55 protein-coding genes (2 of these 55 cut by a window edge) are annotated in these 57,671 nt (G+C 45.8%); 41 read left to right on the plus strand and 14 right to left on the minus strand.

Annotated elements, in window-relative coordinates; all coding sequences use genetic code 11:
* From G469_RS0102970 to G469_RS08175, 12 genes are all read left to right on the plus strand, one after another.
* Positions 1-1,424: the 3' portion of a bifunctional ADP-dependent NAD(P)H-hydrate dehydratase/NAD(P)H-hydrate epimerase gene (locus tag G469_RS0102970; protein WP_028263777.1), read on the plus strand. 235 nt of this gene lie to the left of the window's left edge; 1,424 of the gene's 1,659 nt are visible here — the last part of the coding sequence; its start codon lies off the left edge, out of view; it ends in the stop codon at positions 1,422-1,424.
* Positions 1,408-2,574: an alanine racemase gene (gene alr, locus G469_RS0102975; RefSeq protein WP_028263778.1), complete on the plus strand. Its 1,167-nt coding sequence runs from the start codon at positions 1,408-1,410 to the stop codon at positions 2,572-2,574. Before G469_RS0102970 ends, alr begins: the two co-directional genes overlap by 17 nt.
* Before the next feature lie 54 nt (positions 2,575-2,628).
* Positions 2,629-3,243 carry a uracil-DNA glycosylase gene (locus G469_RS0102980; protein WP_035425462.1) on the plus strand — a complete coding sequence of 205 codons (615 nt, stop codon included), beginning with the start codon at positions 2,629-2,631 and terminating at the stop codon, positions 3,241-3,243.
* Entirely contained in the window at positions 3,240-3,755 is a 516-nt protein-coding gene (gene tsaE / locus G469_RS0102985; RefSeq protein ID WP_028263780.1) for a tRNA (adenosine(37)-N6)-threonylcarbamoyltransferase complex ATPase subunit type 1 TsaE, read from the plus strand. Before G469_RS0102980 ends, tsaE begins: the two co-directional genes overlap by 4 nt.
* 9 nt (positions 3,756-3,764) lie before the next feature.
* Positions 3,765-6,224, plus strand: coding sequence for a tRNA (adenosine(37)-N6)-threonylcarbamoyltransferase complex transferase subunit TsaD (tsaD, locus tag G469_RS0102990; protein ID WP_028263781.1), 2,460 nt, complete (start codon positions 3,765-3,767; stop codon positions 6,222-6,224).
* 295 nt (positions 6,225-6,519) lie between these two features.
* The gene (locus tag G469_RS0102995) at positions 6,520-7,479 is read left to right on the plus strand and encodes a transporter substrate-binding domain-containing protein (protein ID WP_028263782.1); all 960 of its coding nucleotides are present in this window, start codon (positions 6,520-6,522) and stop codon (positions 7,477-7,479) included.
* A gap of 53 nt (positions 7,480-7,532) precedes the next feature.
* A complete protein-coding gene (locus tag G469_RS08165) occupies positions 7,533-8,810 on the plus strand; it encodes an amino acid ABC transporter permease (protein WP_245579114.1) in 1,278 nt (425 codons plus the stop codon).
* Between the two features lie 5 nt (positions 8,811-8,815).
* Positions 8,816-9,601 (plus strand): amino acid ABC transporter ATP-binding protein, encoded by a 786-nt coding sequence (locus G469_RS0103005; protein WP_028263783.1) that lies wholly within the window; start codon positions 8,816-8,818, stop codon positions 9,599-9,601.
* An 85-nt stretch (positions 9,602-9,686) separates the two neighbouring features.
* Positions 9,687-11,342, plus strand: coding sequence for an amidohydrolase (locus tag G469_RS08170; protein ID WP_035425466.1), 1,656 nt, complete (start codon positions 9,687-9,689; stop codon positions 11,340-11,342).
* 18 nt (positions 11,343-11,360) lie between these two features.
* Positions 11,361-13,304, plus strand: a complete 1,944-nt coding sequence (locus G469_RS0103015; RefSeq protein ID WP_028263784.1) for an NAD(+) synthase — start codon at positions 11,361-11,363, stop codon at positions 13,302-13,304.
* 154 nt (positions 13,305-13,458) lie between these two features.
* Complete coding sequence (locus G469_RS0103020) at positions 13,459-13,830, plus strand: type II toxin-antitoxin system RelE/ParE family toxin (protein ID WP_028263785.1); 372 nt, start codon at positions 13,459-13,461, stop codon at positions 13,828-13,830.
* Positions 13,827-14,129: a helix-turn-helix domain-containing protein gene (locus G469_RS08175; RefSeq protein WP_035425359.1), complete on the plus strand. Its 303-nt coding sequence runs from the start codon at positions 13,827-13,829 to the stop codon at positions 14,127-14,129. Before G469_RS0103020 ends, G469_RS08175 begins: the two co-directional genes overlap by 4 nt.
* Positions 14,130-14,324: 195 nt before the next feature.
* Here the strand turns inward: G469_RS08175 and G469_RS0103030 are convergent, their stop codons facing one another.
* Genes G469_RS0103030 through G469_RS0103050 form a run of 5 tightly spaced genes read right to left on the minus strand, consistent with a single transcriptional unit; the run spans position 14,325 to position 19,855 of the window.
* Positions 14,325-15,248 (minus strand): transketolase family protein, encoded by a 924-nt coding sequence (locus G469_RS0103030; protein ID WP_028263786.1) that lies wholly within the window; start codon positions 15,246-15,248, stop codon positions 14,325-14,327.
* A complete protein-coding gene (locus tag G469_RS0103035) occupies positions 15,248-16,066 on the minus strand; it encodes a transketolase (protein ID WP_035425361.1) in 819 nt (272 codons plus the stop codon). The genes G469_RS0103030 and G469_RS0103035 overlap by 1 nt, the downstream gene beginning before the upstream one ends.
* An 18-nt stretch (positions 16,067-16,084) precedes the next feature.
* Positions 16,085-17,368 carry a PTS ascorbate transporter subunit IIC gene (locus G469_RS0103040; RefSeq protein WP_028263788.1) on the minus strand — a complete coding sequence of 428 codons (1,284 nt, stop codon included), beginning with the start codon at positions 17,366-17,368 and terminating at the stop codon, positions 16,085-16,087.
* Positions 17,369-17,382: 14 nt separating this feature from the next.
* Positions 17,383-17,682 (minus strand): PTS sugar transporter subunit IIB, encoded by a 300-nt coding sequence (locus G469_RS0103045; RefSeq protein ID WP_028263789.1) that lies wholly within the window; start codon positions 17,680-17,682, stop codon positions 17,383-17,385.
* A gap of 25 nt (positions 17,683-17,707) precedes the next feature.
* Entirely contained in the window at positions 17,708-19,855 is a 2,148-nt protein-coding gene (locus tag G469_RS0103050; protein ID WP_028263790.1) for a BglG family transcription antiterminator, read from the minus strand.
* 276 nt (positions 19,856-20,131) lie between these two features.
* Between G469_RS0103050 and G469_RS0103055 the strand changes: the two genes are divergently transcribed.
* From G469_RS0103055 to G469_RS0103115, 13 genes are all read left to right on the plus strand, one after another.
* On the plus strand, positions 20,132-20,698 hold the full coding sequence (locus G469_RS0103055; RefSeq protein WP_028263791.1) for a hypothetical protein: 567 nt from the start codon (positions 20,132-20,134) through the stop codon (positions 20,696-20,698).
* 19 nt (positions 20,699-20,717) lie between these two features.
* On the plus strand, positions 20,718-21,224 hold the full coding sequence (locus G469_RS0103060; protein ID WP_028263792.1) for a pyridoxamine 5'-phosphate oxidase family protein: 507 nt from the start codon (positions 20,718-20,720) through the stop codon (positions 21,222-21,224).
* 430 nt (positions 21,225-21,654) lie between these two features.
* Complete coding sequence (locus G469_RS0103065; RefSeq protein WP_028263793.1) at positions 21,655-21,945, plus strand: co-chaperone GroES; 291 nt, start codon at positions 21,655-21,657, stop codon at positions 21,943-21,945.
* A 66-nt stretch (positions 21,946-22,011) separates the two neighbouring features.
* Complete coding sequence (gene groL / locus G469_RS0103070) at positions 22,012-23,652, plus strand: chaperonin GroEL (protein WP_028263794.1); 1,641 nt, start codon at positions 22,012-22,014, stop codon at positions 23,650-23,652.
* 213 nt (positions 23,653-23,865) lie between these two features.
* Positions 23,866-24,297 carry a PTS sugar transporter subunit IIA gene (locus G469_RS0103075; protein ID WP_035425364.1) on the plus strand — a complete coding sequence of 144 codons (432 nt, stop codon included), beginning with the start codon at positions 23,866-23,868 and terminating at the stop codon, positions 24,295-24,297.
* A gap of 106 nt (positions 24,298-24,403) precedes the next feature.
* Complete coding sequence (locus G469_RS0103080) at positions 24,404-25,819, plus strand: PTS ascorbate transporter subunit IIC (protein ID WP_028263796.1); 1,416 nt, start codon at positions 24,404-24,406, stop codon at positions 25,817-25,819.
* Between the two features lie 121 nt (positions 25,820-25,940).
* Positions 25,941-26,228 (plus strand): PTS sugar transporter subunit IIB, encoded by a 288-nt coding sequence (locus G469_RS0103085; RefSeq protein ID WP_028263797.1) that lies wholly within the window; start codon positions 25,941-25,943, stop codon positions 26,226-26,228.
* Between the two features lie 105 nt (positions 26,229-26,333).
* Complete coding sequence (locus G469_RS0103090; protein WP_035425365.1) at positions 26,334-27,188, plus strand: transketolase; 855 nt, start codon at positions 26,334-26,336, stop codon at positions 27,186-27,188.
* Positions 27,188-28,147 carry a transketolase family protein gene (locus G469_RS0103095; RefSeq protein ID WP_028263799.1) on the plus strand — a complete coding sequence of 320 codons (960 nt, stop codon included), beginning with the start codon at positions 27,188-27,190 and terminating at the stop codon, positions 28,145-28,147. The genes G469_RS0103090 and G469_RS0103095 overlap by 1 nt, the downstream gene beginning before the upstream one ends.
* A gap of 191 nt (positions 28,148-28,338) precedes the next feature.
* Positions 28,339-30,453, plus strand: coding sequence for a BglG family transcription antiterminator (locus G469_RS0103100; protein ID WP_028263800.1), 2,115 nt, complete (start codon positions 28,339-28,341; stop codon positions 30,451-30,453).
* Positions 30,453-30,731, plus strand: coding sequence for a PTS sugar transporter subunit IIB (locus tag G469_RS0103105; protein ID WP_028263801.1), 279 nt, complete (start codon positions 30,453-30,455; stop codon positions 30,729-30,731). The genes G469_RS0103100 and G469_RS0103105 overlap by 1 nt, the downstream gene beginning before the upstream one ends.
* A 14-nt stretch (positions 30,732-30,745) precedes the next feature.
* The gene (locus G469_RS0103110) at positions 30,746-32,026 is read left to right on the plus strand and encodes a PTS ascorbate transporter subunit IIC (protein ID WP_028263802.1); all 1,281 of its coding nucleotides are present in this window, start codon (positions 30,746-30,748) and stop codon (positions 32,024-32,026) included.
* A 25-nt stretch (positions 32,027-32,051) separates the two neighbouring features.
* On the plus strand, positions 32,052-32,801 hold the full coding sequence (locus G469_RS0103115; RefSeq protein ID WP_051353731.1) for a tryptophan synthase subunit alpha: 750 nt from the start codon (positions 32,052-32,054) through the stop codon (positions 32,799-32,801).
* A gap of 43 nt (positions 32,802-32,844) precedes the next feature.
* Here G469_RS0103115 and G469_RS0103120 read toward each other — a convergent pair whose 3' ends face one another.
* Complete coding sequence (locus G469_RS0103120; RefSeq protein ID WP_028263804.1) at positions 32,845-33,879, minus strand: LacI family DNA-binding transcriptional regulator; 1,035 nt, start codon at positions 33,877-33,879, stop codon at positions 32,845-32,847.
* 329 nt (positions 33,880-34,208) lie between these two features.
* Here G469_RS0103120 and G469_RS0103125 point away from each other — a divergent pair, with 329 nt between their 5' ends.
* The 9 genes from G469_RS0103125 to ychF all read left to right on the plus strand — a co-directional run bounded on the left by G469_RS0103125 (position 34,209) and on the right by ychF (position 43,130).
* Positions 34,209-34,532 carry a PTS fructose transporter subunit IIB gene (locus G469_RS0103125; protein ID WP_028263805.1) on the plus strand — a complete coding sequence of 108 codons (324 nt, stop codon included), beginning with the start codon at positions 34,209-34,211 and terminating at the stop codon, positions 34,530-34,532.
* A gap of 78 nt (positions 34,533-34,610) precedes the next feature.
* The gene (locus G469_RS0103130) at positions 34,611-35,717 is read left to right on the plus strand and encodes a PTS fructose transporter subunit IIC (protein WP_211225399.1); all 1,107 of its coding nucleotides are present in this window, start codon (positions 34,611-34,613) and stop codon (positions 35,715-35,717) included.
* Positions 35,717-36,991, plus strand: coding sequence for a class II D-tagatose-bisphosphate aldolase non-catalytic subunit (locus tag G469_RS0103135; RefSeq protein ID WP_028263807.1), 1,275 nt, complete (start codon positions 35,717-35,719; stop codon positions 36,989-36,991). Before G469_RS0103130 ends, G469_RS0103135 begins: the two co-directional genes overlap by 1 nt.
* Positions 36,992-37,060: 69 nt before the next feature.
* On the plus strand, positions 37,061-37,513 hold the full coding sequence (locus tag G469_RS0103140; RefSeq protein WP_028263808.1) for a PTS sugar transporter subunit IIA: 453 nt from the start codon (positions 37,061-37,063) through the stop codon (positions 37,511-37,513).
* 56 nt (positions 37,514-37,569) lie between these two features.
* On the plus strand, positions 37,570-38,256 hold the full coding sequence (locus tag G469_RS0103145; RefSeq protein WP_028263809.1) for a transaldolase family protein: 687 nt from the start codon (positions 37,570-37,572) through the stop codon (positions 38,254-38,256).
* A 75-nt stretch (positions 38,257-38,331) separates the two neighbouring features.
* Positions 38,332-39,162 carry a transketolase gene (locus tag G469_RS0103150; RefSeq protein ID WP_028263810.1) on the plus strand — a complete coding sequence of 277 codons (831 nt, stop codon included), beginning with the start codon at positions 38,332-38,334 and terminating at the stop codon, positions 39,160-39,162.
* Positions 39,159-40,103 (plus strand): transketolase family protein, encoded by a 945-nt coding sequence (locus G469_RS0103155; protein ID WP_028263811.1) that lies wholly within the window; start codon positions 39,159-39,161, stop codon positions 40,101-40,103. The genes G469_RS0103150 and G469_RS0103155 overlap by 4 nt, the downstream gene beginning before the upstream one ends.
* A gap of 246 nt (positions 40,104-40,349) precedes the next feature.
* The gene (locus G469_RS08180; RefSeq protein ID WP_035425367.1) at positions 40,350-41,984 is read left to right on the plus strand and encodes a 4Fe-4S binding protein; all 1,635 of its coding nucleotides are present in this window, start codon (positions 40,350-40,352) and stop codon (positions 41,982-41,984) included.
* Between the two features lie 81 nt (positions 41,985-42,065).
* On the plus strand, positions 42,066-43,130 hold the full coding sequence (ychF, locus tag G469_RS0103165; RefSeq protein ID WP_028263812.1) for a redox-regulated ATPase YchF: 1,065 nt from the start codon (positions 42,066-42,068) through the stop codon (positions 43,128-43,130).
* A gap of 201 nt (positions 43,131-43,331) precedes the next feature.
* Here the strand turns inward: ychF and G469_RS0103170 are convergent, their stop codons facing one another.
* Positions 43,332-44,810 (minus strand): LCP family protein, encoded by a 1,479-nt coding sequence (locus G469_RS0103170; RefSeq protein WP_028263813.1) that lies wholly within the window; start codon positions 44,808-44,810, stop codon positions 43,332-43,334.
* A 178-nt stretch (positions 44,811-44,988) separates the two neighbouring features.
* Here G469_RS0103170 and guaA point away from each other — a divergent pair, with 178 nt between their 5' ends.
* Entirely contained in the window at positions 44,989-46,614 is a 1,626-nt protein-coding gene (guaA, locus tag G469_RS0103175) for a glutamine-hydrolyzing GMP synthase (RefSeq protein ID WP_051353733.1), read from the plus strand.
* 269 nt (positions 46,615-46,883) lie between these two features.
* On the opposite strand, the gene G469_RS08185 is transcribed toward guaA, so the two are convergent.
* From G469_RS08185 to G469_RS09150, 3 genes are read right to left on the minus strand one after another with little or no spacing between them, the layout of a single operon-like run.
* Positions 46,884-47,516 carry a hypothetical protein gene (locus G469_RS08185; protein ID WP_051353734.1) on the minus strand — a complete coding sequence of 211 codons (633 nt, stop codon included), beginning with the start codon at positions 47,514-47,516 and terminating at the stop codon, positions 46,884-46,886.
* A gap of 12 nt (positions 47,517-47,528) precedes the next feature.
* Complete coding sequence (locus G469_RS09145) at positions 47,529-48,731, minus strand: restriction endonuclease subunit S (protein ID WP_028263815.1); 1,203 nt, start codon at positions 48,729-48,731, stop codon at positions 47,529-47,531.
* A gap of 3 nt (positions 48,732-48,734) precedes the next feature.
* Positions 48,735-48,875, minus strand: coding sequence for a hypothetical protein (locus G469_RS09150; protein WP_211225400.1), 141 nt, complete (start codon positions 48,873-48,875; stop codon positions 48,735-48,737).
* Positions 48,876-49,021: 146 nt separating this feature from the next.
* Between G469_RS09150 and G469_RS08890 the strand changes: the two genes are divergently transcribed.
* Both G469_RS08890 and G469_RS0103205 read left to right on the plus strand, forming a co-directional pair.
* Positions 49,022-50,029: a helix-turn-helix domain-containing protein gene (locus tag G469_RS08890; protein ID WP_169726176.1), complete on the plus strand. Its 1,008-nt coding sequence runs from the start codon at positions 49,022-49,024 to the stop codon at positions 50,027-50,029.
* A 13-nt stretch (positions 50,030-50,042) separates the two neighbouring features.
* The gene (locus G469_RS0103205; RefSeq protein WP_028263816.1) at positions 50,043-51,845 is read left to right on the plus strand and encodes a P-loop NTPase fold protein; all 1,803 of its coding nucleotides are present in this window, start codon (positions 50,043-50,045) and stop codon (positions 51,843-51,845) included.
* 499 nt (positions 51,846-52,344) lie between these two features.
* On the opposite strand, the gene G469_RS09155 is transcribed toward G469_RS0103205, so the two are convergent.
* Positions 52,345-52,512: a hypothetical protein gene (locus G469_RS09155; RefSeq protein WP_211225401.1), complete on the minus strand. Its 168-nt coding sequence runs from the start codon at positions 52,510-52,512 to the stop codon at positions 52,345-52,347.
* A 21-nt stretch (positions 52,513-52,533) separates the two neighbouring features.
* On the opposite strand from G469_RS09155, the gene G469_RS09160 reads away from it, so the two are divergent.
* The 4 genes from G469_RS09160 (at position 52,534) to G469_RS0103230 (ending at position 55,050) form a co-directional block, all read left to right on the plus strand.
* A complete protein-coding gene (locus G469_RS09160) occupies positions 52,534-52,797 on the plus strand; it encodes an NTF2 fold immunity protein (protein ID WP_281171035.1) in 264 nt (87 codons plus the stop codon).
* Positions 52,798-52,860: 63 nt separating this feature from the next.
* On the plus strand, positions 52,861-53,175 hold the full coding sequence (locus G469_RS0103220) for a TfoX/Sxy family protein (protein WP_028263818.1): 315 nt from the start codon (positions 52,861-52,863) through the stop codon (positions 53,173-53,175).
* Between the two features lie 34 nt (positions 53,176-53,209).
* Positions 53,210-53,986 carry an alpha/beta fold hydrolase gene (locus tag G469_RS0103225; protein ID WP_028263819.1) on the plus strand — a complete coding sequence of 259 codons (777 nt, stop codon included), beginning with the start codon at positions 53,210-53,212 and terminating at the stop codon, positions 53,984-53,986.
* Between the two features lie 158 nt (positions 53,987-54,144).
* Entirely contained in the window at positions 54,145-55,050 is a 906-nt protein-coding gene (locus G469_RS0103230) for a Fic family protein (RefSeq protein WP_028263820.1), read from the plus strand.
* A gap of 99 nt (positions 55,051-55,149) precedes the next feature.
* On the opposite strand, the gene G469_RS0103235 is transcribed toward G469_RS0103230, so the two are convergent.
* The 3 genes from G469_RS0103235 to G469_RS0103245 form a co-directional block, all read right to left on the minus strand.
* The gene (locus G469_RS0103235) at positions 55,150-55,752 is read right to left on the minus strand and encodes an MptD family putative ECF transporter S component (protein WP_028263821.1); all 603 of its coding nucleotides are present in this window, start codon (positions 55,750-55,752) and stop codon (positions 55,150-55,152) included.
* Positions 55,753-55,818: 66 nt separating this feature from the next.
* On the minus strand, positions 55,819-56,529 hold the full coding sequence (locus G469_RS0103240; protein ID WP_084522288.1) for an energy-coupling factor transporter transmembrane component T family protein: 711 nt from the start codon (positions 56,527-56,529) through the stop codon (positions 55,819-55,821).
* Positions 56,526-57,671, minus strand: partial view of an ABC transporter ATP-binding protein gene (locus G469_RS0103245; RefSeq protein ID WP_028263823.1) — the 3' portion only. The gene runs 408 nt beyond the window's last position; 1,146 of the gene's 1,554 nt are visible here — the last part of the coding sequence; its start codon lies off the right edge, out of view — the gene reads right to left on this strand; its stop codon occupies positions 56,526-56,528. Before G469_RS0103245 ends, G469_RS0103240 begins: the two co-directional genes overlap by 4 nt.

Consider the following 57,671-nt stretch of genomic DNA (forward strand, 5'->3'; position numbering starts at 1 on the left):
GTCCTGTTGCTCCTGAGGCGCTGCGTTCTGATTTAGCACTGGTAGCGGCTCGTAGTGCCGTTGCAGCGGGCGTTCTGGTAAAAATAGCACCCCCACGTGCAGAGCTTGATGAGTTGCTCTTCGGGCACGATGTCTGCCTGGATGCTATGTTGGGAACTGGCTTTCATGGTGTGCCTTCTGCCCCGTTTGATATTTGGATTGATGCCATTAACATGAGTGGTATCCCTGTGGTATCTGTGGATGTTCCCAGTGGTTTATCTGCTCAAACGGGTCATGCTGCTGGTGCTTGTGTATATGCTGATGTAACCGTGACCATGCTTGCACTTAAGCCAGGCCTTTTGGCAGATGAAGGACGCGATGCCTGCGGCGCTATTGTTATTGCTCCACTTGACGATAAGACCGAGAAGTTTGTTTTAGAAGCCGATCCTGTAGCATGGCGTGCCGAGACAAGTGACTACTTGGATATTATTTCTAATCCCACCAGCGCTGTTGATAAGTACACTCGTGGCAGCGTGTTGGTGGTTGCTGGCTCTACTCGCTATCCTGGTGCAGCAATTTTGGCTGCACGTGCAGCAGCTCGTAGTGGTGCTGGCTATGTGACCTTAGCAGTACCTGCCTGTATTGCTGCAATCGTACAAGCACAGTTGATAGAGATTCCTGTAGTGCCCTGTCCCTTTGACCCAGAGTCCGGATCATTTTCCGAGGATGCGGTAGACATTATTGTTAAGCTTGCCAGTCGTGCCAATGCTGTGTTGGTTGGTCCTGGTATGCGTGTTACAGCAGCTACTGTCTCTTTGTGCTCTGGCTTACTTTCTGCCAAGACGCCACTGGTTATGGATGCAGACGCACTTAACTGTCTAGCTCGTTTGACAGAGAATCGCTTGGATAATTTCCCTGAGCTCATCCGTCGTCAATCTACACTGGTGCTTACGCCTCATCGTCGTGAGCTTGGTCGCCTTATGGGCTTACCCGATACACCGCCAGACTCGCTTACTTCTGCGCTCGAAGCATCTCGTCGTATTGTATGGTCTGATGGTGGTTCTGAACTTACGATTGTGGCCAAGGGTAGTGCGACTGCCTGCGTAGGCGTAGAGTCCGCCGTGCTTCCTAAGCCAGGTCCTGCTTCTTTAGCAACCGCTGGTTCTGGTGATGTGTTGGGCGGAGTCATTGCAGCTCAGCTGGCACATAACAAGCCTGAAGGTACACATTTGCCCCTACTGTGTGCATTTGCATGTGAAGTTCACGGTACCGCTTCGGTTATGGCAGAGGCTCGCTATGGTAGTCGTGGCGTCATGGCTTCTGATCTTATCGATAGCTTAGGTTTGGCAATAGATCAGCTGGAGTCTCAGGCAGCAATGCCGCAAGGTATGGATTTTAATAGAGATGAACAAGCAGCTGCTAAGGGAGATGACCAAATTGCTTAGCAGGGCATGTCCCGATACACGCTGGTCATGGATTGAGATTGATCAATCTGCCTTGCGCTATAACACTCGTGCATTTAGGGCGCGCATTGCACGTGGTGTCAAGATGATGTGTGTGGTCAAAGCAGATGCCTATGGGCATGGTGCGGTATCCTGTGCCAAAATCATGTCTGCTGCAGGAGCAGATCAGTTTGCAGTAGCAACGGTGGATGAAGGTGTAGAGCTGCGTCGCGGTGGTATCACCGAACCTATTTTGTTATTATCCGAGCCCCCAGTAGAGGCAATTCCTACGCTTGTTGCGTATGAAATCATGCCTTCGGTTTATACCGAAGAGTTTGCCTATGCGCTGGGAGAAAGCGCTTCTTTTGCTGGCAAGGTGGCTCAATATCATATTGCAGTAGATACGGGTATGAGTCGTATTGGTTTGCGCCCCATGGATGTGTTGGAATTTCGCCGTAATGTAGAGTTTCACGCTGGTCTTGAGTGCGCGGGCATTTTTACACATTTTGCTACAGCAGATGAACCTACGGGCTGGGACTTTGAGTTGCAGTACAAACGCTTTATGGATGCAGTGCACTCGCTTGATGAGGCGGGCTTATCGTACGGCCTTATACATTGCAACAATACGCCTGCTACCATGCTCCATACAGAAACGCAGCACATGATGTGTCGTGTAGGGGTTGGCTTGTATGGCATGCATCCCTCAGATACAACGGTTGGTACTATGGACCTTAAGCCAGTTATGAGTGTTCGTGCACGTGTGACACACACGTGTTATCCTACGGTAGGTGATGGCGTAAGTTATGGTTTAACCTATCGTATTCCAAAACAGAATATTCAGATTGCTACCATCCCTTTGGGGTATGCAGATGGTCTTTCTCGCAATCTATCTAATAGGATGGAAGTGCTCGTAGCAGGTCAGCGCTGTAAACAGGTTGGTCGCATCTGTATGGATCAGTGCATGTTTGCTGTGGACGTGAACAGTCGTAGTTATAAACCTAATACCCCGGTAGAAGTGGGTGATGTGGTTACCATTTTAGGTACCGATGGTGAGCAAGCCATTACAGCAGAAGATCATGCTTTTTTGCGCGATACTATTAACTATGAGGTTACCTGCAACTTTGGCATGCGCTTGCAGAAGGTGTATGTCTAGCATATGGCTCGAACAGTACGTGAGCGTCCATCGTTGGCGGACGCTGAAGGGAACATGAGCGTTATGGAGATTCCAGGACACCCACATCCAAAACCTGGCGAAGTTTCACTTGAGGAACTGGCAGCTCTTATACAGGATTGTCGTAAATGCGCCCTGTGCGACACGCGCAATACCATTGTGTTTGGTGAGGGTAATCCGCATGCTCGTGTAATGTTTATTGGTGAGGCTCCTGGGCGTAATGAGGATTTGGGCGGCAAACCCTTTATTGGTGCAGCAGGTCATCAACTTGATGCTCTTTTAAGCTGTGCAGGTCTTACGCGAGAAGAGATTTTTATTGCTAACGTGCTTAAATGTCGTCCACCGTCAAATCGCAATCCGCGTTATGAGGAAATCCAAGCGTGTTCACCTTATTTGCGGGAACAAGTGCGTTCCATTTGGCCGGATGTCATTGTGTGTTTAGGTAATTTTGCTTCACAGTGGGTATTAAAGACAGAGCAAGGTGTTACCACATTGCGTGGACAACTGTATCAGCAGGGACATTTTGTAGTGTGTCCAACTTTTCATCCAGCGGCAACCATTTACCACAGAGATTGGCAACCCTTGTTGGAGGAGGATCTTACGCGTGTGGGTGAGTGGCTTAAGCAAAATCCCCCTAAGGAGCAAGCATGATACAACTTCCAGCCAAGCTTGACGAGAAGACCTATGAGTCTGCAAGCTTTGAGCAAACCATAGCGTTGGGAGCTCAGCTGGGACGCTTGTTACAAGCTGGAGATGTGCTGGTACTTACGGGAGATTTGGGTGCAGGGAAAACCCAGCTTACCAAAGGCATTGCACGTGGTATGGGTGTTGCTGATGATGTAACAAGTCCTACCTTTACCATCCAAATGATATATCAGGGTACGGATTTGCCCTTATACCATTTTGACTTGTATCGTCTGTCCGATCCCGAGCAGTTGGGTGATGCTGGAGTATGGGATGCATTGGAAGGCGATGGGCCCTGCATTATAGAGTGGGGCGAGCAGTTTTCTAAAGAGTTGGGGGATGAGCGTCTTGACGTGTTTCTCACCAGGCTCGATGAACAAGCACGTGATGGCCAAGAGCCAGCACGCCACATAAGATTTGAACCAAAAGGTGAGCGTGCCTGCAGCATTGTAGAGCAGCTTGCCAGCACAATTAAGTAGAGGTTTTGCATGGCATTAGGAGATGGTCGTAAGGTTATCCTTGCGCTTGATACGTCGTCCGATATGTTGGTGTGCGGTGTTGCTGCATGGGATGAGAATGTCAAAAAACCTCATGTAGCCATACAAATGCTCTCTAAACAAGACCATATGTGTCGCCGACAGGCAAACGTGGAGCTTGTGAGCACTGCTCAACAGGCTCTTGCAGCTGCGGGCCTTACCATGGCAAAAGTGGATAGTATCTTAGTTGGACGCGGGCCTGGTTCGTTTACAGGTGTGCGTATTGGCATTGCTACTGCTAAGGGTTTGGCATGTGGAGCAGGTATACCTCTGTGGGGCGGCTCCACGTTGGATGGCATTGCATGGGCTGCTTGGCGCTTTGGCGTGCGTGGTATGTTGGGTGTAGTAGCAGATGCTATGCGTGGTGAGGTGTATCCCGGTACCTATCAGCTTGATGATGCGGGCGCACATCGTTTGTTTGGTACAGAAGTGGTTCGTAAAGCGGATGTATGCATAGAGCATCTGCGTGAGTTGGCTTATGCCAACGAACTTATGCTGTGTGGTGATGGTCTTGTAAAACATCGCTCAAAGTTTGAAGAAGCTGGATTTACCAATATTCTTGATGAGGCATTGTGGAGACCTACGAGCGAAGGCCTGCTGCTTGCATATATAGCTCCTAATGCTGTACCTGATCGTGCAGCAGGTGATCCTGCCTTGGTGTTGCCTGTTTACACACGGCTTTCCGATGCCGAAGAAAATGAGCGTAAGCGCTTGGGTATGCAAGTGCCTGCCCATGTTGCTCTTACTGGTACAGCAGATGCGCTTGCTGATGTGCATCTACAACTGCGCCCCATGAGTATAAATGATGTAGACCAGGTAGCTGCACTTGAAGAAGCATGTTTTGCCCACTCCGTCCATAAACCTTGGACACGTACTATGTTTGAAGAGGAACTGTGTGCTTCTGGTCGTAGTTGGTGGATTGCTCATGATAGAGGTCAAATCATTGGCGTTGCAGGTGGCATGCTTGTAGGCGATGACATGGAAATTGCAACCGTGGATGTGGCTCCCAATCGTCGTCGCGAGAAAATCGCCTCACGTTTGATAGCACGTCTTGCCTACGATGCGCATATGCTCAATGCACAAAGCATTTCTCTGGAGGTATACGAGCATAATAACGCTGCGTTAGCGCTGTATAAACACCTGGGTTTTGTGCAGGAAGGCACTCGTCCTCACTACTATGGCCCTGGTAATGCAGCATATATCATGCGCGCTACGCTGCCCTTATCGGTAGATGTACAAGCGGGAGAAGTTGCGCCCGAGCCCCAGGCATCCATTCGTCCATGGCCAGTTGTAGCGGGCGAGCGCTCGGCGCAAACGCAACAGATGCTTGCTCAGGCGGGTGATTTGATTTTGTCCATTGAGTCTTCTTGTGACGAGACAGCAATGGCAATCATAGATGCTCAGGGACAGATTTGCGCCAATGTGGTGGCTACCTCCATTGACTTCCATGCTCGCTTTGGTGGAGTGGTGCCTGAGATTGCTTCTCGTAAGCATGTAGAGGCAATTGTGGGTGTTTTTGAAGAGGTCATGGCACAGGCGGGCGAGCATTTTGGTTGCGATACGCTGGAGCCTGCAGATCTATCTGCTGTTGGTGTAACGGCAGGTCCTGGTCTTGTTGGTGCGCTTGTAGTGGGTGTTGCCTTTGCTAAGGGTCTGTGTGTCGGAGCAAACCTTCCTTTGATTGCTGCACATCATTTGGAAGGACACTTGCTTGCTAATTTGTTTGAGACTCCTGATTTGAAGCCACCCTTTGTGGCAAGTTTGGTTTCTGGTGGTAATACCATGTTGGTGCACGTGCGTGCTTGGGGAGACTATGAAATCTTAGGCACGACCATTGATGATGCAGTGGGAGAAGCTTTTGATAAGGTAGCCAAGGCACTCGGTCTGGGTTATCCAGGTGGTCCTATTATTAGCAAGTTGGCAGCACATGGTAACAAGAAAGCTATACATTTTCCGCGCGCTATGATGCATAGTCACGACTATCGCTTCTCTCTGTCTGGTCTAAAAACCTCTGTTATTACTTACATCGAGAATCAAAACAAGGCTGGCATTTCCATTAATCTACCGGATTTAGCAGCCTCGTTTGAGGCAGCTGTTATTGATGTACAGGTAGCTAAGGCCATTGCTGCTGTAGAACAGACAGGCGTATCTGACTTTTGCGTTGGTGGAGGTGTTGCTGCAAACCCCTCTTTACGCGCAGAATACCAGCGTAAATTTGGAAAACGTGGTGTTCATGTAACGGTTCCTCCTCTGGCAGTGTGTGGCGATAATGGCGCGATGATAGCGGCTGTTGCCTTACGTAACTTCCGAGCACAACAGTTTGCAGAGCTTACTTTGGACGCGGATCCTAATGCGGTTTTGGGCACGTGGTCGAGTTTGGTAGAGCCTGTTGTAAGTGCATGGGAACATTAATGTTTTTGAGGTGTTAGGGTTTCTTGTTATGGAATGACCGCTGGAAATCTAAGTGCATAAAAATATATAAGGTATCAATAATATGCGACTGCTGGGGCAATTATCCGCAGTCGCTTTTATGTCAAAGGTGTTTCTTTCTTAAAAAAGACGTGCAGTTTTGGCTCAGTTTAAGACTAGACTGAGTTATAGCACATGGAACTTTCACGCATTAAGTTGCAAGGGGGAGGGGAATGGGTCCCCTCCGGTTGTATGTGCGGAAGGGGTCACTCAAAACAGCTGGAAAGAAGGAACCAACATGACCTTAAACACACATGAAGAAATACCATATAGTTCTTATTTATATAAGAAGGTCAAGCCCAAGCGTACCCAGTTTTCGCGACGCGACTTCCTCAAGCTTTCTGGCATCTCGGTTTTGAGCATTGCAGGCGCATCCATTTTGACTGCCTGTGGCCCTGCAGCGGAAGGTACGGTAGACCTTGTCACCAATGAAGGAAGCACTTCTTCGAATACTGTTTTAGGTGATGGCAAAACCTTGCGCGTTGGTATGGAGGCTGCTTATGCCCCCTACAACTGGCAGGCTACTAGTGCATCCGATACTACTATTCCAATTCAGAATGTTTCTGGCGCCTATGCCGATGGATATGATGTGCAGCTTGCCAAAGTGGTTGCCCAAGCATTGGGCATGGAACCTGTTGCGGTAAAAATGTCCTTTACTGGCTTGATTGATTCCCTCAACAATGGTCAGATAGACATCATTATGGCTGGTATGAGCGCTACAGATGAGCGCCGGCAAGCTATTGATTTTTCTGACCCTTACTTTGTGGGTGGTTTTGGCCTACTGGTAAAGGAAGATTCCCAGTATGTAGGTGCTACTTCATTGGCAGATTTTGATGGCGCTACGGTATTGGGACAAAAAGATACCCTGTTAGATACCGTCATTGATGAAATTCCTCACGTAAATCACCTTACGCCAGTTGAGTCTGTTCCCTCACAACTGTCCCAGCTTAATCAGGGTACCTGTGATGCTATTACATACAATACAGAGAATACCAAGGGTTTGCTTCGTGCTAATAAGGGTCTAGTTGCCATTCAATTTGCTGAGGGTAAGGGCTTTAGTGAAACTGTTCCTTGCAATGCAGGCATTAAAAAAGGGCAGGACGCTATTCTCACCAAGATTAATGAGGCATTTTCTCAGATTTCTGATGACGAGCGTACAAAGATTTTTGATGCGTGCGTAGAACGTCAACCAGCTTAATTACTAACAAAAATTAACTTACACCAGTGCCTTTCTTGTAAGGAGTAATCCAGATGAGTAACCGATCAGGTGACATGATGCTGCTGCGTACTAGATTTGTCGCATGTATGCATTTTATTAAAGCCGACCACCGTTATGTGCTCTTAGGCACCAGTTTTATTGCATGTTTAGGCATGTGGCTTTCTAGTCAGGTTCGTAGTACCTGGAGCTTTTTGGCTCCGGTGTACACGCTTGAAGTTGTTATGTACTACACGCTTTTTACCTTTGTAATCTTTTCTGTAATAGCTCTTGTTACTAAGCTGCTGCATTGGAAGGATTACGCTACAACCTCATGGTTTGTCTCGCCTTTAGCAAAGAAACTTGAGCGCATTGCTTCATATGTTGTGACCATACTTACCATTGTTTTGGCCGTTGACCGTGTGGTTATGGGTTTTGCTTATATTGTTGCGGCAAGTGTAGGTGCGCAAACCAATCCCGATGGTTTTTTGCCTAGCGCAGTATACATGGTTGCTCAGGGTCGAGCTATCTTTGCTCGCGGTATTCTCACTACAGTTGAACTTGCTGTTTTTGGTACCGTTATTGCATTTTTCCTGGCAATCTTGCTGGTATTTGTACGTATCCAGCAAATTGACCGTCCCGATAATGATTTTGTGCGCTTTCTTAAGGTTATAGGTGTGGGTTTTGCAAAGCTGTATTCTGCTGTTGTGCGTGGTACTCCCATGATGGTGCAGTCGCTGCTTATTTATTTTGCTGGTTTTGCTGCACTGAGCTCAACGGGTATGTCCGCAGGTGAAATTGGTGCAATTTGGAGTACCTTTGTTGCTGGTTTGGTTACTATCTCACTTAATTCCACCGCATACATGATGGAGGTCTTGCGCGGAGGTATTGAGGCGGTGGATGCAGGTCAGAATGAGGCTGCACGATCTCTTGGTCTTTCGCAGTGGCAGGCTATGACGCGTGTGGTATTTCCTCAGGGTATAAAAAATGCTATTCCTGCACTATCTAATGAGTTGGTAGTAAATATCAAGGACTCCTCGGTTTTGTCGGTCATTGGCGTATTTGATCTTATGTTTGCAACTACTACCGTTGCAGGTATCTATTATCGTCAGCTGGCTGTGTATGCCGTAGCTACCGTGTGTTACCTCATTCTTACCATGGTTGCTTCCAAGCTACTTAGTATATTGGCTCATCGCCTAGAGGTAGCATCACCTGGCCCTGTACTGTCTACATCTGATATGACCCATACTCATGGCGTGGCGGGTGCTAAGGCGGATCCCGCTAAGGTGGTAGTACATAAACCGCACACTACTACTTCTTCGACGGAAAGGTAAGCATTATGACTTCTATCGCTTCCATGACCCCCGTCACCTCTCAAGCTCCGGTTATCAAAATTGAAGCGTTACGCAAGAGCTTTGGCTCTCATGAGGTGCTCAAGAGCATTGACTTTGAGGTCTTTTCTGGCGAGGTGGTAACCATTATTGGTGCTTCGGGTTCGGGGAAGTCTACACTGTTGCGCTGCATCAATTTGCTTGAGACTCCTGATTCTGGCCATGTATGGTTTCATGGACAAGATTTGGCTGCTCAGCATGTGGACGTTAACAAACTGCGTTCTAGCATTGGCATGGTGTTCCAAGGTTTTAATCTGTTTAACAACCTGAATGTATTGGATAACTGTACTCTGGCTCCTACAACACTAAAAAAGATGAATAAGCCTCAAGCAGAAGAGGTGGCTAAAAAGCATCTTGAGTCTGTAGGTCTTCTTGACTTTGCTTATGCACCGGTTACCTCACTGTCTGGTGGTCAAAAGCAGCGCGTAGCTATTGCACGAGCGCTTTGCATGGAACCCGAACTGATGTTATTTGATGAGCCTACCAGTGCTCTTGATCCAGAAATTGTAGGTGAGGTTCTTACGGTTATGCGCGATCTTGCAGCTCAAGGTATGACTATGGTTGTGGTTACACACGAGATGGACTTTGCAAAGAACGTCTCTGACAAGGTGGTATTTATGGATCAGGGTATTATTGCAGAGATGGATGCACCTCAAAAGTTGTTTTCCCATCCGCAATGCGATCGCACACGTGAATTTTTGTCTCGCTATTTGGAAGATACAAACATTCTTTAGCCTATTGATTGAATAAACCTGTCTATAACTCTTGGCGCACGCGCTAGACTAAAGCAGTCTACACGTGCGCTTTTTTGGAGTTGATATGAACCAACAACACCAACAACTTACCGTGATTTCGTCCAATCACGTTTTTATTTCTGCCGATAAACCCAATGAGGCAGCTACGCTCGTGCTTAACGGAGACCATATCTCTCAAGTTTTGCCGCGTACAGCATTTGCTCAGTTTGCAACCCAGCCCGGTGCTCTTGATGTGGGCGATCAGTTTGTGTGTCCTGGCTTTCATGATGCTCATCAACACGTGTTTCATGCGGCGCTGTTTCCGTCCAAGCTGGCAACTGAATATGTAGGTACAAGCGAGAAGGACTGTGTAAATCACCTGCTGCAGTTTGCGGCTACGCGCCCTGGCAATGGTTGGGTTGTAAGCCATGGTTGGCGTGAAACTGCATGGACTCCCAGCAACATTCCTACCTGCGCGTCTTTGGATGAAGCGTTTCAAAATAGGCCTGTTGCTCTGTATTCTGGGGACGCTCACACCCTGTGGATTAATACCTGTGGTATGCGTGAGGTGGGTATTACGGACACTACAAAGCCCCCTGCGGGTGGTAGTTTTGAGAGGGATGAACGCGGCCATCTTACTGGCGTGTTGCGTGAAGCTGCAGCTATGGTGTATATTGCCCGCATTTTGTCCAGTTTTAGCATGGACGAGCTTACAGAAATTTATTCCAGTTACTTTGCACTTCTCAACTCCATGGGTATTACCAGCGTGTGTGACATGGCGCTATCTTTAGTTGCAGGTGCAGATGGCATTAATCCCCAGGTATATGAAGCACTGCAGGCAGAGGGCAAGTTGAGTGTCCGCGCTCATGTATACCCTACGCTTACTGATGATCTTTTTAATTTGGAGAAGCTACAAGAGCGTCTTACCGGTCCTAAGCTGCGTGCTCCTGGCTTTAAGCAGTTCTTTGATGGTGTTTCGAGCCAGCATACGGCCTGGTGCTCAGAACCATATACCAATGCGCGCTTTGTAGGAGATGTGGGTCGTCCAACAGTGCCTGCTGCTCGTATGCGCGAGTTGGTGCTTAAGGCCGCCAAAGCTGGTCATTCTGTGCGAATCCACACTATTGGAGATCGAGCAGTATCTGAGGCATTGTCCATTTTTGAAGAAGCACATATGCGATTTGGTGTACCCAGCCAGGGTGTTAATACCATGGAGCACATCGAGGATATTGTTCCTTCAGATCTTACACGTTTTGCTGCTGCGGGAGTGGTTGCTTCTGTGCAGCCGCCTCATGTAACCATTGAGCTTGCTCAACCTGCGCGAGATTTAGGAGAGCAGCGTGCTTCTCGTATGTGGCCATTTGCACAAATGGTGGATGCTGGAGCTACCTTAGCGTTGGGAACTGATGCTCCTGTTGTGCCTGCCAACTCAGGTGATGTGCTGTATACCGCATGTACACGTAAAACCCCTGTAGACCACCAGCCTGCTGGTGGATGGTATCCCAAACATGCGTTGAATCGCATACAAGCACTTTCGTCTTATACACAGGGCAGTGCTGCTGCAACGGGTCGTGCACATGAACTTGGTACGTTAGAGCCTGGTATGTTTGCAGATTTTGCGGTATGGGATACTAATTTACTAACCTGTACAGACGAGCAACTACAAAGTGCTCATCCTATACTTACCGTATGTGCTGGCGAGAAGGTTTTTGAGTGCGCTACGTCAAACCGTGCGCAGTAGCCTCAAGAAAGGGTTGTCATGAAAGACGGATTTATGAGCGTTGCAGCCGTTACACCTCAGGTTAAGGTGGCTGATGTTGTCTATAATGCTCAGCAATCTCTTGCAGCTATTATGCAAGCTGCTGCTGCGGGTGCGCGTATTATTGTGTTGCCAGAGTTGGGTCTTACGGGTTATACCTGTGAGGATTTGTTTTGGCAAGACGCCCTTCTTAATGCTTCAGATCAAGCACTTAACAAGCTTATTGATCAAACTGCTCAGCTTGATGCCCTTATCATGGTGGGCGTTCCTGCGCGTATTAATGCCAAGTTGTATAACTGTGCTGCCGTATTTTGTCACGGTGAGCTATTGGGTTTGGTGCCCAAAAAAGCGCTGCCCACCTATAACGAGTTTTATGAGAGTCGTCATTTTAGCGTGGGTCCTGATGCCACCTGTTTTGTAGATTTTGCTGGTCACGATTGCGTGACTTTTGGAGCTCAACAGTTGTTTAGTTGCTCAAGTATGCCAAATCTCATAGTAGCAGCAGAGATTTGCGAAGATTTGTGGATACCCCAACCGCCCTCAATTGCCGCTGCACTTGCAGGTGCTACGGTTATCTGTAATCTCTCTGCGTCCAATGAAGTAGTGGGGAAGGCAGATTATAGGCGTGACCTTGTACGTGGGCAAAGTGCACGTTTGGTTGCTGGCTATATATATACCAGTGCAGGTTGGGGAGAGTCTACAACAGATGTAGTCTTTGGCGGACACAATCTTATATGTGAGAATGGCACAGTGCTTGCGCAGTCTGCACCCTTTAGTGATGAACCCTGCATCTCGCAGATTGATCTTGACCGTCTAGCTGCAGAACGTCGTCGCATTTCTACATTTCAAACTGCGGCCGAAGCACGTGACGCAGCAGACTTCTATGTGAATTACTTTAATATAGCGCTTACACCTACTCAGCTTACTCGTAACGTTAATCCGCATCCCTTTGTGCCCTCTAATACAATCCGGCGAGCCGAGCGTTGCGAGAATATCTTTGAGATTCAGGCACATGGTTTGGCTAAGCGCTTACAACACACTCACTCTCAGCATGTGGTAGTAGGTGTTTCTGGAGGCCTGGATTCTACGTTGGCGTCGCTGGTTTGTGCGCGAGCCTTTGATCTTCTCGACCTGGATCATGAAGGCATCATTGCAGTTACCATGCCTGGTTTTGGTACTACTGCACGAACACATAATAATGCTACGGAGCTTACAGCTGCTTTGGGCGCTACGCCACTCGAGGTTTCTATTGGAGATGCGGTCCGTCAGCACTTTGCAGATATTGGTCACGATGAAGCGGTTCATGATGTTACGTACGAAAACTCTCAGGCTCGTGAGCGCACGCAAATTCTGATGGATATTGCTAACCAAGAAAATGGTTTGGTTATTGGCACAGGAGATCTATCGGAGCTGGCGTTGGGTTGGGCTACCTACAACGGTGACCATATGAGTATGTATGCAGTTAATACGTCCATTCCCAAGACGCTCATTCGTCATCTGGTGGCTTATGTTGCCGATAAATGCGAAAGCGAGGAGCTTTCTGCTGTGCTGCTAGATGTTTTGGCTACGCCTGTCTCTCCCGAACTGTTACCCGCAGATGCGGACGGCAAAATCTCACAAAAGACTGAGGACTTAGTTGGCCCCTATGAGCTGCATGATTTCTTCTTGTATAACATGCTGCGTTGTGGTTTTCCTCCTGCAAAGATTTACCGATTGGCTCGTATTGCTTTTGATGGAACCAATGGCGCTCAGACATACGATAGTGTGACCATTTTGTCGTGGCTTAAAGTGTTCTACCACAGGTTCTTCTCGCAACAATTTAAGCGGAGTTGCTTACCCGATGGTCCTAAAGTTGGTTCTGTTGCTGTGTCTCCTCGCGGTGATTTACGCATGCCGTCCGATGCGGTTGTGAATCTGTGGTTGGACCAGTTGGAAGAGCTGTAAAAAATAGTTCTGCTTGTCTTAGCTAACTTTGTTTGATTATTTTCATTCACGGTATTGTCTTACGCAATATCTCAAATTGAGCGTATATATAGCTTATAGGATATATTGAAAATATATCCTATAAGCTATATTATGAGAAGACAAAGGGAAACCTATGTGGGATGTACGTCTTGATTACATTACTGGATGGCTCGATAAGCAGGATGAATTAACAGTGGCATATATCTTAGCTGCTTTAGAACTTTTACAACAGAAAGGACCAGCATTAGGGCGTCCTTTGGTAGACACTCTCAAAGGTACGAAAATTAAAAATCTCAAAGAATTGCGTCCTATATCTTTGGGAAATACAGAGGTTCGGATTATTTTTGCCTTTGATGTAGAGCGAAATGCAATCATGCTTTTTGGCGGAGATAAGTCAAGTGGCAAGAACAAAAAGGTCAAATGGTCAGGTTGGTATAAAAATGCTATTCCCGAAGCAGAAAGATTGTATTGGGAGCACTTAAAGAGGTTGGGAGGAAAAAAATGACTAGCCTTAGTGACTATATGCAGCAACGTGGTATTAGCGCAGAACAAATGGATGAAGCACGCAAAAATACTCAGATACACATCGATGCTTACAGTTTACGTGAAGCTCGTAAAGCAAATTGTATGACCCAGGTTGAAATGGCACAAATCATGGGTATTTCTCAGAATCGTATTTCTCGGATGGAGAATGGTGATATCAATGCAATGAGTCTCGATACTTTGCGTAAATACGTTGAAGCTCTTGGTGGCCGTATTACGCTGTTGGCCGAATTACCAACAGGCACGGTATCCATTATCTAATGCTGTCCTAAATACTCATAGCTTTGCTGAGTGTATACCTAGGAAAATCTAGTAAGAAGTAAACTAAACCGCACTTTTGAACATCGGATACATAATCCTCAGTTCAAAGGTGCGGTTTGCCTCCTGTAAAGCAATACATCTAGCTCATCATCTAACTCATATTGCCTAATATATTGTACTAATCTCTACTGCCTACTACGCAATCTTAGAGAGTACGTTATCAACGGTTAGACCATATTTTTCTTTAAGTGCATCACCTGGTCCAGATTCAGTAAAGACATCATCGACACCAATCCTGTAAATAGGCGCATGTGAAGGTATATCGCAAACGGTTTCCGCCACCAGACTTCCTAGTCCACCAACAATACTATGGTTTTCAACAGTAATAATACGTTTAACGCTCTGAGCAAGATCGCGAAGTAGTTTGGTGTCTACTGGTTTGATGCTGCAGATATTAATAAGTTTGCCATTCTGACCATTTTGAATGGCAGCCTCAAAACTTCTCATGGCTAGGTCTGTGGTTGATCCCTCATAAATAAGAGCAAAATCATTGCCTTTATCATAAATAATCTGGGCTTTGCCGAGCTTAATACTCTTAGTTGCTGATAAATTGGGTACGTTGCCGCGCGTTGTACGAATAAATACAGGACCATCAATTGCAATTGCGCATTCAATAGCATCATATAACTCATCAGGGTTTGAGGGGTCAAGAATGGTGAGGTCGGGAATAACGCGCATGAGTGCAATATCCTCATTAGCATGATGAGTAGCCCCATCATATCCACCATCCATACCATTGTGTGTGCCAATCATTTTCACATTAAGGTTGCCATAGCATGCTTGGCGGATTTGAGTCCAGCAGGTGCCAGTTATAAAGAGCGAGAAATCCACGAAGAAGGGGATACCTCCTTCAACAGCAATACCAGCTGCTGCAGACATAGCATTTTGTTCTGCTATACCCGTTTCAATAAAATGATTGGGATGCTTTGCAGCAAACTGAGCTGCGGTTGTTGATCCAGCAAGGTCTGCATCGAGTACAAAAATATTGGGATGTTTATCGAATGCTGCATTTAGAGCGTCACCGACAAGCGTGCGTAGAGAAATAAGCTGATAGTCCATTACGCTGACACCTCCGATTCATGTGCTAAATCAGCTAACGCAATTTTGTATTGCTCATCGGTAATGCCCTTGGAATGCCATACAGGATTATTTTCCATAAAGCTGATTCCCTTTCCTTTAACTGTGTTAGAGATAATGGCATAGGGTGTATCCTGGGAATTCTTTGCTATATCAATAGCTGTAAGAATTTCATCCATGTTGTGCCCATCAATCTCAAGAACACTAAAGTTAAAGGCTTTGAGTTTATCCGCAAGTGGTTCAAGAGTTATATTGTCATCAGTGGGACCGCCTGATGACAGCTGATTGCGATCAATAAAAACTGCCAGGTTATTAAGCTTATAGTGCCCAATTGCCATGAAGGCTTCCCAATTCTGCCCTTCCTGTAGTTCACCATCACCAACAATGACATATACCATATGGTTGTCATGGTTAGTTCGTTTTGCCATGGCTATGCCAAAACCTGTAGAAAGACCTTGTCCAAGCAAGCCAGTTGTAGCATCAATTTGTGGATAGTAGCGCGCACAGGGATGACCTTGTAACTTTGAGTCTAATTGGCGAAACGTTGCATATTCCTTCTCAGTGACAAGGCCTTTCTCGGTAAACTCTGCATATAATGCGGGAGTACAGTGTCCTTTAGAAAGCACCAAACGTGCTCGTTGAGGATTATCAAAATCTATTTCATTCTCATAGAGAGCGGTTAGAACATCAATGACCGAAAGAGAGCCGCCAACATGGCCAACTCCAGTCTCATGAACCATGTCTATAATGCGGCGCCTATTTTTATTTACAATGTGTGTAAGCTGTTTTGCAGTGTACATACTAAGCAAACCCCTCTCTTATGCACCCATGAAGAGACGGCCAATGTACCAAATTAAGAGACCAATAAAGTTAAAATCGGTCTCCGGAAAAGCTGTGCCCGTAAGACCAATATTTGCCATAACGGGATAGATGAGTGCGGGACCAACAGCAATCAAGATACCTACTACAAAGGCACCTGCAACACAGCCCTTCCAGCCACCAGTTGCGTTACCAAAGACGCCGGCAGTAGCGCCAATAAAGAAGTAAGGAACCGCTACGGGAATAACTACGAGAGCGCCAATAGCACTCATGACAGCCATAGAAAGAAGACCACCAATATAGGCTGCGATAAAACCAATAACAGTAGCAGTAGGAGCAAAACCAAAGATAACGGGGCAGTCAAGTGCAGGTTTAGCATTAGGGATGAGCTTTTCGGAAATACCTACAAAAGCGCCTTCTATTTCACCCAAGAAGAGGCGTACGCCCGTAATAACAACATAAAGACCACCAGCAAATTTAAGGCCTTCAAAGAGTGGGAAAACCAGCCAATTTTGTCCATTGGATAGTGCTTCTACATTGCTTTGACCTGCTGCGATGCAAGCAACGTAGTAAATAATAATCATCGTTACTGCAACGCCGATAACATAGTCTTTAAAGATGCTTAGCCAACCAGGAAGTTTAATATCTTCAGTACTCTCTTCTGGATTTCCTACTTTAGATCCAATCCAACCAGCTAAAGCGTAACCAAGCGTTACATAGTGACCAATTGCAATTTCATTGCTGCCAGTAACTTTGTCCATGTATGGCTGTGCGATTGCAGGAAAGATTGCTGCGCAGAAACCAAGAATAATGCCACCAAAAATAACAATTACTGTATCGGGCACTCCAAGTGCTTTAAACATAATAGAAATGAGAGCTGCAAAGTACAGATTGTGCTGACCTGTGAGGAAGATACTCTTAAAGGGCGTGATTCGAGCAACAATAAGATTGCTTACAAAACCAATAAGCATGACCAACGAGACAATAGCGCCAAACTTTTCTTGTGCTAGTGCTGTCATGGCTTCAGCGAGTGGCAAAATGCCTTCAATGCCAAAGCCCGCTTGGAAAAGAGTTTGGAAGCTGGTGAGTGAACTCGCAACTGCAGCAGTGCCTATATTAAATACTAAAAATCCAATGATAGTTTTTAACGTACCCGTAAGAATTTTATGGGGTTTCTCATGCTGCAAAATAAGACCAGCCATAGCGATAAGACCAACTAGTACAGCAGCGTTTGCTAAAACATCAAATGCAACGACCTTAAAAATGGTCTGGACAAGTTCCATCGTTGTCTACCTCCCTATGCTTCACATGTTTTGTCATCAAGAAACTTTTTGAGCTTTTTGGCGATTTCCTCCTTATCCATAAGATTGTCGATGCCAATGATGTAGGGCACTTCGTTCTTTAGTTCATCTGCTAAGTCAGACATAGTGATAAATAAATCACCTTTAAAAGACTTCACTGCATCAAGCGTGTCATGATGAAGTTCAATGGGAAAATCATGTGCCTGTACTACTTGTTGAACTTTGATCTTAAGCATCATTGAAGAACCCATTCCGGTACGACATGCGATAAGTGCTTCATACGTTTTGGAGCTCATGGGCTTATCACCCTTTCTGTGATGATTAACAATCGATGGTTACGGTCATCGTTTTCTCAAAGTGTTTGATTTGTTCGGTAATTTCAGACGAACGTGTTGCGTGAGCCATGCAGGCAATCGATGCCTCATCCTGAAGCAGCTCGCTTAGACATTGCAAGGCAGTCATATGTGTTTCTGGTCCTGTTGATGCAAGCATAAAGACATATTTAACAGGATCATTGCTCGTATTCCCGTATATAACGGGTGTCTTAAGTCTTGCAAGTGCCATACCTGTTTTACATACGCCAATAGTGCTACTTGCATGCGCCAAGGCTATTCCTTTGGTAATAACAACATACGGTCCATGCTCAGTAATATTTTTAATTACTTCATCGATATATGCTGGTGTAATTTCACCCGTTTTGACCAGTGGTTGACCAGCGGCTTCTACGGATGATTGCCATCCATTGCAGGAAACATCCAAAATAATATGATCCTTGCTTAACAAATCACTTAACATAGGATCCTCACCTCCTTTTTCTCCTGTCTCTTTCTTCCTGTCTTCTACATAAGCTTGCAAGGCTGCAAGAAGCTTTGGTTCATCTTCTGAACGGGGGTACTGCTGCAGGATTTTTTGTAACTTTTTTGCGCTGTTGCTCATATCTACTGTGGATCTGGGGTCTTGTTTTGTATGGAATCCAAGCTGACTTAACTGAGCTGCAACTCTGGCACAATCTTCTTTATCCAGAAGTGGTCCTACTTTGAGCCATGGGGTAGTTACCTTTGTAACGTTAGGGGGGAGAGTTGAAATAATGAGATCAACCTCATTAAGGGGAATGGTTGAAAGATGATGTGCAGCCAGTATAGAAACAATATCTAGGCTAAATTGCTGCTGTAAGCGAGAGGCTAAAAGTTCTGCAGTGCCGATTCCTGTGGCACACACTACAGCTACACGTGGTTTGTGTTGGTATGCTCGATGAATGCGAGCTAGAGAAGCTCCGAAGTGTACCAAAATGTATGACAGTTCATCTTCTGTAGGATTAATAAGTTGAGTGAGGCCACAACTATTACTTTTTTGGCAGATAATCTTATACAAATCGCTATATTCTGTAAGTAGTTCTTCTCGCAAAGGATTAGAAAGAGCAAGATTGGCAGTTTTGCGGTTTGCTGCTGTTGCGATATGTTGAACTAAGTTGGTGTACAGCTTTGTATCTTGTTTAAATCCAGCTTGTACGTAGGAATCAACTGCGCTAATAAGGGCGGCGCAGGCTAGCTCAACTGCTGTATTAACCTGAGGCTCATCTGTTTCAACACGCCATCCATACAGTCCAACATGCAAGCCTATATACAGTAGTTCATCATCTGGAAGTTTAATCTCGAAGTAGTCATTTACTTGTTCAACGATGTAACTTGCAATCTTGTGTCGTACTTCATCAAGCTGATTAGTAGTGTCAAGTAAGTTGTTGTCTGAGGTTGTTTTATCGCCTATACCTTTAAAGCGTTTAACTGAAAAAAGAATATGAATGATTATTGCTTCAAACGATGCATCATCAAGCAAAATGGAGCAGTATGCTTCAGCATCACTTACAATGGCAGCCACTTCTTTTAGATTTTCAAGAGGAAAAAGTTCCTCATAATCATATGGATCAAATGTCATATGGAAGCATGAGAGATTTTTGTACTCTTTTACCAAAGCCGATAGAATTTCCCTTCGGATGGATTCATTTGCCTTAAGATAAAGCCCTTTTCCTGCTTCGGAAATTAACTCGGTATTATGTGCTAAATAGTATTTGCGTACTCCTGCCATGTCTCGAACAATCGTGTCATAGCTTACGGAAAAGTTGTCAGCAATTTCTTGCATGGTTACATAGCGTTCGGACGACCAAGCAATATAAAATGCGGTTAGAAGTATGCGTTCTTTTACACTGAGTGGGTTCTTAGTAAAATCGCGTATATCATCAAGAAACTCTGACTTTATAAGACTTTGGCTGGTAATACTGGCGTGGAGATAGGCAATGTTGCGACAGATACTTATTGCTTCTGAGCCAATGCTAGGCTCAAGCACTGAGTTTAACTCGTTAATATCGTATCGAATCTGTCTTTTGCTCAGCGAGAATAAATCGGCAAATTCGTCCAAGCTGTATGAACCATGCTCAATAAGTAGCTGTAATTCTTTTCTCTGTCGACTGTTCATACTTCATCACCACTTTAACTATGAGGGTAGGGAAGCTAGCCTTCAATACGCATTACATTCACTCTTATAGTGAAATAGTTCTAGAGGTTGGAGACAATATATGTTCACATAGGAGTACATCTGAAAAGATGAAAGGTAAGCCTAAGAGATACCCTTCTCTTATGAAACTTGCTATTACTACTAGCTGTCTATTAGTTGTCCATTAGCTGTCCATCAATTATTGGGTATTCATCTTTAGGGATTGGAATTATCGATTTGAACATGTTAGGAGCATACATGTCACATATTCACGGAGCGGTTGCTGCAGTATCTGATGCAGAATCTAAAGAATTAGTTGCAGTAAGCGTAGCTCAGAGTGAGTTGCTTGCACAAAGTGTTGGTCTTGGCATTACACTAAGCAACGCTATGTCTGCAATTCCTGGTTTTATTCCCTGTGGTCATGCATTTTCAGAACTCTTTTTAGGGCTTAAATTCAGCTTTGGAGAGGCGGCGCTTTCGGAGGTAGAGGCAGTAACTGAAGGAGTTCGTGCTCGTGCTGAACACGTTTCAAACCACCGAGGCGTAGAGCAAGGTAAACCCTTTGATCTAATGGTCTCCATGAGAGCTGATGGAGCTACAGCTGGTAAGCTCGCTCAGCTTATGGCAAGCCTACATGTGCTGGCCAGTCTTGCTGAGCGTGCACAAAGGCTGGGCGTAACTAATGATGAACTTAACAAGACTGTTGCGGAGTCACTTGCGCTTACTGCAAAATCAAAAGTTCAGTGCGAAGAATTTGCAAAAGCAGCAGACAGGGTGGCTCAGTTCATCCCCGTTGCCTTACAGATGCTTCAGCCTACTGAATAGCATATCATGAAGAGTCTTTATGCGTCGCAGGGATCGAGAGATTACAGACCCAGACCAGATTGTAAAGATTATCAAGAGTTGCGATGCATGCCGTATCGCGCTCAATGACCAGAGCGGATATCCTTACGTAATTCCTCTCAATTTTGGCCTTGAGGTTGCGGATGATAAATACTATCTATGGTTTCATGGCGCAAACCGTGGAAAGAAGCTTGAGCTTATCGCTCGTGATAACAGAGCGACCTTCGAGATGGATACCAATCATACTCTTATTATGTATGATGATCGCATGAGCTGTACCATGGGATACGCCAGCGTGATTGGGCACGGTCTTATTGATATTGTCCCAAAGGAAGAAAAGATCCACGGTCTCAAGATCCTCCTGTCCCACTTCCATGAAAACGATTTCCCTATAAACGAGAAACTTCTCTCTGCTACCACTGTGTTCCGCCTAAGCGTTATCGATATGGTGGGCAAACGTCGAGACAATGTCCATCCTGGCGAGAAAAGCCGCGTACATGGAATTTGATAGACAGCAATAACGAGTCATGATGACACAGGTTGCATTGTCTTTGCTCAATAACAGAAATTAATGTATCTATCTGCCAAACTAATGTCTTTGTGCTTCCTCTAGTCATTATTAATATTAATAATGACTAGAGGCTATGGAAGCTAAAGAAAGCTTGCACTACGAGAGTTTTTAACATCAGATTGCACCATAGTAAAGATTGTATAACTTTAAGCTGATATTTTAATCAACAACTTTAATACATATGTGCATAGGAGAAAATCTAAGTGTGTCATATAGAGATTTTTTCAAAATACTTGTGTATATTTGCGCATGCTGGGTACTATCAACAACAGTAATAATGCAAGGTGGCAAAACGTCAGCCTTTGTGGTTCAACATTTTGCCTAAACAATCGCACGCCTTACAGGCGTAATGGAAGGAAGGCTCATAATGAAGCTCAAGCCATTAGGTGATCGCATTTTGGTAAAGCCCGCTCCTAAGGAGGAGAAGACCTCTTCTGGTCTGTTCATTTCCAGCGGTGCTCAGGAAAAGCCTCAGCAGGGTGAGGTTATTGCCGTAGGCGCTGGCAAGTACAACGATAAGGGCGAGCGTATTGCTCTGGATATCAAGCCCGGTGATCAGGTGTATTACGGTAAGTTTGGTGGCAATGACGTCAAGATTGACGGCGAGGATTACCTGCTTCTTCGCGCCGATGACATTTACGCAATTGTGGAAGAGTAACCCGCTAAGCTGGTAATTAGTTTTAATTATTTTGCGTAAGCACAATCATTTTCGGAGGAATTTGCAATGGCAAAGAACATTGAATTTGGCACTGACGCACGCGCCAAGCTTGCTAAGGGTGTAAACACCCTCGCAGATGCAGTAACCACCACCATGGGCCCTAAGGGTCGCTATGTTGCTTTGGAGCGCACTTATGGTGCTCCCACCATTACTAACGACGGCGTATCCGTTGCTAAGGAAATTGAGCTTACCGATCCTGTAGAGAACATGGGTGCTCAGCTGGTTAAGGAAGTTGCTACCAAGACCAATGACACCGTAGGTGACGGTACTACTACGGCAACCTTGCTTGCACAGGTTATCGTAAACGAGGGTCTGCGTAATGTTGCAGCTGGCGCTAATCCTATTGCCATTCGTCGTGGTATTGATAAGGCCGTTACCGCTGTAGTTGCCAAGATGGCCGCTGCTTCCAAGGAAGTTTCTACCAAGGATCAGATTGCTTCTGTAGGTACCATTTCTGCTGGTGATCCAGAGATTGGTAAGAAGATTTCTGACGCTATGGATGTTGTAGGCAAGGATGGCGTAATTACGGTAGAAGAGTCCCAGACCTTTGGTATGGACATCGATACTGTAGAGGGTATGCAGTTTGATAAGGGCTATATCTCTCCTTACTTTGCCACCGATGGTGAGAACATGACGGCAGAGCTCAAGGATCCCTACATCCTTATGACTGATCAGAAGATTTCCAACATTCAGGATATCTTGCCTGTCCTTGAGGGCATCCAGAAGTCCGGTTCTCCCTTGCTCATCATTGCAGAGGATGTAGATGGTGAGGCTTTGGCAACCCTGATTCTTAACAAGCTTCGCGGTACCCTTAACATTGCTGCTGTTAAGGCTCCTGGCTATGGCGATCGTCGTAAGCGCATGCTTGAGGATATTGCTATTCTCACTGGTGGTCAGGTAGCCATGAAGGAACTCGGTGTTTCTTTGACCGATATCTCTGCAGAGATGTTGGGTCGTGCTAAGTCTGTCAAGATTACCAAGGACAATACCACTATTGTTGGCGGCGCTGGCTCCAAGGATGCAATCGACGAGCGTGTTTCTCAGATTAAGGCAGAGATTGATCACACCGATTCTGACTTTGACCGTGAGAAACTCCAGGAGCGTTTGGCTAAGCTTTCCGGCGGCGTAGCAATCATCAAGGTTGGTGCAGCTACCGAGGTTGAGCTCAAGGAAATCAAGCACCGCATTGAGGACGCGCTTCAGGCAACTCGCGCAGCTGTCGAGGAGGGCATTGTTTCCGGCGGCGGTGTAGCCTTTATCGAGGCTTCTGTAGCTTTGGACGAGGTTGCTACCAATGATGCGGACGAGAAGATTGGTGTAGACATCATCCGCAAGGCTCTTGAGGCTCCTGTAAAGACCATCGCTCATAACGCTGGTTACGAAGGCTCTGTAGTTGTCGAGAAGATCAAGGGCTTGCCTGCTGGTCAGGGTCTTGACTCTGCTTCTGGTACCTATGGTGACATGATTGAGATGGGCGTACTGGATCCTGTAAAGGTAACTCGTACCACCCTTCAGAATGCTGCTTCTGTTGCATCGCTCATTCTCATTACTGAGGCTACGGTATCTGATGTTCCTAAGAACACCACTATTGAAGAGGCTATTTCTGCTGCAGCTGCACAGGGTGGCCAGGGCGGTGGTATGTACTAAGCCTGTACGGTTACAATCGCTCTCAACGCTTGTTAAGCGGCTCTAAAACGAGTACGTTTACCTGCGTATAATGCACGTTTACAGACCCCGTGATACCACGGGGTCTTTTTTGTCGCTTTTATGCGCACACAAAGTGTACATAATGTTAGAATGCAATACATTAATTGTTGGTCAGCATGTAACGCATAGACAGGGTAGGTTACCGTGAAGGAAATGCTTAAGCTCGAGAATATCCAGATTCTTCAGAGTGTGGAAGACTGGGAGCAATCCGTTCATGCTGCTGTTCAACCATTAGTAGATGCTGGCTATGCAGAAGCTCGTTATATTGATGGCATTATTGCCAATGCAAAAGAGCTTGGCCCCTACTTTGTTTTGTGCCCTGATTTAGCGTTACTTCATGCTCGCCCCGAGCAGGGTGCTCTTAAGCAGCAGCTTGCAGTAACTGTTTTGCGTGAGCCTGTCCGCTTTAAAGAAGAAGGCCCAGATGTTCGCTTGTTGGTTACGCTTGTAGCTACAGATTCTGATTCTCATATTAATGTCATGCGTCAGCTTGCCATGATGTTTGGTGACCCAACTAATATTACTAAGGTTGCTCAAGCAGCATCTGAACAGGAGATTTATGACCTGTTCTTGGCACAAGAGTAACGGTAATAACACATATTCTTGTTTTGATCATCGTTTGACGTAGCGGGCGTCAACTGTGATATGCACGATTCGTATTGAGTAGCGAGTTTTTATTAAAGGGGGAAACATGGCAGTTGTAGATTTCTTTGTCAACATCTTGTCTACGCCAGCAATTCTTGTTGGCCTTCTCGCTCTTCTTGGTCTTGCACTTCAGGGCAAGCCTATCGAAGACATTGTAATGGGTACCGTAAAGACCATTGTTGGTTTCTTGGTACTGTCCGCTGGCGCAGGCTTTTTGCAGTCTGGCTCTTTGCTTGCATTTGGTGAGATTTTTAACTTTGCCTTTAACATGCAGGGTGTCGTTCCTAACAATGAGGCTGTTGTTTCCATGGCTCTTGAGCAGTTTGGTTCCGATACTGCACTTATCATGTGTGTTGGTATGATTCTTAATATCGTGCTGGCGCGTTTTTCTCGTATGCGTTACATCTTCTTGACTGGTCATCACACGTTGTACATGGCTTGCATGCTCGCTGTAATCCTGTCCATTGGTGGCTTGGCTGGTGCGCAGCTCATCATTGCTGGTGGCTGCTTGCTTGCATTCATCATGGTTGTATCTCCCGCTTACTGTCAGCCTACCTTCAAGAAGGTAACCGGCACCGATGGCGTTGCTCTTGGTCACTTTGGTGGTATTGGTTATGCTCTTGCAGGTTTGGTTGGTAAGGCTTTTAAGGGCAGCAAGTCCACCGAGGAACTTAAGTTCCCCAAGCGTCTTATCTTCTTGCGCGATACTACCGTTTCTATTTCTATCACCATGATGGTTTTGTTTGTTATTGTAACGGGTATTGCCGTTGCAAAGGGTATTTTGACCGCAGATCCCACTCAGTTTGCGCACCTCAATGACCTGCTTAATGTTGGTACCGAGACTCACACCAACTGGATTGTATGGTCTTTGACCTCTGGCATGAGCTTTGCTGGCGGCGTTTACATCATCCTGTCTGGCGTTCGTCTGATTGTTGGTGAGATTGTTCCTGCGTTTAAGGGCATTGCAGAGAAGCTCGTCCCTGGTGCAATTCCTGCAATTGACTGCCCTGTTGCATATCCTTATGCTCCTAACGCAGTAATCATTGGCTTCTTGGTATCTTTCCTTGCAGGTATCATTGGCCTTCTGGTACTTACTGGCATCAATAGTACTATTCCTGTAGCACTCATTCTTCCCGGCGTTGTACCTCACTTCTTCTGTGGCGCAACCGCAGGTGTCTTTGGTAACGCAGAAGGTGGCGTGAAGGGTTGTGTAGCTGGCTCCTTTATCCATGGCCTTCTCATTACCTTCTTGCCCGCAATTTGCATGCCTGTATTTACTGCACTTGGTTTTACCGCTGCTACCTTCTCTGATGCTGACTTCTCTTGGATGGGCATCCTGTTTGGTAATGCGGCTCAGGGTATTCAGGGCACAGCACTTATGATTGTTTGCATTCTTGTGTTCTGTGCACCTATTATCTACAACTTTGTTGCACCTAAGAAGGTTGTTGCTGAGCAAGAATAATGGCCTCACGGCTATATAATGAACTCGCAGGTTTGCCGGGGTGCATGCTGTGCCCCGGCAACTATTTATATGGTGTAGTTAGTACAATAAAACTGCACCTGCTCACACAAAGGAGTGAAGCATGAAGGTATCAAAGATTATGTGTGCCTGTGGTTCTGGTCTTGGCTCGAGCCTCATGGTAGAAATGAACATTCAAGATGTTCTTAAGAAGATGGGTATTGAGGGCATTTCTGTTTCTCATTCAACCACTTCTGACGTAAAGCCTGGCGCTGCAGACCTGTTTGTTGTCGGCCGTGATCTGGCAGATTTCATCAAGGATGTTCCTGAAGAGCAGATTGTGGTTCTTCAGAACATCATCGATAAGAACGAGCTGGAAGAGAAACTTCGCGAGAAGAATATTGAGGCTTAAATACACAGCTATACACGACTGCCCAAAATCAGTTGTGTATTTGCACGCGCTGTAGGGGCATTGTTCCTGCAGCGCATTATTTCGCATTATTTTTTGGAGATATTGATGGATCAAAAAACGTTTGATGAACTTTCGCTATTTTGCGTGAAAGTTCGCAGAGATATCCTTCAGATGCTTATGAAGGTTGGTTCTGGCCATCTGGGTGGTTCAATGTCCATTGTTGAACTCATGAGCGTACTCTATGGTAAACACCTACGCTATGATGCAAGCAATCCTTTGTGGGAAGACCGTGATCGCGTGGTTCTTTCCAAGGGTCATGCTGGACCTGCTTGGTATGCCACGTTGGCAGAGAAGGGCTTCTTTGACCGTAATATGTTGCTTACTCTTAACGAGGGCGGCACCAACTTACCTTCTCATCCCGATCGTATAAAAACACCTGGCGTAGATATGACTACTGGTTCTTTGGGTCAGGGTACTTCTACCGCTGCTGGTATTGCTACTGCTTTGCGTATGAAGGGTTCTGACAGGCGCGTATATCTTATTGTGGGCGATGGCGAGCTTAATGAGGGGCAGTGCTGGGAGGCATTTCAGTATATTGCGTCCAATAAGCTTAACAACTGCATTGTTATTATCGACTGGAATAAACGCCAGCTTGATGGCTCGCTTGAAGAAGTTATTAATCCCTTTGATATTGCCAAGAAGCTTGAAGCCTTTGGTTTTGCAACACAGCAGGTTAATGGCCAGGATATGAATGCTGTAGACGAAGTCCTTACCATTGCCGAGAATACCAAGGACACTGCAGTGGCTATTATTTTGGATAGTATTAAGGGTGCGGGTATTCCTTTCTTTGAGACCTATTCTGGCAATCACTCTGTGAAATTTAGCGCTCCTGAGGTTAAGAAGGCGGCAGATGAGGCACTTGCTCAATACGAGAAGATTTTAGAGGGGAGTGAGGTCTAATGTTTAAACTTGCCAAAGATCGTGGCATGAACTCTCCTGAACTTCGCGCTGTTGTAGTACATACACTCCAAGATCTCATGAATACCAACGACCGTGTTGTTGCTCTTGAGGCAGATTTGGGCGGTGCTTCCGGTTTTACCAAGATTGCACAAACCAATCCTGACCGCTTTGTGCAATGCGGTATCTCTGAAGCTAATATGGTTGGCGTTGCTGCAGGTATGAGCACACTTGGCTTTAAGCCCTTTATGCATTCGTTTGGACCGTTTGTATCCCGTCGCGTTTTTGACCAGGTATTTTTGTCTGGTGGCTATGCGCACAACACTATTAATATCTATGGCTCTGACCCTGGATTTTGTGTAGGCACCAATGGTGGCACTCACACTACTTGGGAAGACGTTGCGCTTATGCGTACCATCCCAGGAGCTATCGTATGTGATGCTGCAGATGCCACACAGTTGGATTGGATTATTCGCGAGTTTGCACAACTTGAAGGTGTGCATTACGTTCGCGCTAATCGCAAGGCAGTACGTGATGTGTATGAGCCTGGCTCTACTTTTGAGCTTGGTCGCGGCAATATTGTTCGTAAGGGTAACGATGTTCTTATTATTGCGGCCGGTCAACTGGTAAGCGAGGCTTTAGATGCTGCAGAGATTTTAGAACAGCAGGGAATTTCTGCCGAGGTAATAGACATGTTTTGCATTAAGCCTCTGGATGAGAAATTCGTGCTCAGTGAAGCTGCAGAAAAGAAGGCAGTAGTTACCTTTGAGAACCACGGTGTTATTGGTGGATTGGGAGATGCTGTTGCAGCAGTTTTGGCAGAACATAGTGTGGCTGTGCCATTTAAACGTCATGGCGTTGTGGAGAGCTTTGGTCAGGTAGGTAGTCCAGATTACTTGCAAAAGGCATTTAAACTTACGACCAACGATTTGCTGGATACGGTTACGGCACTTCTTAATTAGGTTTTGAATAAAGATAAATAGTAATCCCAAAGCCAATTAATTGGCTTTGGGATTACTTCTAGAACCTCGTGTTTTTATATTTGGATTAGGTATGTTCTGGTAGAACGAAAAATACATTTTCACAAATATTGAAAAAAAGTGGGTTTGTTTGAAAATCCCCTCTTAACTACGATTAATTTAGGAGGGGTCATATGAGTGTCAGAGTTGAACAACTATACAATTTAGTTTGCTGTGCCCATATTTCCATGCATGTTAGTGATTTTGCGGCACGTTTTGGAGTAAGTTCCCGAACGATTTACAATGACGTTAATCGCATTAACACTTTTTTACGTGCTTACAATAGAACATATATACAGAATAAACGCGGTATTCTCTCTTATGAATATCTATCTACAGTTGCCTTTTCACAGCTAGTTAATGACAGAGAGCTGTTCTATATAGATCCTGAGTTTCGTCGTACTCGAATTGGTGAATTAATACTTACGCTATCTGATGGATTTAGCATCGAAGATTTGCAGGCATATTACGACATATCACGGAATACTTTATTGCATGACATACAGTATATTAAAAATATCTTACAAAAATACTCAATTAAGCTCACATCATTTCAGTTTGTTGGATATGTGGTTGAAGGTTCTGAAAAAGATATACGTAATGCACTCACCTCATTCTTTTTAAATGATGAGTTCCTCTTTTACAAAAGCAATACTGTCTTTGAAGATTGCTTAAATAAGAGCAATGACTCTGCTTGCAATATCTCAGAGGTTGAAGAGTCAACATCATTATCTACACTAGATTTTTCAGTCAAAATGCATGAGCTTATAGAAAAAATATGTAAAGACTTACAAGTTGAATTCAGCGATGCGTCTGTTGATTATTTAATTTGCTCTGCCTACGCATCGTATTGCAGGATACGAATTAATAAAAAAATAGTACTGGCCTCTCAGGTGATACCTACTACACGTGAATTTGAGATGGTAAAAAAGTACTCAAAAACACTTGAACAGATTTTTTCAGCGGAGTTATCGGCAGATGAGCTAGATTATGTGGCAAGTAAGTTACGTGAAGCATCAATTGTGCACTTTGATGATCTTGTATCGGAAAACTGGATAAAACTAGGTATTCTCATCGATAAGCTTATCGAAGATGTTTCCCATGCATTCCCATATGCTGGTTTTATTGATGATGAAATGTTACGAGTGGGACTCCTTAATCATCTGCGTCCAGCATATTGGCGTGCAGTCAATCAGACCTTTATAGAAAATCCAATGCTGGATTATGTCGCAAATCAATGTACTGAACTCTTTGATGTGGTAGAGGCTAGTCTTAAAATTGTTGAAAGCGAGTTAGATGTTCACTTTCCGATTGAGGAAGTAGCTTTCTTTACATTATTTTTTGCAGGGTCTTTGGAGCGAAATAAGCGTGCTGCGATACGTCAGACCAGCGTTATAGTTGTTTGTCGGGAGGGACTTGCTACCTCTCAGTTGATTAGGTCAAAACTAGAAACAAATTTCGATATAAATATTATTGGTGTTTATGGAGTTGCTGAAGCTAGACGTTGGCTTGAGAGTAATAACGTTGATGTTATTGTGTCTGTAGGGCATTTTTCATTTTCAGGTGAAAATGTTATTGAGGTTTCTCCTCAATTTAACCAAGTTGATTTTAGAAAATTACAAGAGAGTTTTCATTCTCAAACAAAGCCTGTGGACGTTGCAGAAATTATGTCCATTATTTTGCGTCACGCTTCACTTGAAGAAGATAAGAAAAAACTACTAATAAGTGATTTAAAGCAATACTTTGGACTCTCTTCAAAGTGTCTAGAAAATTGCAAATTAGAGAGAGGTGGCTATCAGCCTATGCTACATGAGGTTCTTACAAAAGACTTAGTGGAAGTAAATTATGAGGCGGCAGATCGAAATGATGCTGTACGTCGTGCAGGAAGATTATTAGTAAAAAGAGGCATCGCAGAGGAATCGTATATAGAAGCTATGATAGAAAACGTTGAGGTAAATGGTACCTATATAGTAATTGCTCCAGGAATTGCAATGCCACACGCCAGGCCAGATAAAGGAGCTAAATCTATTGGCTTCGGAATAATTACGCTTAGGCATCCCGTTATATTTGGTCATCCAACGAATGATCCCGTAGAAATCGTTATCGCACTTTGTGCAATAGATCACCAAACACATTTAAAAGCACTAGCAGAGCTTGCAGAAATTCTTGCAGATGAAACAAAAGTTAAGCAGATTAAGTTAGCAAATACGCCTGGTGAAATAATCAAAATCATGGAAGGAAGCGAGTAATGTATAGACTTGTTACGGTATGCGGTGCAGGAGTTGGAAGCAGTATGATGCTCCGACTATTTGCCCAACAGATTTTGGATGCAGAGGGAATAGAAGCAGAGGTAGATGCATCGGATATAGGCTCTGTTGACCCTAGCGCATATGACGCTCTTATTACTACTTCTGATTTTGCAGATGCATTGCGAGAAACCGAAACGCCGATTATTCGTATAGACAACATGATGGACAAGGCTTTTCTCAGAGAGCAACTACTTAAAACAATCGCTTCTATTAAATAGGAGGTTGCAAAAAAATGAGTGTATTTCTTTACATTGTTAATAACTATCTAAGTCAATCCGTTTTTATCATTGGGTTTGTAATTATTGCCGGTATGCTTGCAATGGGAAAGAAATGGAATCAAATTCTTCCTTCAGCAATTAAGGCCATGATTGGTTTCACCATGATTAACCTTGGTGGACAAACATTGGGTACTGCTTTATTGCCGCTAGCAACTATGATTTCTAAAGCATTTGGTACTACTGCAGCAGCTGCAACAGACATAGGAACAGCCTCTGCGGAATATATGGGAGAAATTGGTACCGAATTAGCTCTTATTTTTGCCTTTGGTTTTATTGTTAACTTGTTGTTGGCACGATTTACTCGCTTTAAGTTTGTTCATCTTTCGGCACATGTTTCTTTTTTCTATTCAGGATTACTTGCTGCTCTACTTAAGTACAATACTTCCTTATCATTTTGGGGCATTGTTTGTGCGGGATCAGTAATTTTAGGTTTATATATGACATTTACCTGCGCTTATGTTAACTATTGTATTCAAGGTGTGAAAGGTGGAGAAGATATTACCCTTGCACATTCAAGCTCTTTTGGTCTTTTAACTGCTACCATTCTTGCTAAGACATTTGGTAATAAGGCCAACGATTTAGAAGAAATTAAAATCCCAAAGCAGTTTTCTTTCTTACGTGAAATGACTATTGCTCTGACTTTAGTTATGACACTTCTTTTTCTCGTTGTAAGTATTTTTGCTAGTCCTACATGGGTTACTGAAAATATTTCTGGTGGAAAAGATATTTTAGTGTATTCAATTCTACAGGGTATTAGCTTTGGCATGTGGATAACAGTTATCATTACAGGCGTACGAATGATGCTTGCTGAAATTATTCCTGCATTTCACGGTATTGCTGAGAAGATTATTCCAGGTGCAAAACCTGGTCTTGATGTTCCACTGCTATTTCCAAATTATCCAACAAGTGTTATCGTCGGCTTCTTATGTAGCCTATGCTCTGGTCTTGTGGGCATGGTTGTGTTGGCAGCAATTGGCTATCCAGTAGTAGTGTTTCCTGCTCTTATTCCTACTTTCTTTACTGGTGCTGCTACTGCTATTTTTGGAAATGCTCATGGTGGTGTGCGTGGTGCGATTATTGGTTCTTTGGTAAACGGTGTTCTCTTAATCGTGGGCCAAGCGCTTCTGTTGCCTATCGTTGGTTCCTATGCGCCTATTATGCGTATTCTTTCTGAGACAGATTATTGTGTTTATGGACCCATTCTCGGTTGGATTCTTCAGCTTTTACCTCTGTAATATTTTTGTAAGGAGCAAAATAGCAATGGGTAATAGAACTCTATCTGAGCTGAGCAATATGCCTTCTTTGTCGATTCAAGCAAGTAATACTGTTCTCTTTTTGACATTTGGGTATCCAGAGTGGACTACATTTATTGAGCTGCTAAGACTTTTTAATAGATATGGTATTGGATATGTTGAACTTGGTATTCCTGTACAAAACTCATTTGCAGATGGAGAGATAATAAAGAAGGCAAATGCCCACGTATTACCTATTCTTACAAGGTCAAAAATCATTGAAGGATTAAAAGAAATTCGTGCTTACTTTTCTTTCAAAATGATTTTAATGACTTATAAAGAGGGTATCGACAAATATGATTTAAGCTCTATCGATTCTACTCTATTTGATTCTTTGCTATGTGTAGATGAGTGTTATCCAGAAAGCGTTTTCCCAAACACGATTAGACTCTTTTCAAACGAACTTTCTGATCAGCAAATGATAGAGCGCGCAGAAAAAACGAGTGAATTTGCGTATATTATATCAGGTAAAGGAAAGACAGGCTCTCAAGGAACTCTTCAGACAGAATATATTAGCACCATCAATCGTTTGCGGAAAATGACTACCAAAAAGAAATATGTCGGGTTTGGTATTAAAACTCGAGATGATGTCCTCAGTGTTTTGCAGAATGGTGCCGATGGGGTTATTGTTGGTTCTGAGCTAATGAGACATATCAATAATGGTGGAGTTAATGCAGCAGAAGAATATCTACAGGAGCTTGGCTTAACAAAATGTTAGTAAATTGACTAGCGGAAAACAAAACTTTTTTAAGCCCCTTGAGTTATAAAGTGCTTTCTTGCCAACATGTTGTGCAGGGGAGCACTTTTTGCATGGGCGTTGCTCCATCGTTTTCCATCAAATTAAAAAGCATTTGACAGGCTTCAACACCTTCTTGCCTAACGGGTTCCAAAATGGTGGAAATAGAGGGTTTGGTAAGACTGCTCCACTCCTGGTTGTTTATACCAAGTAACCCGATTTTCTCGGGAATGAGGTGATGAAGTGGTTCTAATGCTTTAAATGTTCTTCCTAACATCCATTGGTGTGGTGTAAAAATGAGTGTTTTCTCAGAAGGGGTAATTGCATGCTGAAGCTGTTTGGTGAGTAGCTCTTCTGAGGGAGAAGTGTGGGTTACTGCAATTGACGTGTATTCAAAGTTGTGTGCGGATACGGCGTTGATAAAACCCTGCATACGTTCGGCACGCGTACGGTGATTTGCAGCAAAAGGCTCCGTATTTCTTCCATCGTCATTGAGGACTACAAAAGAGGTATATCCAGCTTCCATACAATGGCTTACCGCTGAGTACACTCCTTCGTAAAGATTTGTTTTAATCCATGAAGTATTGAAGTCGTATAAGTCTGTATCGTAAAAAACAACCTTTTTACCAGCAGCTTCTATGCGTTTGCGCACCTTCATGAATTGAGAAGTAGGTTGGACAATAAAGCCATCTACGCCAAGAGAGAGCATCTTCTCTGTATACATCGATTCAATATCAGATTGAAAATTTGTATTACAAAGAACCGTTTGATATTTGTGCTGTGCCGCAACTTCTTCGATGCCATTAATAAGCTGACCGCTCCATGCATTTGTGTTGTCTAGAATAAGAACAGCAATAACGCCTGTATGTGTCTCTTTAGAAGAGAGCATACGAGATTGTGCATTAGGTACATATCCTGTTGTAACAATAGCTCGTTCAATCTTTTTGCGGGTTTTATCGCTCATGCGATTAAATTGTCCATTTATGCAATAAGATACGGTAGCCGTAGAAGTCCCAGCAAGTTTTGCTATGTCAGAAATAGTAACTCGATTGCGGGACATGATACTCCTTTGAAATAAACCAAAACAGCATTTTTAGAATACTAGACTTCTTGCTATATTCCGCTTACAGAAAAATTAAATATTTTCTTGACTTTTATTCACAGTAACAAATATCGATAAAAAAGAACTAGTTAAACGTTTAACTAAAATTGTTAAGAAATATACATCTACCTGCGCTTACGGAATATTTCTTGTAGCAATAAAATCACCTGCCTAGACTTGGTGTTATTAAAGTACCCAAACGTATGCAATGTAAAAACATGTTTCCAAACATTGCTTAAACAAGGGTGAACGGTGGGAGTGGTCAATCAACAGGAGGGGGTTTGTGCATGAAAATCGTAGCAGTAACAGCGTGTACCGTTGGCATTGCACATACCTTTATGGCTCAAAAGGCCATTGAGGATGAGTGCGAGAAAAGGGGCTTTGAGTACAAAGTAGAAACTCAAGGTGGGTACGGTGCCGACAACGAACTTGATGATGACGATATAGAGTCAGCCGATGGTGTTTTGCTTGCCGTTGATGTGGGCATTGAGGGCGACGAACGCTTTGATGATAAACGCGACGAGGACCGCGTGCTAACTGTTGGTTCTGCTGATGTTATTCGTGATGCAGCTTCCGTCATTGATCGTTTGCTTGAGCAAATTGATGAGTAATGCAAGTGAGTAATCGCGATGTATTAAGCATGTATCAAGTGTTGTATTGGTAATGGTCGTTTTTGTGAGAGGAACAAAATGGCTGAAGAGACAAAAGAGAAGGCAAAAGAGAAGAAAAAGAAGGGTTTGTTTGATAACCTAGGCAAAGATCTTCTCAAGGCTTTTAACACAGGCGTTTCGTACTTTATCCCTATTGTTGTAGTGGGTGGTGTATTTCTAGCATTCTCCCTTGCTTCTGGTAAAGCAGGTGCAGAAGGCATGGAGGTCACCAATCCCTTCATGCAAAATCTCAATTTGATTGGCATGGCCGGCATCAAAATGATGATTCCGGTAATGACTGCCTATATTGCATATTCGCTTGCTGGTAAGCCAGCCTTGGCACCAGGTTTTGTTATGGGTTACTTGGTTAACAACCCAGTTTCTGTAAATGGAACAGATGTATCTACGGGCTTTTTGGGCGGTATGATTTTGGCCATCTGTGTTGGCTACTGGGTAAAGTGGATGAAAACATGGCAGGTTAATGATGTTATCCGCACCATCATGCCTATTTTGATTATTCCTATCTTCACCTCTTTGATATGGGGTTTGCTTTACATCTATGTTCTTGCATTGCCATTGGGTGCATTTATGGGTTGGTTAACGGATTTGTTAACTGGCTTACAGGGTGGCTCTGCGGTAATCCTTGGTCTTGTTATTGGTCTTATGACTGCATTTGATATGGGTGGTCCCGTTAATAAGACCGCCTCTACCTTTACCATGGCTCTTATGACTACTAGTGTATATGGCCCTAACGGAGCATTTCGCGTGGCCGTAGCTATTCCTCCTCTGGCTTGCGGTGTTGCTGCACTTATTGCGCGTAATAAGTTTGATGAGACCGACCGTCAGATGGGTATCTCTGCAATCTTCATGGGTTGTATTGGCATTACCGAAGGTGCAATTCCCTTTGCGGTAAAGGATCTTGCACGTACACTTCCGGGCATCATGATTGGTTCTGCCGTTGGTGCTGGTTTGGCAATGCTTCAGGGTATTGAGTGCTTTGTTCCTCACGGTGGCTTTATTGTTGCTTTTGCCACGAACAACATTGCCTTGTTCTGCCTAGACATTGTTATTGGCACGCTTATTGGTGCTGCCATCATGGTTGTCATGAAACCAAAGATGGAAACGTCAGGAACGGAAGTACGTTAATGGAAAAGCTCCCTATTAAAAAGTACGTTGAAGGCATGCTCAAACTGCAGGATTCTGGTACCTCATCTACCATGCTTGGTATTGGACCTATGTCTCCTAATTTGCTGCAGGCATCATTTGAACTTGCACAAGAGCATGATTTTCCTCTCATGTTTATTGCAAGCCGCAATCAAGTTGATGCAGATGAGTTTGGTGCTGGCTATGTAAATGGTTGGGATCAGAATCGCTTTGCTGCAGATATTAAAACGGTTGCCGATAAGGTTGGTTTTGATGGCATGTACTACCTGTGCCGCGACCATGGTGGTCCTTGGCAGCGTGATGAGGAGCGCAATGCTCATCTGCCCGAAGCTGAGGCTATGGAGAAGGCAAAGGCATCATATCTTGCAGATATTAAGGCTGGCTTTGACCTGCTTATGATTGATCCAACCAAGGATCCTTTTGTCATTGGTAAGGTAATCCCGCTGGATGTAGTGGAGCGCCGTACCGTTGAGCTTATCGAGTATTGCGAGCAACAGCGCAAAGCACTTGGTTTGCCCGAGATTGGCTATGAGGTGGGTACCGAGGAAACCAACGGTGGCTTAACGTCTGCCGATAAGTACGAGGAGTTTATCGAGTACTTGCAGGTAGAGCTTGGTAAGCGCAATCTTCCTATGCCAACTTTTATTGTTGGTCAAACGGGAACCTTAACGCGCTATACCGATCAGGTGGGTCATTACGATTTCCAGAATGCTTTAGAACTCTCAAAGATGGCAAAGCGTTATGGTGTGGGTCTCAAAGAACATAATGCCGATTACATGGATGATGTTACCTTGCTTGAGCACATTCCTGCTCGTGTAACCGCGTCTAACGTAGCTCCCCAATATGGCACCGAGGAAACTCGTGCTTACCTAAAGTTGTGTGCTGTACAGGACATTCTTGTTAAAGAAGGTCTTTGCAACACTCCATCAGAGCTCAAAAAAGTGTTACTAGTCAAGGCAATTAAAACGGAGCGTTGGCGCAAGTGGATGGTTGGCGAGCAGACCAAGTTACAGGTTGAAGATATTCTTGAAGACGAAGAATTATCTCTTAAAATTCTGGATATCTCGGGGCACTACGTATTTAATGACGATGAGGTTAAGGCAGAGATTAAGAAGTTGTACACTAACCTTGAAGCCGCTGGCATTGATGGTGCGCGTTATGTGGTAGATCACATTAAGCGTCCAATCCGCCAGTATGTAGAGTGCTTGAACCTCGGGTCTTTGACTTCTCGCGTAGTTGCTGCGCTTAAGAAGTAGAGTTTCGAGTAGTTCGGTAAAGCTTGAGCGGCTGGCATGTGCTGGCCGCTCTTTTTTAGGGAGGTAATTGTGGCAAAGTTTGTAAGCTCAGAGCAAGTATTTGTAAATGTTGATGTGGATACTCGCGAGAAGGCCCTGGAGTTTATCTCTCAAAAGGGTGCTGAGCTTGGTTATGGCGATGCTGATGCTATTTTTAAGGCATTTATGGCTCGTGAGGACGAGGGTGCAACAGGCATGGAAAATGGCTTTGCTGTTCCTCACGCAAAGAGTGACGTTATCAATAAGGCTGGTTTGCTATTGGTAAAGTTGGCTGCTCCTGTAGAGTGGCCTTCGTTTGATGATCAGCCTGTAGACGTTGCCTTGGCTTTGTTGGTTCCTGGTCTTGAGGCTGGTACTACTCACCTGCGTCTTTTGTCTAAGGCTGCTGTTATGCTTATGGACGAGAATTTCCGTAACTCGGTACATGCAAGTGATGATCCTCAGGCTTTGGCAGACCTTATTAACGATGGTCTTGAGGATTAGTTGGATTTGAGGATTAGTATCTAAAAAAGTATCGAAGTAAAAAAGGAGAGCAGCAGATGAAGTTTTTTATCGACACAGCCGATCTTAAAGATATTGAAGAGGCAGCAAGCTGGGGCATTTTAAGTGGCGTAACCACTAACCCAAGTCTATATGCTCGTACCGGTGGTAAGCTGGCAGACTTTGAGGACCACATGGTCAAGATTTGCAAGATTGTTGGCGAGGATATTCCTGTTTCTGCAGAGTCCACAGCCGAGACCACTGAGGACATGATTGCTGAGGGTGTACGCTTGGCTTCTTTGGCTCCTAACATTGTGGTTAAGCTTCCTATTTGTGAGGAGTCTTTGCCTGCAACGCATGAGCTTGCTAAGCGCGGTATTCGTGTAAACATGACGCTGATTTTCTCGGCAACTCAGGCATTGTTGGCTGCCCGCGCTGGTGCACGCTACATTTCACCTTTTGTTGGCCGTTTTGATGACATTGCAGATGATGGCTTAGCTCAGCTGGAAACCATCGTAGACGCAGTTAAAAACTACGACTATGGCTATTGGGAGCAGGAGGGCGGCCCCGAGATTATTACTGCCTCTGTCCGCACGCCTAACCACGTAACGCAGGCTGCACTTATGGCTGCAGATATTGCAACGGTACCCTTTGCTGCGCTTAAGAAGTGCGTGCACCATCCTCTTACCGATAAGGGCTTGGAGGGTTTTGCTGCAGACTGGGCTAAGGTTGTTGCTCAGGCTTAGCTTGTTTGATTTTGTGGTTTTGGCTAGTTGGTTTTCGGCTGCTTGCTATGAAGCTTTGAGGAGAACACACAACTCATGGAAATTGTTGAGTTAAAAAAGATTGCCAACGAGATTCGCAAAGGCATCATTGTTGGCGTTCATGCAGCTAAATCTGGTCACCCTGGTGGCTCGTTATCTGCTACCGAGATTTTTACCTATTTGTACTTTGCAGAGATGAACGTGGACCCCGCACATCCCCACGATCCCAAGCGCGATCGTTTTGTGTTGTCTAAGGGTCACTGTGCGCCTGGCCTGTATGCTACCCTGGCTCAGAAAGGCTTTTTTGCCAAGGAAGAACTGGCTACACTGCGCCATATTGGTTCTATCTTGCAGGGTCACCCTAATATGAATGACACACCTGGTGTAGACATGTCTACGGGTTCTTTGGGCCAGGGTATTTCTGCTGCGGTGGGTATGGCTACATCCGCTAAGCTCTACGGCGATGATTTTCACGTTTACGCTCTGCTGGGTGACGGTGAGATTGAAGAAGGCCAGGTGTGGGAGGCCGCTATGTTTGCAGGCAACCACAAGCTGGATAACCTCACCGTTATTGTGGACAACAACAATCTACAGATTGATGGTTCTGTTACCGAGGTCAATTCGCCATATCCTATTGACGAGAAGTTCCGTGCATTCAACTTCCATGTGATTAATGTGGCTGATGGCAATGACTTTGAGCAGCTCCAAGCTGCCTTTGAAGAAGCTCATACCGTGTGCGATATGCCCGTTGCTATTGTATGCAAGACCATCAAAGGCAAGGGTGTTTCCTACATGGAAGATCAGGTGGGTTGGCACGGTAAAGCACCAAATGATGAGCAATACGAGCAGGCTCTTCTCGAGCTAGAACAGATTGGAGAGCAGCTGTGAGTGAGGTAAAGAAGATTGCTACGCGTGACAGCTATGGCAATGCATTAGTAGAGCTCGGTCACGAGCACGAAGACATTGTAGTGCTGGATGCAGATTTGGCTGCTGCTACCAAGACGGGCATGTTTAAGGCGGCATTTCCTGAGCGCTTTTTTGACGCGGGTATTGCAGAGAGCAACCTTATGGGTCTAGCTGCAGGTATTGCTACTACAGGCAAGGTTCCTTTTGCTTCCACCTTTGCTATGTTTGCTGCGGGTCGTGCATTTGAGCAGATTCGTAACTCCATTGGCTACCCGCACCTTAACGTGAAAATTGGTGCCACTCATGCAGGTATTTCTGTTGGCGAGGATGGTGCAACTCACCAGTGTAATGAGGATATTGCACTTATGCGTACCATTCCCGGTATGGTAGTTATGACCCCTGCAGATGACGTAGAGGCACGTGCCATGGTTCGCGCTGCGTACGAGCATGAGGGACCTGTGTATATGCGCTTTGGTCGCTTGGCCGCACCTGTGTTTAACAACCCTCAGACCTACCAGTTTGAGTTAGGTCGTGGTATTACTTTGCGTGAGGGCAGCGATGTAACCATTGTTGCATCTGGTCTTATGGTTTCTGCTTCTATGGAAGCTGCTGCTGCACTTGCCCAGAAAGGTATTGATGCTGAGGTTATTAACATCCACACCATTAAGCCTTTGGATGAAGAATTGGTTGTTGCTTCTGCCGCTAAGACAGGCAAGGTTGTAACAGTGGAGGAGCACTCCATCCTTGGTGGCTTGGGTGCCGCTGTTGCAGAGTGCTTGGGCGAGAAGCAACCCACACTCATGCGTCGTATTGGCATTCATGATGTGTATGGCGAATCTGGTCCTGCTTTGGATTTGCTTGCTAAGTATGGTTTGGATGCTGCTGGTATTGAGCGTGAAGTGAGTGATTTTGTAGGTTTGTAGGTTTGTAGGTTTGTGCACTAAGTTCTTTGCACAAAACTCCCGACACAAAAAACATCCATCACAGAGGTACCCATCATTAGTGCGACTGCTGGAAATGTCTGGCAGTCGCTTTTTATTTTTGTGCTGCGTCATGTCATTATTAATATTAATAATGACATGACAAGTCTGAAACTAGAGCATTACCGTGTGGTCCTCGCTGCTCTAACGCTGCTACAATAGAAAACCATGCAAGAAGGAGGACCTGCAATGGCGGACGAAAACCACGATTTTCTCGACAGCCTTATAGATATTCAGAGCGATTGGAATGCTGTATCCAATCCGCTGGATACGGTGCTGGGAATGTTTTCGACGGATCCCGAGCAGGCCAAACCGTTTAATCCAGGTGATTATAAATTCCGCCCGCGTGCCAATACGATTCCCTGTACACGTTGCATGACTAAGGATGAAGGCACTTGTTCTGCTTGTATAGATGTGTGCCCGGTTAATGCCATTACTATCGATAAGAGCGCGATTCGCGTATCCGATGCGTGTCGTAAGTGTGGTTTGTGTATTGCAGCGTGCCCAACCGATGCATTTACGGATTCTCATCATTCTGCACGTCAGCTGTATGACGATATTGCTAAGGCATGTTCATCTCATGAGGTGTGCTATGTGACCTGTACGCGTGCACTCAAGCGCAAGCCGGAGGAGAATGAGATTTTACTGCCCTGTGTAGGTGCGGTGCCTACCGAGGTATGGTTCTCTATTTTGGTTGACTATCCCAACGTAAGTGTGTATTTGCCCGATGGTATTTGTGACAAGTGTCAGACCACTACGGGCGAGGCTTGTTACGTTGAGTTTATTGGTCGTGCTGAGGAGCTTACGGGTCGTTCTGTAGGATTGGAAACGAATGCCCGAGAGCTTAATCATGCAAAGAAGCGCAGTTATGAGCGTAGGCAGTTTGTAAATAATGCCATGCAGGTTGGGCAAAATGTGCTGTCCATAAGCAACCCCGTGTTGGCAAGCGCGCAGGCAGTGCAGCGCAAGTTGCAAGAGCACGGTAGGCAGATTAATGAACTGCAAAATTCTTTGGAACGTATTGCGGGATCGTCTACGTCTGCACGTCGCAAACGTACGATTGTGCAAAAGCGTCAGTTGGTATTAAGTGCACTGCAGGATCATCCGCGCTTGGCCGAGCGTTTTGAGCCTCAGGTAGCAGTGTGTGATAGCACAAAATGCACCTCTTGTGGCCTGTGTGTGGATGTGTGCCCCACGCATTGTGTGGATCTTGATCCTCGTGGTCATGTTACCGTGGAACCCATTTATTGTATGGATTGCAGCGCATGTATACGTACCTGTCCTACCAATGCTCTGTTCATGGAGCCATTTGATCCTAAGCTGTTGGTGGTTAAGGATGAAACTGCCGCTCGTGCAGAAGAAGCACTTGAGCGTCAAAAAGCAGAGGTTGCACGCCTAAAAGCGCAAGGCAAGCAGCAGCTTATGCGTGGTTTGGCAGCACTGGAGTCTCATGGTGAGGAAGGTCAAATTACAGCTCAGGGTATCGGTGCAGCAATTAAAGCCGTTACTACGTTTGACGATGAGCTCATTGATACTGCGCTTGTAGCCGTTGAATCGGATACAGCTGCCAATACGGATGTAGTTGCTAAAGTTGCTGAGCCCACTGAGTCTACCGAGCCCACTGAGTCTACCGAGTTCGTAGCACCACCCGTATTTATGGCAACTCAGCGAGCAGTACAGATGTCCGTAACCTCATCTGATACCATTGCATACCAGCAAAACACTGCGGATGTAAATGTGGATGAGCTACCTCATGTATGTAAGATTGTTCCAAGCGGACGGGCTTCTCTGCAGGCGGTAAAGCTTGTGTCATCAACAAGGTAGCTGTAAGGAAAATAACGCACTACACCAGGCAAAGGCCTGTAATCATTAAAGAATGAGCACGCTGTAAGGAAAGGTAAGGACATGTCTCTGTCCATTGGAATAGTTGGTCTTCCTAACGTTGGTAAGTCTACGCTGTTTACTGCGCTCACGCGTAAAGGCGGTTTGGCGGCAAACTATCCGTTTGCAACGATTGATCCCAACGTGGGTATTGTGGATGTGCCTGATGCGCGTCTGTTTGAGTTGGCAAAGATTATTAATCCGGGCAGAATTGTGCCTGCAACCGTTGAATTTGTGGACATTGCTGGCCTAGTAAAGGGTGCAAATGCAGGTGAGGGTTTGGGCAACCAGTTTTTGGCCAACATTCGCGAGACAGATGCTATTTGTCAGGTGGTTCGTTACTTTAGCGATCCTGATGTTGTGCATGTAGAAGGTCGAGTTGATCCTGCTTCTGACGTAGAAATCATCAATACCGAACTCATTTTGGCTGACCTTGCCTCTCTGGAAAAGGCCTTGCCCAAGATTGAGAAAGAAGCAAAGCGTGATAAGGATGTGTTGCCTAAGCTAACTATTGGTCGTAAGTTAGAAGCTTGGCTTAACGAGGGCAATCGTGCTGCTACTATGGAAATGACTGAGGACGAACGCACTGCGGCTCATGATTTGTTCTTGCTCACCATGAAGCCTGTGCTATACGTGGCTAACGTGGATGAAGATGGTCTTAACAAGGAGCTTGCGCCTATTGATGGTCAGCAACCTATTGCGGTGTGTGCCGAAGTGGAAGCAGAGTTGGCAGATCTTGCTCCAGAGGAGGCCGAAGAGTATCTGGAGTCACTGGGCCTTGAGAAGAGCGGTTTGGAGACGCTGGCTCAGGCAGCATACAAGTTGCTTGGTTTGCAAAGTTACTTCACTGCCGGAGAGATGGAAGTAAAGGCGTGGACCATTCCTATTGGTGCCAAGGCTCCTCAGGCCGCCGGTGTGATTCACTCTGACTTTGAGCGCGGCTTTATTAAGGCTGAGGTTGCTAGCTACGAGGATTATGTGACCTTGGGTGGTGAAGCTGGTTGTAAAGCAGCTGGTAAGTTGCGTATAGAAGGCAAAGAATACGTTGTTTCTGATGGTGACGTTATGCACTTTCGCTTTAACGTATAGGGTTTGGTTTGTACATACCTGCTTTTTGTACTTACATGCACGTGTATTAAACGGTTAAAGCTAATTAAATAGCTAACGATAAAGACTGTAGCTTAATAAGTGCTACAGTCTTTTTGGTGCCTCTAGTAATTATTAATATTAATAATGACTAGACAGCGCTTAAGCTAAGAGCAAAGCCGTTGTACTAATACGCGTCTGCAGCTATCCGTTGGACTTATCGGCACCAACAATCAAGATAACATCGTAGCTTGTATCATAAGAGCCATCGTTCTTTATGACCTCAATGTCTCCGCCCAATGCCTTATTAACAGCGTTGGCGCGAGCCTCATGGTCGCCGTTATACACAATGAGCGTATGAGAGTAGTTGTTCCTGGCGGTGTCTGCTACAGCATCAAAGCCCTGGTTGGACAGTGAACTACTAATCCTACCCGCAAGGCCTGTTACGCCAGCGGCGTTCAGTACATGTACACTGCCCGAATATTCGGTGGCGTTTGTGGTGGCACTGGATGTAGCGGCGGAATTGGAGTCAGAGCTGGAAGAACCACTACCGTTGGGACTATTGTTAATGCCGCCCGTAACGCCTGCTAAGCCCTTGGTGGGGTTATCGTCCTCACTCTCGTAAGGGGAGAGGCCCTGGTCCACGCGTTGCATCATCTTCTTCCAAGCAGCGGTGTTGCAGATTTCATACCAGGTTTCGTTAACATACTTAGAGGTAGTTGGCTCCATACCGTGATAGATGTCTGTGGCGGAGTTAAGACCACGTAAAGAGGTAGCCAGACCAATAATAGAGTTAACGTCCATGTCTGTGGTAACAGAACCAGAAAGTTTGGCAATAACGCTTGCCATGGTTACGGGGTCTAGCTGCAAAATCTTTTTACCAATGGCAGAAATCACCATACGCTGATTGGCTGCACGATACATGTCACCATCGCCGTAGGCATCGTAGGCATGACGAGCTCGGCACAACACCAACGCCTGCTGACCATTAAGCGTTTGCTGTCCAGCCTCTACTACCTGACCAGTACCCTTTGAGTCGTCTACCTTAATGGGAACATTAACATCAATGCCGCCAATGGTGTCTACTACAGAAACAAAGTTGTCAAAGTCAATGTCTGCATAATGGGAGATGGGCACGCCGGCAAATTTGGAAATGACTTCGGTGGCATAGCTTGCACCACCCAAAGCATAGGCAGCATTAATCTTTTGCTTTCCGTTTTTACCCATGTCTACCAGGGTGTCTCGGTGAATGGACACCAGCGTAACCTTCTTGTTTTTGGGATCAACGCGCGCCAACATAATGGAGTCGGAACGATACGCATGATTATCCGCGCCGTAATCCTTGCTATTTACGCGCTCCTGGTCCTTGTCTACGCCCAGAAGCAAAATGTAAAAGGGGTCGCCCGCCTCAGTTACATGCAGCTGGTTGAGCAGTGCATTATCAATACCAGCGCGCAAGCTTGCATTGATGCCACTAATGTAAATCCAGGCGACAATAACTACTGCAGCCAAGGCGGTGCCAAATACGGTGGCAAAGCCTTTCAAAAACGATTTGCGCGTGCGCTTCTTGCGTAGGGAAGTATAACGGTCTAGTGCAGCGGCACCGCGCGAGATTGCGTTTGATGCGTCCGAAGATGCCAGGGACTTCTCGATCTTCTCGGCATGCTTGGTTTTACGAGACACGCGAGCTCCTTATATCAGTCTATGTCGTGCGACTTTCGCGATTATGTTACGAACTGTCGTCTTGTTGTCACAATTCATCTATCATACCGAGTATAAAGGTTCAGCGGAATGAGTATCGCAATTCCGTCATCTTGCCACATAGCACGCGCAAAAACCCATGCGGACCGGAGGAACATTAATGCCACAGAGCACGAATTCAAACATTAATTCAACCACCAATTCAGACGCAAATCAGCTGGTAGTCGTACTGGATTTTGGTGCTCAGTACGGTCAGCTTATTGCACGTCGCGTACGTGACCTGCGTGTGTACTCAGAAATCGTTCCATGTGATATTACAGCAAGTGAACTTGCAGCTATGCAGCCTTCTGCCATTATTTTGTCTGGCGGACCTGCTTCGGTATATGCGCAGGATGCCCCAGAGATGGATCCTGCAATTTTTGATATGGGCCTGCCTATTTTGGGCTTTTGCTATGGCGAGCAAATCATGGCAAAAACCCTTGGCGGCAATGTTGCTCATACCGAGAAGGGCGAGTATGGTCCCGCAACCTTGGTACGCAGCGGTGAATCTCGTTTGTTGGATGGCACTCCTATGGATGCCCAGACGGTATGGATGAGCCATCGCGATGCTGTAAACGTGGTGCCGGAAGGTTTTACCGTTACTGCCTCTACACAAACTTGCCCCGTGGCTGCGTACGAGAATGCAGACCGTATGATGTTTGCTACTCAGTTCCATCCCGAGGTTCGTCACACGGAGCATGGCACCACCATGCTGTCCAATTTCCTGTTTAACATTTGTGGACTTGAGGCAAATTGGACCATGGATAACGTTATTGATACCAAGGTAGCAGAGATTCGCTCCCAAATTGGTGATGACAAGGTAATCTTGGCGCTTTCTGGTGGTGTGGACTCTGCTGTTACGGCGGCGTTGGTTCACCGTGCGGTGGGGGACCAGCTTACCTGTGTGTTTGTAAACCATGGCATGTTGCGCAAGGGTGAGCCAGAAAATGTAGAGAAGGTCTTTACGCAGGAATTTAACATTCCTCTGGTGCATGTTCAGGCTCAGGAGCGTTATGCACGTCTGTTGGCTGGTGTTACCGATCCAGAGAAGAAGCGCAAGATTATTGGCCGCGAGTTTTGGAAGGTCTTCTTTGAAGAGGCCCAAAAGCTGGACGGCGTAAAATTCCTTGCGCAGGGCACCATTTATCCTGACATTATTGAGTCTGGCGCGCGTAAGACGGGTGGCAAGGCTTCCACCATTAAGAGCCACCACAACCTGATTCCATTCCCAGAAGGCGTTCGCTTTGATTTGGTAGAGCCTCTCGATCACTTCTTTAAGGATGAGGTGCGTGCGTTGGGTAGTGCACTTGGCTTGCCCGATGCTATGGTGCATCGCCAGCCGTTCCCCGGTCCTGGCTTGGCTATTCGCATTATTGGCGAGATTACTGCTGAAAAGCTTACTACGTTGAAGGATGCAGACCTTATTGTCCGAGAAGAGCTGGATGCTTACAACCAGCGTTTGTTTGAAGAGACAGGCGAGCGTAACTCTGAGCACGCCTGCTGGCAGTACTTTGCAGTATTGCCCGATATTCGCTCTGTTGGCGTAATGGGTGACGAGCGTACCTATGGTCGTACGGTTATTTTGCGCGCAGTTGAGTCCAGCGATGCCATGACCGCAGACTGGGCAAAGCTGCCATACGACGTTTTGGGCCGTATTTCTGGTCGTGTAGTAAGTGAGGTTGAAGGCGTTAACCGTGTAGTGTACGACATTACACCTAAGCCGCCTGCAACGATTGAGTGGGAATAATACACAGTAAAAAGTGTATTAGTTATACCAAGTGATTTGAGGTTTTCTGGAGTGTGATTTAGTTCACCCAGTTTGCCCCGAAAAGGTGCAAGCAGAAGGAAAACCGCAGTTCAGACACTGTAAAGGCTAGGTAGATTTAAGTTTCTGCCTAGCCTTTTTCATTATGTTTGTTATAGCAAATGCGCTCTGGTTACATCGGCTGCTCTCAAGTTTCTTTCAGAAAATGGAACCATTTGGGAACCAGGAGCGAAAGGTGGGAACCGCTAAGTCTAACTTAAATAAAATGCTGAATTGAGCACCAGGGTTTCATCCTTAATCTCAGCCTGCTTGTTTGAGTCCAGAACCCTCCCTGCATCATCAAAGCTGGTAATTTTTGTTAGATGCATCTCTCCCGGGCCCCCGTTAAGCAACTCGGTCCTATAGATACAAACAATCACTACAAATAACGCCGAAAAGGCATGAAGGAGATTGCCTAAGTTTGCCTCTGCATAGTGCTCCGCTCGATGGTGCTTCACCTTGTTGTAAGCCGACCACCAACCTAGACCACTCACGTCGCAATCCCCGTCGAACCACTCTGCCCACGGTGCAATGGAAAGCTCGGTCCTCAGAAACTTAACTTTTGAGCCCTCGAACTCTGACGCATAGTTCGCTTTAACAAAATTACGGTAATACTCGATGTTCAACTTCTTCGCAAGTAGCGGATTGCTTTCGTCGTGAGCGCGCATTAAATCTTTTAATGCGACATCTACTTCAGAGCACACAGCTAAAAACAACTTCGCTATCTGAGCGCTATAGGTACAGAAATTCGCCTGTTCAGGTTCGACGAATTTGAATAGCTCAATCAGGTCATCCTCAAGAAGCAGGAAGTAATCCCAATGAATTTCACCTAATGATTTTGACATCGGTAAACCACCTTACCCGATTAGCGTCATGAATATTTCGACACGCTCTGCGATGCGATGCTGCTCGGCGTGTGGCGGAACGGGAACGAGAAGCTTGCCCAGCGCCTTACTGTTGACATTCGGTTGTCCGGTACCAGAGGCAGCCTCAACAAGTTGTTGCCAGTACCAAGAGCTACCCAAGTATCGGTTGATGTAGTCGGCAAGCTTCGTATTAACCAAGGATAGGCGGATTAAGTATGAAGCAAAAACAGATGGTTGTTCGGGGAGGGATTTGACCACGAAGCTCTTCCCCACTGTTCCTCCCGTACGAGCAATCAAAACATCATCGATTTGAAGAGCGCAAGATTCGAGATCTTTTGGGTTGTCCTTGCAAAAAGGAATCGCTTCCCATGCAACTTTTCCATTCTGGATATCCGTGATGTGCAGTATCTTTACCGATCCGTTGACAGATGCGGACGATGTATGCCCGTACTGAATTGATCTACAGAGCGAATCCATCCGAGACCACTCCCAGCCCTCGGGAATCTCGAACGGAATCTCGTCGTCGATGTATACAGGGATGGATCTACCGCTGTGCTCGAACCAGGAGCCGTTTTCGCGGTAGATGACCGGCTCGCCGCCCTTTGGCACCTTGATCCTCTTCTCCTTGATGAGCTTTGCGCGTTCCTCTCGGATGAGATCAAGCAAAACGCTGGCCGGTTCGTCGGCGGGGTCTTGCTCTACCAGATTGCTTTGCACCGCCATCTGGAGCACCGATTTGCGCAGGCGGTCCGGCAGGGCGGCGTCCAGGGCCTCCCGTGCGTCCTCGAGCCTGCCGTACTCCTCGACCAGAGGCATGAGCTCGTCGATGCTCTCGACGATGCGGCGCTGCTCGGCTAGGGGCGGGATGGGAACTAGCGCTTTCTTGACTTTATCTATGTTGAGATTTTTGACGGCCGAGCCAGCAGCAGCTTTAGAGAACTGGTCGAACATCATCGAGCTGCTTAGGAGGCTATACAGGAAATCGACATCGAATGCCAAGTCTGGTTTTCTAAGGACAAGCCAACCGTCATGAATACAACCACTTGTCTTCATGATATAGGGCCGTCCAAAGCTCATAGAGTTTGTAAGCAGGAAATCGCCCGCCTCGACAAAGCGGCTTTTCTTTAACCCCTCTGGGATAATCCTCTCAGCCGTTGAAAAAAATGTATTTGCCGCCTTTATCGGTATCGCCAATCTTTATCCAATTGATGCCATCTGGCGACTCGGTGACATATCCTTAATTGGGCGAGGTGATCCTCCTCGTTCAATTTCAATGAGGCTGCCAATTCTGCTCCACTCCCAGACCTCAGGGATATCAAACAGGATTTCGTCGTCCATGCTTCCTTCTTACTAGTACGTGTTTTACGACTATCTGGATTGAAGTATAGTAGTACGGATTTTACTAGTCAATAAGTTGTGATACGGTTTTTACTGGTTTATCATGTATTACAAATAACTGAATGCCCAAACGAAACGAGACGCCCATGGAGAGTTCCAGACCCGGCAGAAAAAGATTTGCGAACATGCTCAAGTTCCTGAGGGAACTCAACAATGCCATGACCCAGGACAAGCTGTCCCAGGAGTCCGGCGTCGCCGTCGAGCTCATCCAGAACTACGAGCAGGAGAAAAGCTTGGCCAAGGACGAAAACAAGGAGCGCCTAGCCGAGGCCCTTGGGGCCTGCCCCGCCGTTTTCCTGGCCATCGATCTGAGGGACCGCGTCTCTAACGAGGTGAACGACGAAGTCAGCGTGGTGGCCCAGCTGCTGTTCCAGATCGCCAGCTCCTACGACCTGAGGCCCGTCTACGACGAGGGCAACGTGAACATCAGCTACGGCCTTGCCGGCAATGGTGGCTACATCGAGCACGCCCTTGCGGAGTGGGTCGAGCTTGCCGAGGCGGAACATCGCAACACCATGCTAGCGGTCGATTCGGGCAAGTCGAAGGTGGAGACTGCCATCAGGGACAGGATCGCGGAGCGCTCCTTCCGCGAGCTGAGGAAGTTCGAGACGGGCTACAACAAGCCCTACAAGGCCAGCGACTACCCCACTTGCCCTCCGAGGCTCGGAGAGACCGTTAAGCGCCTTAGGAGTGCTTGTGGGCTTACACAGGACGATCTTGCCATGGCCGCAGGCGTGAGCGTATTCACCGTGCGCGGCTACGAGCAAGGCAAGCGTACACCCAACGACGAGCAGCGTGTTGCCATCGCCAAGGCCTTGGACGTGCCGCCCGAGGTGCTGATCGACTTCGGCATCACCAACCCCAACGAAGCTTTCCACTACCTGATGGAGATGACCCACGTGTACTACATGACACCGCAGATGGGCATTATCGGACCGGTTATTGCGGACGATAGGAACCTGATTAGGATCGGCTTGCCCAAGCGGCCGAGCCTCGACAAGCTGTTCCACGATTGGTATTTCGCCTGGGTCGAACTCCAAGAGACTGGCGACACCAAGAAGTATCAAAACTGGCAAGACCATTACGAGGGATAGGAGTTGTTCGAATATGAGCGAAATGAACCCTACGTCGTGGCTGACTGATCAATTTCTAGACTACGTAGATGACGCAAACCATAGGTATGCTGTCGTCCTTGAGGGCGAATGGGGCTCTGGCAAAACACACTATCTCGAAACCGTTCTTGCCCCAGCCCTTAAAAAGCACGGTAAAACCCTTATCAGGGTTTCCTTGTTTGGAGTAAAAGACTCACGCGATCTTTATGAGAAGCTTGTAGCAGCGCTTTTGCACCTAAGCGAAGATGATAAGGGCAAAAAGAAGGCAGCCCTCCGCGGCGCTGTCTCTCAAATTCCAGCTTTGTTTTCTACGCTTACTAACTTGGTGGGCGTTCCTATCAACTTGAACGCGAACGCCAAAACAGTCATTGATTTACTCATCGGAGAAAAGCACGTTGTCGCATTCGACGATACCGAACGTCGTGCCGAGGATGCAGATGATTTGTCGTTGTTTGGAGCTATCAACGATTTAGTGGAAGGCAAAAACGCCAAAGTAATACTTGTAACAAATGGAGCCGATAGCGGAAATTCTAATCAAAGAGGTTTTGATCGAGACATCAGAGAAAAACTTGTATGGAAGATTTTCCCCTACAAGCCTTCTTCCAATGATTTGGTAAACGATATTTTCGGTAGTCACGACTTCGGCAATACTACCATCGACCGCCTCGAATGCATACAATCAGCCGCGGTTTTGGCAAGCTGCAACAATGTCAGGTCGATGCTCAGAGCGGAACCGTTCATCAAAGATATTTGCTCCATTTCGGCATTAGAACGTGAATCGATCGCAGAGTCAACACGCCAACGCGCATTGATCGACGCGATTCACTTTGCTTTGCTGAGATGCAAAGGCGTTGACCTCAAGGGGGAAATTACTTACGAGGAAAAGGCCGGGCTTACTCCAGAGTATATGGTCTATCTTGGAAAAAAAGAGCTGAGGGAGAAGTATGCGGATTTCGCATGCATTGAAGAGTACTTTGACCCTCGCAGTGTCACCAGCGAAATCAACCTCGAAGAAGGCTTCTTAAGCTATGTGGAAAGGCGCTACCCAGATTCGCCAGATACCGTCGAGTTTCTAGAAATCAAAGACGCCCTAGCGAATTTCCACGAACTAAGTGACGGTGAAATGGCTCCCATCATCGCACGTCTAACCTCATCAATTCGCAAGGCGAAGTACTCACCATCTTTGATCAGAGACGCGGTTAGCTGGAATTGTCAGCTAGCTGACCTTGGCTTCGACAACTTGCTTTCGCAAGAAGAACTTACGAATTGCTGCAAACAAACCATCGACAACGACCCAGCTAAAGCACAGGCATTCTTTAAGAATGGGGCTTTTCTCTTCTCTCCGGCAACCGAGGAAATAGAAACAATTTTGGCGACGCTAAGGGACCATTCAGACAAAGCCTATCTAGAGCGCATCAAACTAGACAACTCAATGGAAATAGACCTGTCGCAAGCCAACTGTGGCATCAACCTCGCTTGCAGAATGGACGAAACCTGGAAGAAAGACGCGGGGCACATACTTGATTACCAGCCCAAAACGATAGTTGCCGCTTTCCTCGCTTCAGACGGAAGGGGACAAAACGAAATCAGGAATGTTTTCATTTGCATGAGGTCGTACTTCTTCTCGTTTATGGTTGATGGGGACTTTGCTAATTGGCTAGAGGGAATCAAGCAGTTACTTATTGATTCCGCGGACTGCGAGCACATGACAGACCTCAGGAAAAACTGGTTCATTAGCAACATAGACGATCTGTTATCCCAAGTTAGCCAGAGAGCAGAGTCCAGTAGAGACAGTTAGATGGTTGGTTCCCGTTTGGTTCCAAAACTGCTGAAACCTGGTAGCAACCCAGTAAACTACGTGAACTCAAAGTAACTGGAGGACACTGGAGTAATCGAATCCCTCGTAGAGTGGGAGTAGATAAATTTGGAGTGTTTGATAAATTCCTGATTTGTAGAGATAGAGAAATAATAATTTAGAAGGAAGTCAATGTGGGCACTGGAAAAGCAGAGGTAAAAAGGCAAATTATAAAATGGCCAAAGCGGTTACGAACAGTGTATTGGGAAAACAGTGTCCTGACTTTTGATGGAGAAAAGCAATTTGAAGTCCCAGAATTGAGTTCGGAGATCATGGAGCGGCTTGCCGGCTACACTCTAGTGGGCTTCCATGTGAAAGACTATCCCATAAGAGATGAACTGCTGGCCCCCTTCGCTGGACACAGAAAGCATGGTCAACTTTGGTGTGAAGGACAGTGCCCTCACCGATGCTTGCTTTCCCATCTTTTCCACTATGCCCAAACTTACGATATCTGCTGCTGGATGGCAACACCAACATCAACGGCAGTAGCCTTTCCACCCTGCAAGGCTGCAGGCTGGATCTTTTGACCCTTAACCATACCGGGCTGGATGATACCGGTCTGCTCCAGGCAGCCTCCATCCCCAAGCTCTCCCACATCCAAATTGACCATACCGCTGTTACTTATGAGGACCTGTTGACCATTTGGGAGAAGTATGTGAGTGAAAAGCTCCGTATGGGTTATCGACCTCTGGTTCTCTCATACAGTGTCCAGGGTACCTACAAGAGGGAACAGTTCCTTGATGCGGAGCAGATTACTCGGAACAATCTCTACATCTACACCAGAGATAAAAACAACAGCCTTAACCATCGCTTTCTCATGAAGTGGGTGGGCGAGAGCTGGAAGATTGACGCGGTGCAGGAGCGGCTGAATGGCTGGCAGCGGGGAGGATTGTGATGCGGTATTGTGGTATTGCGAAACCTAAATTGATAACTTTGAATTTGGAGAGAGACAATCAAGATGAATGAATTTAATGAATATGTTCGCGATAGTTTTTCTGAATCCGGCGATATTGTCATAAAACCTATGATGGGCGGATACCTTGTATATTTCAACGGAAAGCTGATAGGTGACATTGGCAATAATGAACTGTTTTTAAAGAGAACGCCGACATCGGACAGGCTGCTTGCAGATTCCGAACTGCGTTATCCGTATGAAGGTTCAAAGACCCTGATGCATGTATTTGATAGTTTTGATGATAAGGCTCTAATTCTGGAACTTCTGGATGGTATGTATGCTGACCTTCCGGAAAAGAAACCCTCGAAAGCCAGATGAGAATGACAAACTCTAATTTGTGGGGTGTTGAAACATGATATTTCATGAATTCGGCGATAAGAATTCCCCGCATATAGTACTGATACACGGTGGAGGCAATTCTTGGTGGAATTACCTTCGGCAAGCGCGCATGCTATCAGATAAATACCATGTAATTTTGCCAACACTCGATGGCCATGGAGAAGAGTATCAAAAAAGTTATGTTTCAACCGAAGATTCCGCACGGCAAATTATGGACTATATAAAAAATAATTTTGATGGGGAATTATTCGCTGTAGGTGGCGTTTCTCTGGGCGGTCAAATTGCAATCGAGTTATTGTCATTGGATAGCGATATAGCTCAAAAGGCAATAATAGATGGGAGCATCTGCATCCCTCAGCCAAAACTAGCGCAAATTAGTGCAGTTATCGTAAAGCTATTTGGGAAACTCATATTCAGTAAATCGGCCTGCAAAATACAGTTGAGCTTAATGAAAAAAATGTATCCTGATATGGCCTATCCAAAAGAAATAGAAACCTATTATATGGAGGATATGCCACGGACTCCCATCAAAACATTAGTGACTATGTACCAAACATATATGGGTGGATATAGACTTAAATGCGCCATTAAAGAAAGCAGGGCGCGGGTTTTATATATTTACGGCGAAAAAGAAATGGACTGTGTCAAGGAGTCAGCCAAGCTGTTTCAGAAAATGCATCCGCATTGCACTCTCTATGAAGCCAAAGGCTATAACCATGGATACCTATCAGCTTATCTACCTTTAGAGTGGATGGACCTAGTTAATTCATTTTTGGAAAACAATGTTTGATTCAAGCCACAGAGTCACCCAATAAATCCCGTTCTGTCTGTGCAGATGATAGTGCGATTAAAGCAAGTATGTATATTTATTGCCGATATCGGCAATAAATATACTCTTTCTGTTATAATAATCCCATCAGGTTTTTGCCGATAAGGAGGTTGGACCCGATGGGGTTTCTTTCTGCTGCTGAGATTGCCAAGCTTTGGGGTGTGTCCGAGAGGAGTGTCCGCAACTACTGTTCCCAGGGTCGCGTGCCAGGTGCCTTTCTCACGGGAAAAACTTGGAATATCCCCGCCGATGCAGCAAAACCCATTCGCTCAAATGCAAAAGTGTCTGCAATAAATCCTCTACTTATGCGTCTTCATGAAGAAAAGACGTCAAAAATCAAAGGCGGTATCTATCACAAGGTTCAGATTGAGCTAACTTATAACTCCAACCATATCGAGGGAAGTAGGCTTTCTTTTGACCAGACGCGCATGATCTTTGAAACTGCGACCATAGGTATCGAGGATGAAATCATATGCGTAGATGATATTGTGGAAACCCAGAATCACTTTCGCGCAATTGACTACATCATCGACCATGCGCAAGACCCTCTTTCTGAGGTCATGATTAAAGAACTTCATCGCATCCTAAAAATTGGAACAACAGATTCTGCGAAGGATTGGTTTGCTGTTGGGGAATATAAGCGCTTGCCAAACGAGGTTGGTGGACGACAAACCACTCTTCCAGAAAATGTCGCCAAAGAAATGAAGGCACTCTTAAAAACGTATGATCCTCACGTAAAACATACCCTCAAAGACATCATCGACTTCCATGTGCACTTTGAGTGCATCCATCCCTTCCAAGATGGTAATGGCCGTGTGGGTAGACTCGTAATGTTCAAGGAATGTCTCGTTAGCAACGTGGTGCCGTTTATCATCGCTGATGACATGAAGTCCTTCTACTATCGCGGACTTGCTAAATGGAATAACGAAAAAGGATATCTCACTGACACTTGCCTTGCAGCACAAGATAGGTTTAAAGCTACACTTGATTATTTTCGGATTGCATATACCGAAAATGGCAATTAAGCCACTCAATGCTAATTTAATCTCATGAGGAAAGTAAAAAATCTCACCAATCACTGCGCTGCTGTTAAATTCAAGCTCTCTACTCGCAACCAGTCTTTCCTAAATCACCCCGGCTTTCTCGAAGTGTTTTTTCATAAGCCTTAAGGAGATGAGTGCGCCCGCTAGGCTCGTTGCTATCGTAAGAACAACCATTCCCACATACACAGGAGCCGAGAATAGAGCAATAAACTGCGCCATGGTCTCGTCGGTAAGGCGCAGAATCTCTTGGCGTTCGGAAAGATATTGAGTAGCAGAGAGGTATATGGGAAGGGTATAAAGCGCCGATTGCAAGGTGCAGCCGGTAACGTAGGCTGCAACAATTCCTTTTTTGTTTACGTATCCAATGCGTGTGGCAACCACCTCTGCAATGGTCCATCCTGCTATGCTGCCTAAGACGCCAAGAATATTTGCTGCCATCAAACCAGGCAATACGTTTATGGTCCCCATGATGAGAAACGTTCCAGGCTTTTTAACCTTTGTAGCAAGAAGCAGGTAGGCTATCGAGGTAAAGAAGCAGACTATGGGTATGTTGGCAACCGTACCTATAATGGTAAGACCCGCAATGCCGCCTACTACAAAAAAGATGAGAAGAGATAACGCGCCAAAAACTCCAATGGATACGAGGTCACGAGGTCCTATGGCCGAGATTTCATCTTGCTTCATAACGATTCCTTTCTTTGTTTAAGAGCGAACGTACTTTTTTATCAGGTCAGTTTTGCCTGGCTGTTATCACCGTGGTCCAAATTGAAGCCACATAAGCATTCCGGCTGCTAGGAGGGCCAAAACAGCCGCTACAGCATCCTTTGTCCCAAAAGACAGGGGATGTAGCACGGTTGGCTGCTTGTTACTGCCTAAACCACGCGCAAGTGCGGACGCCGCAAGCTCGTCAGACACTCTCATGCTCCTCATAAGAAGGGGCACTATCAAAAACTCACACACAAGGATAGGATGGCTGAGCATATAACCTCTACCTTCTAGTACACGTCGCGTCTTCAGGCTCTCTATGAGCTGTGAGGCGTCCTTGCGTATAGTGGGGAAGAATCTCAGGATAACCATGCACGGAATGAGGATTGATTGCGGAGCTCCCATAACCTGCAATGCGGTAAGCAGGCTTTGCATCGAAGCTGCCATAGACAGAGATACTCCCAAAAGAGCTAACACCACAAACTTCTGTGCTATGTAGCTCAGCATGACTACGGCAACCACAAGTGATGTGCTGCCGATTTTCTCGACAAGAGCCATACCAACAGCAATGATGACGTAGACGGCAGATAAGACAATGCACGGTCGCCATGCTCCGGCTGCAAGCGCGCAGAAAACTCCTATAGTACAGGCCACATGAGCTGCTTCTGGTTGGTTGGAAATTATTGCCGTAATACCTAGGAGACAAACGGAAAATAAAACTGTTCGCGGGTCTAGACATGTGCAGGGATACTTCATTGTGCGTCTTCCCTCCAAAGCAAGTTCAAAAGCCTTTCTCGCGTTGACCCACTAAGCACAAAGTCATCAACGATACGACTGTCTTTTAGATGGAGGATGCGCGTGCAAGCGGAAAGAAGAAATTCAAAATCGTGCGAGACAGCAAATACGATGCGTTTGGACCGCGCAAGTGATTGGATTGCGGAAGCAACCCTCTCCATGTTTTCTCTGTCCAGACCACTCGTTGGCTCATCAAAGAAATATACACAGGCCTTATCGACAAGAGCGCAGGCTATAGTGAGACGCTGTTTTTGACCGCGCGAGAGCGTTGCGGGATGCGCTTCCCGCATATCCCATAACCCCAGTTCTCTAAGCGCGTACTGGCAGGCCTTAATATCTCTTCGTCCGCCCACTAAAAGTTCTCCCAGCACACTATCGCTAAAAAGCTGATAGTCAGGATCTTGCATAATGAGTCTAATCCGTCCAAGTCGTTCCTTGGGGGAAAGAGGCTTACCGTCAATGGACACGCTACCCTGATTTTCTTTTTCGAGTCCACAGCACAGGCGCGACAGAGTTGTCTTTCCTGCACCGTTTTGCCCTATGATGCCAATTACTTCGCCAGATTGTGCCGAGAAACTCAAAGGACCTATAGCACCGGAGTTGCGTACGTTTGATTTCGCTCTTTCCGATAAGCCCTGCGAGCAGTATGAAAACCCGAGGTTTTTTACCTCAAAGTTTATCTCTTTGGTCTGTGGCAAAAATTGCTGGTAAGTAAGGCTACATTGTGATGCAGCAGATGTAATCCGTAGTGCCGATTCCAACGTAAGACTTCTAAGGCCCATATCAGAAAGCAAACCATCATTAAGACGCGCTGCATCTTTGGCGCTGTACGCATGGGATATGACACCGTCTTTGATAACAATCATGCGATCGAATAATCCAGACAGATAAAAGAGGCGATGTTCTAGGACAATGACAGTTTTTCCCTCACGCTTCAATTTGGATAACGTTTTTCTGAGGGTTGCTACAGCTTCTATGTCGAGGTTTGCAGAAGGCTCATCAAAGATATATATGGATGGTTTCATTGCATAACAAGAGGCAATGGCTATCATTTGCATCTCTCCACTTGAGAGATTGAACACACTTTTATCTCGAAGATGATC

This window comes from Atopobium fossor DSM 15642 (assembly GCF_000483125.1).
Taxonomy (GTDB): domain Bacteria; phylum Actinomycetota; class Coriobacteriia; order Coriobacteriales; family Atopobiaceae; genus Atopobium; species Atopobium fossor.

What these genes read in the sequence shown, in the direction of transcription:
- alr (WP_028263778.1), top strand. Translation starts at nt 1,408, where the DNA reads ATGACCAAATTGCTTAGCAGGGCATGTCCCGATACACGCTGGTCATGG.
- G469_RS0102980 (WP_035425462.1), top strand. Translation starts at nt 2,629, where the DNA reads ATGAGCGTTATGGAGATTCCAGGACACCCACATCCAAAACCTGGCGAA.
- tsaE (WP_028263780.1), top strand. Translation starts at nt 3,240, where the DNA reads ATGATACAACTTCCAGCCAAGCTTGACGAGAAGACCTATGAGTCTGCA.
- tsaD (WP_028263781.1), top strand. Translation starts at nt 3,765, where the DNA reads ATGGCATTAGGAGATGGTCGTAAGGTTATCCTTGCGCTTGATACGTCG.
- G469_RS0102995 (WP_028263782.1), top strand. Translation starts at nt 6,520, where the DNA reads ATGACCTTAAACACACATGAAGAAATACCATATAGTTCTTATTTATAT.
- G469_RS08165 (WP_245579114.1), top strand. Translation starts at nt 7,533, where the DNA reads ATGAGTAACCGATCAGGTGACATGATGCTGCTGCGTACTAGATTTGTC.
- G469_RS0103005 (WP_028263783.1), top strand. Translation starts at nt 8,816, where the DNA reads ATGACTTCTATCGCTTCCATGACCCCCGTCACCTCTCAAGCTCCGGTT.
- G469_RS08170 (WP_035425466.1), top strand. Translation starts at nt 9,687, where the DNA reads ATGAACCAACAACACCAACAACTTACCGTGATTTCGTCCAATCACGTT.
- G469_RS0103015 (WP_028263784.1), top strand. Translation starts at nt 11,361, where the DNA reads ATGAAAGACGGATTTATGAGCGTTGCAGCCGTTACACCTCAGGTTAAG.
- G469_RS0103020 (WP_028263785.1), top strand. Translation starts at nt 13,459, where the DNA reads ATGTGGGATGTACGTCTTGATTACATTACTGGATGGCTCGATAAGCAG.
- G469_RS08175 (WP_035425359.1), top strand. Translation starts at nt 13,827, where the DNA reads ATGACTAGCCTTAGTGACTATATGCAGCAACGTGGTATTAGCGCAGAA.
- G469_RS0103030 (WP_028263786.1), bottom strand. Translation starts at nt 15,248, where the DNA reads ATGGACTATCAGCTTATTTCTCTACGCACGCTTGTCGGTGACGCTCTA.
- G469_RS0103035 (WP_035425361.1), bottom strand. Translation starts at nt 16,066, where the DNA reads ATGTACACTGCAAAACAGCTTACACACATTGTAAATAAAAATAGGCGC.
- G469_RS0103040 (WP_028263788.1), bottom strand. Translation starts at nt 17,368, where the DNA reads ATGGAACTTGTCCAGACCATTTTTAAGGTCGTTGCATTTGATGTTTTA.
- G469_RS0103045 (WP_028263789.1), bottom strand. Translation starts at nt 17,682, where the DNA reads ATGAGCTCCAAAACGTATGAAGCACTTATCGCATGTCGTACCGGAATG.
- G469_RS0103050 (WP_028263790.1), bottom strand. Translation starts at nt 19,855, where the DNA reads ATGAACAGTCGACAGAGAAAAGAATTACAGCTACTTATTGAGCATGGT.
- G469_RS0103055 (WP_028263791.1), top strand. Translation starts at nt 20,132, where the DNA reads ATGTCACATATTCACGGAGCGGTTGCTGCAGTATCTGATGCAGAATCT.
- G469_RS0103060 (WP_028263792.1), top strand. Translation starts at nt 20,718, where the DNA reads ATGCGTCGCAGGGATCGAGAGATTACAGACCCAGACCAGATTGTAAAG.
- G469_RS0103065 (WP_028263793.1), top strand. Translation starts at nt 21,655, where the DNA reads ATGAAGCTCAAGCCATTAGGTGATCGCATTTTGGTAAAGCCCGCTCCT.
- groL (WP_028263794.1), top strand. Translation starts at nt 22,012, where the DNA reads ATGGCAAAGAACATTGAATTTGGCACTGACGCACGCGCCAAGCTTGCT.
- G469_RS0103075 (WP_035425364.1), top strand. Translation starts at nt 23,866, where the DNA reads ATGCTTAAGCTCGAGAATATCCAGATTCTTCAGAGTGTGGAAGACTGG.
- G469_RS0103080 (WP_028263796.1), top strand. Translation starts at nt 24,404, where the DNA reads ATGGCAGTTGTAGATTTCTTTGTCAACATCTTGTCTACGCCAGCAATT.
- G469_RS0103085 (WP_028263797.1), top strand. Translation starts at nt 25,941, where the DNA reads ATGAAGGTATCAAAGATTATGTGTGCCTGTGGTTCTGGTCTTGGCTCG.
- G469_RS0103090 (WP_035425365.1), top strand. Translation starts at nt 26,334, where the DNA reads ATGGATCAAAAAACGTTTGATGAACTTTCGCTATTTTGCGTGAAAGTT.
- G469_RS0103095 (WP_028263799.1), top strand. Translation starts at nt 27,188, where the DNA reads ATGTTTAAACTTGCCAAAGATCGTGGCATGAACTCTCCTGAACTTCGC.
- G469_RS0103100 (WP_028263800.1), top strand. Translation starts at nt 28,339, where the DNA reads ATGAGTGTCAGAGTTGAACAACTATACAATTTAGTTTGCTGTGCCCAT.
- G469_RS0103105 (WP_028263801.1), top strand. Translation starts at nt 30,453, where the DNA reads ATGTATAGACTTGTTACGGTATGCGGTGCAGGAGTTGGAAGCAGTATG.
- G469_RS0103110 (WP_028263802.1), top strand. Translation starts at nt 30,746, where the DNA reads ATGAGTGTATTTCTTTACATTGTTAATAACTATCTAAGTCAATCCGTT.
- G469_RS0103115 (WP_051353731.1), top strand. Translation starts at nt 32,052, where the DNA reads ATGGGTAATAGAACTCTATCTGAGCTGAGCAATATGCCTTCTTTGTCG.
- G469_RS0103120 (WP_028263804.1), bottom strand. Translation starts at nt 33,879, where the DNA reads ATGTCCCGCAATCGAGTTACTATTTCTGACATAGCAAAACTTGCTGGG.
- G469_RS0103125 (WP_028263805.1), top strand. Translation starts at nt 34,209, where the DNA reads ATGAAAATCGTAGCAGTAACAGCGTGTACCGTTGGCATTGCACATACC.
- G469_RS0103130 (WP_211225399.1), top strand. Translation starts at nt 34,611, where the DNA reads ATGGCTGAAGAGACAAAAGAGAAGGCAAAAGAGAAGAAAAAGAAGGGT.
- G469_RS0103135 (WP_028263807.1), top strand. Translation starts at nt 35,717, where the DNA reads ATGGAAAAGCTCCCTATTAAAAAGTACGTTGAAGGCATGCTCAAACTG.
- G469_RS0103145 (WP_028263809.1), top strand. Translation starts at nt 37,570, where the DNA reads ATGAAGTTTTTTATCGACACAGCCGATCTTAAAGATATTGAAGAGGCA.
- G469_RS0103150 (WP_028263810.1), top strand. Translation starts at nt 38,332, where the DNA reads ATGGAAATTGTTGAGTTAAAAAAGATTGCCAACGAGATTCGCAAAGGC.
- G469_RS08180 (WP_035425367.1), top strand. Translation starts at nt 40,350, where the DNA reads ATGGCGGACGAAAACCACGATTTTCTCGACAGCCTTATAGATATTCAG.
- ychF (WP_028263812.1), top strand. Translation starts at nt 42,066, where the DNA reads ATGTCTCTGTCCATTGGAATAGTTGGTCTTCCTAACGTTGGTAAGTCT.
- guaA (WP_051353733.1), top strand. Translation starts at nt 44,989, where the DNA reads ATGCCACAGAGCACGAATTCAAACATTAATTCAACCACCAATTCAGAC.
- G469_RS08185 (WP_051353734.1), bottom strand. Translation starts at nt 47,516, where the DNA reads ATGTCAAAATCATTAGGTGAAATTCATTGGGATTACTTCCTGCTTCTT.
- G469_RS09150 (WP_211225400.1), bottom strand. Translation starts at nt 48,875, where the DNA reads ATGGACGACGAAATCCTGTTTGATATCCCTGAGGTCTGGGAGTGGAGC.
- G469_RS08890 (WP_169726176.1), top strand. Translation starts at nt 49,022, where the DNA reads ATGGAGAGTTCCAGACCCGGCAGAAAAAGATTTGCGAACATGCTCAAG.
- G469_RS0103205 (WP_028263816.1), top strand. Translation starts at nt 50,043, where the DNA reads ATGAGCGAAATGAACCCTACGTCGTGGCTGACTGATCAATTTCTAGAC.
- G469_RS09155 (WP_211225401.1), bottom strand. Translation starts at nt 52,512, where the DNA reads ATGGTCAATTTGGATGTGGGAGAGCTTGGGGATGGAGGCTGCCTGGAG.
- G469_RS0103220 (WP_028263818.1), top strand. Translation starts at nt 52,861, where the DNA reads ATGAATGAATTTAATGAATATGTTCGCGATAGTTTTTCTGAATCCGGC.
- G469_RS0103225 (WP_028263819.1), top strand. Translation starts at nt 53,210, where the DNA reads ATGATATTTCATGAATTCGGCGATAAGAATTCCCCGCATATAGTACTG.
- G469_RS0103230 (WP_028263820.1), top strand. Translation starts at nt 54,145, where the DNA reads ATGGGGTTTCTTTCTGCTGCTGAGATTGCCAAGCTTTGGGGTGTGTCC.
- G469_RS0103235 (WP_028263821.1), bottom strand. Translation starts at nt 55,752, where the DNA reads ATGAAGCAAGATGAAATCTCGGCCATAGGACCTCGTGACCTCGTATCC.
- G469_RS0103240 (WP_084522288.1), bottom strand. Translation starts at nt 56,529, where the DNA reads ATGAAGTATCCCTGCACATGTCTAGACCCGCGAACAGTTTTATTTTCC.